The organism is Tropicimonas aquimaris, assembly GCF_042676185.1.
Lineage (GTDB): Bacteria > Pseudomonadota > Alphaproteobacteria > Rhodobacterales > Rhodobacteraceae > Tropicimonas > Tropicimonas aquimaris.
On record NZ_JBHTJT010000006.1, the window covers coordinates 1 to 57,671 of the forward strand.

Genomic DNA, 57,671 nt, shown 5'->3' on the forward strand with positions numbered 1-57,671 from the left:
GGCCCCGGCGCCGCGGCGCTTCCCGGGGGTGGACCTCACCGCCTGGATGGATGGCTGCGCGACGCCCGAGGGGCACCTGCGGATCGGGCTTGCCCATGGCGGGGTGCTCGACTTCGGCAGCGACGACGGCGTGTCGGAGACGATCGCGCCCGACCGCGCCGCCCGCGCCCGGCTCGACTACCTCGCGCTTGGCGACTGGCACGGGCTCTGGCAGCTGAACGAGCTGACCCGCTATTCCGGCACGCCCGAGCATGACCGGTTCAAGCACGAGGGGCGCGGCGCCTGCCTCGCGGTGACGCTCGCCGGCCCCGGCGCGCTGCCGGTGGTGGAGGAGATCTCCGTCGGCCGGTTCGACTGGCGCCAGCCGGTGCTCCGGATCACGCCCGAGACGCAGGCCGACCTGGAGGCGCTGCTGCCGCCCGACCGGCTGGCCTGGAAGGACACGCTGGTCCGGCTCACGATGACCGGCTGGATCCGCCTGCCCGACCGGCTGGCGCTGATGGAGGACATCGAGCGGCTGAAGCCGGAGTTCTGTCACTTCGCGGTGGTGGAGGACCAGCTGCAGACCGACTACAGCCCCGACGATCTCGACGAGATCGCCCGCAGCGGCGCGCTCCGTATGGCGGCCGACGAGCTTCAGCAGGCGGCCAACGATGCGAGCCTCGCGCAGCGCGATCGCGCCATCGCGGAAGCGGCGCTCAACCGGCTTTACGGCTTCGTCAAGCGGGGTGCGGCATGAAACTCCTCTCGATCCGCCTGCACAACGTCCGCCGCTTCACCACGCCCGTCGAGATCGGCGGCATCGGCCCGGGCCTGAACGTGCTGAGCGCGCCGAACGAGACCGGCAAGTCCACCGTGTTCGACGCGCTGCACGCGCTGTTCTTCAAGGATCGCAAGGCCTGGGACAAGGAGCTGCGCGCGCTCCAGCCCCATGTCGGGGGCGATCCGGAGGTCTCTGTCACGCTGGAGAGCGGCGGCCAGACCTATCGCATCGAGAAGTCCTGGACCAAGGGGCGGCGCGGCGAGATCCGCGTGTTCCGCGACGGGCACCTGGCGCACCAGGCCGACGATGCGGAGGCTTGGCTGGCGGGCCTCCTCAAGGCGCCGAAGGATGGCGGGCCGGCGGGGCTGCTCTGGGTCCGGCAGGGCTTGCTCGGGCTTGCCGACGGCAAGGAGACCGAGACCGCCCGGCGCGACCTCGCCACCTCCGTTACCGGCGAGATCGAGGCGATGACCGGCGGGCGGCAGATGGACGACATCCTGCGCCACTGCAGGTCGGAGCTCGACGGTTACGTGACCAGCCGCGGCGCCAGGAAGGGCGGCCCGCTGGACGACGCGGAGACGCGCGTCGCGACGCTGGAGGCGCGGGAGGCCGAGCTCCGCGCCAGGGCCGCCGCGTTGCGCCATGACCTCGACAACCGGTCGCGCCTGCGCCGCGAGCTGGAGGGCCTGAACGACCCCGAGGAGGCGGCGCAGCGGCAGCAGAAGCTCGGCGAGGCCGAGGCCGCCCACGCCGCCGCGCTGCGCCACGCCGAGGATCTCGACCGCGCCCGCGCCGCCGAGCAATCGGCGCGGCTGGCGCTGGAGAATCATGAGGCGGCGACCGAGCGGCTCGAAGCGCAGCTTGCCGAGGCCAGCGAGGCCGCGGCCCATATGGCCGAGGCCGAAGAGCGCCTGGCCGCCGCGTGGAAGGTTCTGAGCGGGAAGGACGCGGCCTGGGAGGCGGCCCGCACGGCGCACGAAGCCGCGACCAAGGAGGCCGATGCGGCGACCAGCCGCCATCGCCGCGCGCTCAAGGCCGAACAGGCCGCGCAGGCGGCAACCCGGCGGCAGGAACTGGATCAGCGCCTCGCCGCGGCTACCGACCGCCGCAGGCAGGTCGAGACCCTCGCGGCGCTGGCGCAGCAGGGCCTGAGCGCCGATGGGTTGCAGCAGATCGAGGCGCTGGCCCTGGAGCTATCGGTGGCCCGCAAGGCGCTGGAGACCGCCGCGCCGGCGGTGGTGATGCGCTATGCCCAGGGCCGTGGCGACGGCGTCTCGCTGGACGGCCGCCCCCTGCCCGACAACACCCGCATCGCCCTGCCCGAGGGCGGACGGCTCGACATCGCCGGGATTGGCGCGCTGCATGTTCACCCGGGCGCCGGCGCCGACGGCAGCTCGGTCGAGACGGCGCTGGCCGAGCTGGACACCGCGCTGGTCGAGCACGGCCTTGCCAGCCTCGACGAGGCGCGCCGGTCCGCTCGCGACCGGGCGGCCTCCGAGGTTGCCCTGCGCGAGGCCCGGGCGGCGCTGAAGCTCGCGGCCCCGGACGGGCTGGAGGCGCTGCAGGCCGCGCTCGCCGCCCTCCCCGCCCCGGTCGAGGCGGAAGACGGGCTGCCGGGCGTCGCCGAGGCCGAGCAGGCGGAGATCGCCGCGCGGCAGGCGCTTCAGACCGCGGCAACCGCCCTCGAATCCGCGCGGCGTGCGGCCGAGGAGGCCCGCCAGGCGGAGGCCCGGGCGTCGATGGCCGGAGAGAGCGCCGCGGCGCGGGCCGAGCGCGCCGCCCTCGCCCTCGCCGGCAAGGAGGATCCGCAGGCCGCTCTGGACGGGCTGCGCGCCGCCCACCCCGCCCTCTCGCAGGCCGTTGAAGACGCCCGCGCGAGGCGCGCCGCGCTGGAGACCGATGCCCCCGATCTCGATGCCGCGCAAGCGACGCTGCAACGCCTGACTTCTGCCATGAAGGCGGCGGAGGCTCGGTCCCGACAGATTGAAAATGATTTGGCGGGACTGGAGTCCCGCATCGAGATCCAGGCAGGTGAAGCGGTGGACGAGGAATTGTCCGAGGTGCAGGGGCAGCTCGAGGCGGCGCGCGCGCAGCATGACGCGGTGCGCTTCGAGGTCGACGTGCTGCAACGTCTCTCAGGCGCGCTCGAACGCGCCCGCACGGAGGCGCGCGACCGCTACGTGCAGCCCGTCCTGGCCGAGCTGGAACCCCTGGTCCGGATGATCTGGCCCGAGGCCGAGCTGCGCTTCGACGCCGACACGCTGCTGCCCGCGGGTCTCTCCCGCACCGGCACGGAGGAGCCCTTCGACGTGCTCTCCGGCGGCACCCAGGAGCAGATCGCGCTCCTCGTCCGCCTCGCCTTCGCCCGCATCCTCGCCCGCTCCGGCACCCCCGCGCCGGTCATCCTCGACGACGCCATCGTCTACACCGACGACGACCGCATCGAGGCCATCTTCGACGCCCTCACACGACAGGCAAACGACCTCCAGATCATCGTCCTCTCCTGCCGACAGAAAGCCTTCCGAGATCTCGGCGGCACAGCACTCGCTATCCGGCCAGTGGTGGCGGGTTGAAGCGTCGATGAAGGGGACGAACGGCAAGGTCTGCCCGGTGTGCGACGGCCGGTGGCGCGGCGGCATTGCAGCGCCGCACCACGTCGCCGACTGGTCGCTGCTCGGCGCGGCCGACCAGCAGGCGATGCTGGCCGAGCTTGGCCGCCAGTTACACGCAGGCGCGTCCTTCACGGTCGACGAGATCGGCGGGCACCTCGTCTTCCGCATCGCGGCGCGGGACGGCCGGATCGCGCCTCGCCTCGTCACCGGCGGGCAGGACCCGCTCTTCGCCCATCTCGTCGGCCATATCGACCGGTCGGATCACATCGACCTCGCCGTGGCCTTTGCCCTCGAAAGCGGCATCGCCCTGTTGCAACCCTACCTGAGCGACCTGCTCGAGCGGGGCGGCCGGTTGCGGCTCGTGGTGGGAGATTACCTCGACGTGACTGAACCCGCCGCATTGCGGCGGCTCTGCGACCTGACGGGCGCGGCGCAGATCCATGTCTACCAGACCGCGGGCGGCAGCTTCCATCCCAAGGCTTGGCTGTTTCGGGCGCAGGACGGCGGCGCCGCGATCGTGGGCAGCTCGAACCTGAGCCGCACCGCCCTGACCGATGGCGTGGAATGGAACCTGACCGTCGCCGGCGACGGCGCCTGGCAGCCGGTGCGCGACGCATTCGAGGCGCTGCTGCGCGATCTGCAGGTGAAGCCGCTGACGCCGGAATGGATCGACGGCTACGCCGCTCGCAGGCGGAGCATGCCCCTCCCCAGGGCCGCCCGCCGGATCGTGGAGGACGAGCCGCCGCTCGACCGCCCGGAGCCGCACGAGATCCAGCGGGAGGCGCTGGCCGCGCTTGCACGCAGCCGGGCACAGGGACAAAGCGCCGGGCTCGTCGTCCTCGCCACGGGCCTCGGTAAGACATGGCTTTCCGCATTCGACAGCGAGGGGTTCGCCCGCGTGCTCTTTGTCGCGCACCGGGAGGAGATCCTGACCCAGGCCATGGCGACGTTCCGGCGGATCCGGCCGGAGGCGCGGTTCGGCACCTATTCCGGCAAGGACAAGGAGGACGGCGAGGTCGTGTTCGCCTCGATCCAGACGCTGGCCAAGGCACAGCACCTGCGGCGCTTCGATCCCGAGGCTTTCGACTACATCGTGGTCGACGAGTTCCACCACGCCGCCGCCGGCACCTACCGCCGCCTGATCGACCATTTCCGCCCGCGCTACCTTCTCGGGCTCACCGCGACGCCCGACCGAACCGATGGCGCGGACCTGCTGGCGCTCTGCGGGGACAACCTCGTCTTTCGCAGCGACCTGCAAGAGGGCATCGCCCGGGGTTTCCTCGCGCCGTTCCGGTATTTCGGCTTGCCGGACGAGATCGATTACGCCCAGATCCCCTGGCGCAGTTCCCGTTTCGACGAGGCCGCCCTGACCGAGGCCCTCGCCACCCGCGCCCGGGCACAGAACGCGCTGGAGCAATTCCGGGCGCATGGCAACGGGCCCGCGATCGGGTTCTGCGTCTCCCGCCGTCATGCCGAGTTCATGGCCGGTTTTTTCAAAGCCGCAGGGCTGCGGGCATTGGCCGTGCACTCCGGCGAGGGCTCCGCGCCGCGCACTTCCTCGCTCGAGGCGCTCGGCCGGCACGAGATCGACATCCTCTTTGCCGTCGACATGTTCAACGAGGGCGTCGACGTGCCGAACATCGGCACCGTGCTGATGCTGCGCCCGACCGAAAGCGCGATCCTGTTCCTGCAACAGCTTGGGCGCGGCCTGCGGCGGTCCGGAGACAAGGTGCTGCGAGTGATCGATTATATCGGCAACCACCGGGTGTTTCTGACCAAGGCGCGGGCGCTGCTGGCGGCGGGAGACGGCGACCGTTCTTTGTCCCAGAGGCTGGACGCGGTTGCGGATGGCACGCTCGATCTGCCGCCGGGCTGCGAGATCACCTACGACCTGAAGGCCATCGACATGTTGCGCGAGATGCTGCGCACAACCGATGCGCAGGATGAGGCCGAAGCCTGGTATCGCGTGCATGTGCTGCGACAGGGGCGCAGGCCGAGCGCGACGGAATTCGCCCGCGCCGGGTTCGACCCGGGCCGGACCGGACACGGGGGGGTGGGCAGATTTTCTACGCGACATGGGAGAAGACCTGCTCGATGCGGACCGGCTGCCCGGCGACCTGTTGAGGCAGCTCGAGCGCAGCCGCTTCGCGGCGCCCGCGCATCCCGCCCTCGCGGCGGCGCTGGCCACGGAGGGCGCGTTGCCGGAATCCAGACTTGGTGCAGCGGTCGACGCACGGCTTGCACGGTCGGGGCACCCTGCGGCCTCGACCGATGACGTCGCGGCTGCGCGCAACTTCTGGCGGATGACGCCCTTGGTCCGCGCGGGTGACGGAGCGCTTGCCCTCGCCCGCCCGGTCTCTCCTCCGGGGAAAGTGCTGATCGAGGAGATTGTGGACTGGCGGCTGGACGGGTTTGCACCCGCCGAGACCGCGCCGGCCGTCGCCGCCGAACCGGCCGCACCCTTCATCGCCGGCCCCCGGCTCTGGCATGAATACATGCGCGAAGAGATCCCGCCGCTCTTCGATGCGGCCTTCTCGCCGGGCAACTGGAACTCCGGGATCGTGAAGATCGAGGGCGGGCTCGTCCTGCTGACCACGCTGAAAAAGGGCGGTCTTGCGCAGGGCAACCATTACGAGGATCATTTCCTGTCCGCTGACAGGTTCCAGTGGCAAAGCCAGACCAGCACGAGAAAGGACAGCGCGCGCGGACGCATCCTGAGCGGTCAGGCGGAGGGCACGGTGCACCTCTTCGTCCGGGCCTCCAGGCTGCGCGGCACCACCGCCGCCCCGTTCCTCTACCTCGGTGTGCCGCGCTTCCGTTCCTGGGAGGGCGAGCGGCCGATCACCATCGAATGGGACCTGCAGGCGCCGGTGCCGGCCGAATTCCACAAGGTGCTGGGCGTGCCGGCCCTCTAGCTCCTCGCCGCCGCGAGCGTCAGAGTTGGCTTCCTATCGGCAACGTTCCGTAGACCTTGCTGACGAAGACCTCCCAGGGCGTGGACGCCGGCACCTGGCGATGGACCACGATCGTGCCGTCCTCGCCCCGCGCCAGCCAGGCCACGTTGCCCCCCTCGTCGAGCCGGACCTCGTAGGCCGAGCGCGCGATGTTGGCGCGGAACATGGCCACGGCCTCCCGTGAGAGCGGTTCGGAGTCGATCAACACGCCCATCTCGTTGTTGATCCAAACCGAGCGCGGGTCCCAGTTGAAAGAGCCAACGAACAGGTAGCGCCCGTCGATAGCGAAGGCCTTGGTGTGGAGCGATGAATTCGACAGCCCCAGCCCGAGACTTTCGCGATCGGCGCGCTCGGTGTCGGGGCGAAGCTCCCATAGTCGGATGCCGGCCTCCAGCATCTCCTTTCGCGACCGCGCGTAGTGTCCGTAGACGGGGACCACGTCCGTCGAGGCGAGCGAGTTGGTCAGGATCTGCACTTCCACGCCGCGGGCGCTGATCCCCGACAGCAGGTCGACGCCGTTCTTGCGCGGGACGAAATAGGCCGAGGACACGTGCAGCTCCTCCTCTGCCGCGTCCAGCAGGGGCCTTATCCGCGCGGCCACGAAATCCTCCTGCCCGGACCGTCCGGACGCCTTTTCGATCGGGTCGGAGATCAGCGTCGCCGGCACCCAGTCCAGGCCGATGTCACGCGATGTGACGCCGTCCCGAATGGCGTGGTTGAGCGCATTTCCATAGGGGCTCCGGCGGGCGGTTTCGGCAAGGCCGGCCAGCCGTGCCCGCGCCTCGTCCAGCGTCAGCGGCTCTCCCCGATCGCCGACCACGACCTGCGCCGGCACGGCATAGGAGCTGTTCCAGTATTCATCGAACGCGGCGGACACGTCCTGCGCAATGGGCCCGGCGGCGAGCACGTCGAGATCGTTGTAGTTGCTGTCCTCCCGGGCCGCGAAATACTCGTCGCCGATGTTGCGCCCACCGACCAGCGTGACCGTGTTGTCAAAGGTCATGGACTTGTTGTGCATCCGCCGGTTCACCCGGTCGAACTCGAAGACCGAGGCGATGTTCTTGCCGAGCCCGCGGCGGAACGGGTTGAAGAGGCGGATATCGATGTTCGGGTGACGGTCGAGCGCGGCGCTCATGGCGTCGTACTGGGCCACGTCCATGTCGTCGAGCAGTAGCCGGACCCGCACGCCGCGGTCTGCCGCCTGCAGCAGGCTCCAGGCGAACAGGTGGCCAGAGGCGTCGTTGTGCAGCAGGTAATATTGCGCGTCGATGCTGCGCTCGGCCTTCTCCGCGAGGATCAGGCGCAGCGCGAGCGCCTCCGGCCCGTCGGACACCAGCCGGATGCCGGACCGGCCGTCATGCGGATCGCCCAGAGCGTCGGCCCGGCGGGACAGGAACGTGCCGCTGGGCTCCGACACCGCGCGTGTCACTGTTTTGGTGTAGCTTGCCGGCCGGCTCGCGCAGGCCATCAGCAGCCCGCCAAGCGTCAGTATGACTATGGCTTCGAACAGCCGGCGCAGCGCCCGTCTCCACTTTGCAGCTGTCACCGCTCCACCGGCCATCCGCCTTGTCAGATTCATCTGCCCCTCCCCGATCGCGCAGGCGCGCGCCCGCAAACCTAACCGGCTCTGGGTTGGGATGCCATACGGCAAGGGTGTGCTCCCGCCCGCCTTGCGGCGCGCGGGAGCTGAAAGGTGAAATTCCGAGAAACAGGCCAGAGCGGGCGCGCCGGTCAAGACCGGCAGACACCTTCGCTAGCCTGCCGTCTGTGCCTGTTCGGGCGAAAGCTCGTCCTGCAAGTTCTTGAAGAACTTGCCCGCGAGCTTCTTCGACGTGCTCAGAACCAGCCGGCTGCCAAGCTGGGCAATCTTGCCGCCGACCTCGGCCTTGGCGGTATAGGTCAGCAGTGTCTCCTCGCCTCGGTCCTCCAGCGTCACGTCGGCGCCACCCTTGGCAAAGCCCGCTGCCCCGCCCGTGCCCTCGCCGGTGAGCGAGAAGGCGGCCGGCGCCTGGCTCTGGTCGAGCACGACATTGCCTCCGAACCGCGCCTTCACCGGGCCGATCTTGAGCACCACCTTCGCCTCCAGCTCGGTGTCCGAATGCCGGATCAGTTCCTCGCAACCGGGAATGCAGGCCTTGAGCACCTCGGTGTCGTTGAGGGCCGCATAGACCTTGTCACGCGGGGCCGGGATGAGGATTTCTTCCTGAAGTTCCATGGGAATCCTTTCAGCAACAGGGAAACTTGACCCGGGCGAGCACGTTCGCCTGCTCCGTTCCGGGCTGTCGGAAAAGGGTCTTGGCGCGTCTGAGCATCTTCACCATTCTGCGCAACATCTCAAAGACCTTTCGTCTGGTTTGTAACGGGTTGAGCCGGACCGGCGCTTGGGCGCTGGCCGGCCCGCATCACCGCCACCAGCTCGGCCAGGATCGACAGAGCGATCTCCTCAGGTGTGATGGCGTGGATATCGAGTCCCGCGGGCGCCTTGACCGCGTCGAGCGCCTCGGGCTCGACGCCATCGGCCCGGAGCCGGTCGGCCAGGGTGGTGAACTTGCGGCGGCTGCCGACAAAGGCGATGTGGTCGGCCCCGGCCGAGAGCGCGGCCCGCAGCGCAGCCTCGTCGCCCTTGCCCTGGGTGGCCACGACGATGAAGCGTGCTGCGTCCCCGCCCACGTCCAGCGCGAAGCTGTCTGACACCCGGTCAGCCTCCGGCACGGCGCGGCCGGTCACACCCGGCGCGCAAAGCGTCCGGCGCAGGTCGAAGTGGCGGCCAAGCTCGACCAGCGCCAACGCCACCGGGCTCTCGCCGAGAACGACGAGCTCGGGCGCAGGCAGCACCGGCTCGACAAAGACATCCATCGAGCCTTTCGACGGGCAGCCGTTGCGGGCAAAGCGCACGCCGTCCCGGTTCTGGCCCGCCGAGACGCCCTGCGCCTCCAGCAGATCCTCCGGCCGGAGCGAGACGAATTGCGGCGTGCCGCTGACCAGCGCGTCGCGGGCCGCGCGCCCGATGGCGCCGCGGGCGCAGCCGCCGCCGATCCAGCCCTCAAGGATGGTGCCCTCCGCATCCAGCAGCGCCTTGGCGCCGGGCTTGGCGGATGTGGCATCGATGGTGCGCACCACGGTCGCCACGGCAAAGGCGCGGCCGCTGTCGCGCAGGCGCGCGAATTCCCGGTCGAGTTTTTGGGCAGAGGTCGGAAGTGTCGTCATAGCGTCCCCATTTCCGGTTCGAGGCGTGCTAGGGAGTCGAGCGTGTTGGCTGCGGCGAAGAGGTCCAGATGCGGCAGCGCGGCCGCCATGCCGCGCGCGACGGGCTCATAGCCGTCCCAGCCCTTGAGCGGATTGAGCCACACGATCCGGCAGCCACGGCGGCGCAGCCTGGCGAGCGCGGTGCCGGTCAGCTCGGGTGCCTCGCTGTCGTAGCCATCCGAGAGGATGAACACGACGCTGCGCCCGTCGACGAAGCGGCGCGCGTAGCTGCGGGCGAAGTGTTCGAGGTTGCGGCCGATCTGAGAGCCGCCACCGAAGCCGTCCGCCAGCAGCGTGATCCGGTTGAGCGCACGCAGCGGATCGTCGTCGCGCAGCGCCTCGGTGATCCGCACGAGGCGGGTGTGGAACAGGTAGGCGTCCGAGGCGGGATCGGCCCGCATCAGCCCGGCCACGAAGGCCAGGAAGGGCCGTGCATAGGGCAGCATCGAGCCGGAGACGTCGCAGATCACCGTGATGCGGACGGGCCTGTCGGGCCGGTTGCGATGCGCCAGTCGCACAGGCTCGCCTCCTGTTGCGATGCTGGCGCGGATGGTGCGGCGGAAGTCGATGGTCGCTCCCTTCCGCGCGGCCTTGCGCCGGCGGGAGCGCCGGTCGCGGATCGCGGCGCCGAGGCGGCGGGCGATCACCTCGGCCGCGTGGATGTCCTGCGGGGAGACCAAGTCGCGCAGATCCTTCTTCATCAGTTGCTGAATGCGGGATGCCACCAGCTTGCCCGTCCCCTCCGAGGCGGCCTCGCCGTCCGGCGTCTCCTCCGGGCTGTGCTGTCGTCCGGAAGCGGCGCTTCGGCCACCCTCGGCCTCCCGGGAGTTGCGGCTGTGGCGGGTCTGCGCGCTGTCCCCAGACGGCACCGCCTTCTGCCGCACCCTGCCCTTGTTCATCCAGTAGCTGTCGAAAAGCTCGTCGAAGGCCGCGATGTCCTGAGCGGTGCCGGCACAGACCGACTTGAGCGCCATCCGCGCCTCCGCCGGATCGACCGCGCGGACGACGGACAGCGCGTGCAGGGCCATGTCCGTCTCGGCGACGCCGAGATGGAAACCGTTGTCCCGCAGATGCGCGATGAAGCCGGCGACCCGACCACTGACGCCCGGATCACGGCCCGCAAACCGCGTGATGCGGCTGGACGGGCTCATGCCGCCTTCCCCACGAGACGGGCAGCCACTTCTGCCGGGATCGCGGCCCGGTCGGCCGCAGTCTTGAGCAGGGTTACGAGCGTGGCCTGCAGCGTCTCCGGATCGTCGGAAAGGTCGTTGATCCCAAGCCCGGATATCGCGGCGGCGAAATCCAGCATCTCGGCCACGCCCGGCACCTTCTCGAGGTCTTCCTTGCGCAGCGCCTGCACGAAGCCAACAATCTGGGCTGCCAGCAGCGGCTCGATCCCGGGGCTGCGCCGGTTCAGGATCTCGAGTTCGGTCTTGCGGTCGGGGTATTCGACGTAGGAGTAGATGCACCGTCGGCGCAGCGCATCCGACAGGTCGCGGGTGCCGTTGGCCGTCAGGATCACATGCGGGCGCGAGGTGGCGGTGATGGTGCCGAGTTCGGGCACCGTGATCTGGAATTCGGCAAGAACCTCCAGCAGGTAGGCCTCGAATTCCTCGTCGGCGCGGTCGATCTCGTCGATCAGCAGCACCGGGGGCTTGGGCCGCCGAATGGCCTGCAGGAGCGGACGTTCGAGCAGGAATTCCTCGGAAAAGATCCTCTGCTCCACCGTGCGCCCGGTCTGGCCGTCCTCGGCAGAGGCGCGGATCGCCAGCAATTGCCGTTGGTAGTTCCACTCGTAGATCGCCTGCGCGGCGTCGAGCCCCTCGTAGCACTGGAGCCGGATCAGCTCCGTGTCGAGCACCGACGCGAGGGTGCGCGCCACCTCGGTCTTGCCGACCCCCGCCGCGCCTTCGAGCAGCAGCGGACGGCCCAGCGAACCGGCAATATGCAGCGCCATCGCCAGGTCGGGCGATGCAACATAGCCCTTCGCCGCGAAGGCTTCCTGCAGGCTTTTCCAGTCTTGCATGGTGAATGCGCGGGGCCGCCGGGGCCGCCCCGCCTCCCTTTTCAGCCGTGAAGGCCGAGGTCGTGGGCGATCTTCCACACCCGCCACTGGTCGTGGGGCATGTGGGCCTGCCGCAGCCCGAAGGCGCGGAAGGCGTCGTGCACCGCGTTGGAAAAGGCCGGCACGCCGCCCACGTTCGGGCTTTCGCCCACGCCCTTGGCGCCGATCGGGTGATGCGGGCTGGGCGTTTCGGTGTGGTCGGTGGTGTAGGTCGGCGTTTCCCAGGCGGTCGGGATGAAGAAGTCCATGAAGGTCGCCGTCTTGTGGTTGCCGATCTCGTCGTAGGCGATCTCCTGCCCCATCGCGATGGCCAGCGCCTCGGTCAGGCCGCCATGCACCTGCCCCTCGATCACCATCGGGTTGATCCGGGTGCCGCAATCGTCCAGCGCATAGAACTGCCGGATCTCGTGCACGCCCGTATCGACGTCGATCTCCATGACGCAGATGTAGGCGCCGAAAGGATAGGTCATGTTCGGCGGGTCGTAGTAGCTGACCGCCTCCAGCCCCGGCTCGACGCCCGGGATTGCCTGATTGTAGGCGGCGTAGGCGATCTCGGCCATGGTCTTGAACCGCTCCGGCGCGCCCTTGACCACGAAGCGGTCGACGTCGAACTCCACGTCGTCGTCATGGACCTCGAGCAGATAGGCCGCGATCATCTGCGCCTTGGCGCGGATCTTGCGGCCGGCCATCGCGGTGGCAGCCCCGGCAACCGGTGTGGACCGGGAGCCATAGGTGCCGAGGCCATACGGAGCGGTGTCCGTATCCCCTTCCTCGATCGTGATGGAGTCAGCAGGTATGCCGATCTCGCTTGCCAGGATCTGGGCGAATGTGGTGGCGTGCCCTTGCCCCTGGCTGATCGTCCCCAGACGCGCGATGGCCGACCCCGTGGGATGCACCCGGATTTCGCAAGAGTCGAACATCCCCATCCCGAGGATGTCGCAATTCTTGACGGGCCCGGCGCCCACGATCTCGGTGAAATGGGTAAGCCCGATGCCCAGCAGCTTGCGCGTCTCGCCCCGCTTGAAGGCCTCCACGCGCTCGGCCTGCTCCCGCCGCAGGCCCTCGTAGTCGACGGCCTTCAGCGCCTTGTCCCAGGCCGTGTGGTAATCGCCGCTGTCATATTCCCAGCCCAGAGCACTGGTGTAGGGGAACTGATCGGCGCGGATGAAGTTCTTGGCGCGCAGTTCGGCGGCATCCATGCCCAGTTCGATGGCCAGCACCTCGATCATCCGCTCGATGAAATAGGCCGCCTCGGTCACCCGGAAGGAGCAGCGATAGGCCACGCCCCCCGGCGCCTTGTTGGTGTAGACCCCGTCCACGCCCACATAGGCCACGGGGATATCATAGGAGCCCGTGCAGATGTGGAAGAAGCCGGCCGGGAACTTCGTCGGGTCGGCGCAGGCGTCGAATGCGCCGTGGTCGGCCGTAACTTGGCAATGCAGGCCGGTGATCTTGCCGTCCCTGGTGGCGCTGATCTTGCCCTTCATCCAGTAGTCCCGGGCAAAGGCGGTGGCCATCAGGTTGTCCATCCGGTTCTCGATCCACTTCACCGGCTTGCCGGTGACAATGGAAGCAACGATCGAACAGATATAGCCCGGGTAGACCCCGACCTTGTTGCCGAAGCCGCCACCGATATCGGGCGAGATCACTCGGATGTTGTGCTCCTCGATGCCCGAGAGCAGCGAGGCCACGGTGCGCACCACGTGCGGCGCCTGGAAGGTGCCGTAGACGGTCAGCTTGCCGTTCACCTTGTCCATCGAGGCGACGCATCCGCAGGTCTCCAGCGGGCACGGATGGGTGCGGTGGTAATAGACCATCTCCTCGGCCACGACCTCGGCGCTTTCGATCGCCTGGGTCGTCGCGGCCTCGTCGCCTTCCTCCCACAGGAAGATGTGGTTGTGGTGCCGGCGAGCGCCGTGAGCGCCTTCGGTCTGGTCCGCGATATCCTCGCGCAGCACCACGTCCGATTTCAGCGCCTCGAACGGGTCGGTCAGGACGGGCAGTTCCTCGTACTCCACCTCGACGGCGGCGATCCCGTCGGCGGCGGCGTAGCGGTCGGTCGCCACGACAAAGGCGACCTCCTGGCCCTGGAACAGCACCTTGCCGTCGGCCAGAACCATCTGCTTGTCGCCGGCAAGCGTCGGCATCCAGTGCAGGCTGAGCGGCTCGAGATCCTTCGCCGTCAGCACGGCAAGCACGCCGGGCACCTTCAGCGCCTCTTCGGTGTGGATCGCCTTCACCCGGGCGTGGGCATAGGGCGAGCGCACGAAATCGCCAAAGATCATGCCGGGCAGCTTCACGTCGTCGACGTAGTTGCCCTTGCCCTGGGTGAACCGCGCGTCCTCGACGCGCTTGCGGGAACAGCCGAGGCCCTTGAGGCCGGCGACCCGCTGCTCGCGGGTTGGGGGTGCCTGGTCGTTCATTCTGCGGCCTCCTTCGCGGCGTTCATCTCGGCCGCGGCTGCGAGGATGGATTTGACGATGTTCTGGTAGCCCGTGCAGCGGCAGAGGTTGCCGGCCATGCCGAAGCGCACCTCCTCCTCGGTCGGGTTCGGGTTCTCCTGCAGCAGCCGGTAGGCCCGGGTGATCATGCCCGGCGTGCAGAAGCCGCACTGAAGCCCGTGGTGCTCGCGGAAGCTCTGTTGCAGCACGTGCAGCGCATCGGGGTTCCCGATCCCCTCGATGGTGGTGATCTCGGCCCCGTTGGCCTGGGCGGCGAACACGGTGCAGGATTTCACCGACTTGCCGTTCAGGTCGACCGTGCAGGCCCCGCAATGGGAGGTTTCGCAGCCGATATGCGGTCCGGTGATCCCGAGCTTCTCGCGCAGCACGTGGATCAGGAGTTCGCGCGGCTCGGCGAGCAGTTCGTGGTCCTCGCCGTTGACCTTCAGCTGGATGTGCATCTTGCTCATGTCTCTCTCCTTCAGGCCCGCGACCAGGCGCGTTCGATGGCGCGCGCAATGATCACGCCGGCAACGTGACGCTTGAATTCGACGGGGCCGCGGTTGTCCTCCATCGGGTCGATCTCCTCCAGCGCGGCGGCGACGGCGGCCTTCACGGCAGCGGCGTCACAGGCGGTGCCGACGAGTGCCGCGCCCGCGGCCTCGGAGAACACCGGCACATCGCTGAGGTTGGTCATCGCGATCGCGGCCGTGGCGCATTCACCGCCCTGCTTCGAGAGCTGCACGGCGCAGGCAGCGGTCGCATAGTCGCCAATCTTGCGCTTCTGCTTCTCATAGGCATAGCCGCCCGTCGGCGCGGCAAAGGTAATGAGGGTCAGAAGCTCCTCGTCCTCCCGCTCCGTCATGTAGGCGGCCTCGTAGAAGTCACGCGATGCCACGTCGCGGCTGCCATCGGGGCCAACCAGCGTGAAGGTCGCGTCAAGGCACTGCATCAGCCCCGGCATGTCGTTGCCCGGGTCTCCGTTGGCGACGTTGCCGCCGATGGTGCCGATATAGCGCACCTGCGGGTCCGCGATCTGCAACGCCGCCTCGCGCAGGATCGGCGCGGCCTGGGCCAGCACGTCGTTGGTGATCAGCTCGTTCTGGGTCGTCATCGCCCCGATCGAGACCTTGCCGCCCGCGATCGAGATCCCCTTGAGCTCTGCGATGTCCTGAAGGTCGACGAGATGGTCCACGGAGGCCATCCGGAGCTTCATCATCGGGATCAGGCTGTGGCCGCCCGCAAGCGCCCGCGCGCCGTCCCCGTGTTCCTGCAACAAGGCAATCGCCGACGCGACATCTGCCGGCCGATGGTAATCGAAAGCCGCTGGTATCATCTGGTGTCCTCCCTTGGGCGGGCATGCCCGCTTGGTCGAGAGATTAGAGGGCTTTCATGCGACGCATCGCGGTCTTGAACCGGCGCCTCCACTTTGCTCACGAAATGCGAATGGGCTGCACGAGTTGCGCATCTCGTGAGCGCGCCCTTGTTTTGCAGGGCGTTCGGCGCAGCCCGGCGGGTATGCGCCTGATCTGGGAGTGACGCTCAGATGCCGAGGATCTCGCGCACCTCGGGCAGGCGCGAGCGGCTGACCGGTACCTTGGGCAGCGACCGGACGTTGTCGAAATAACAGACGCCCGAGTCCTTGCGCCGCTCGAACCCGGTCACGAAGGCACGGTTCACGAGGTAGCTCCGGTGAGTGCGAAGGAACACCTCCTCCGGCAGGCGGGAGGCGGTTTCGGTGATCGACCAGGGGCAGAAGAACTTGTCCTCGCCGACATAGAGCATCGTGTAATGCCCCTCCGCCCGCACCGCCGCGATCTGCTCGGGCGCCACGAAGCGGGTGCGGCCGTCCTTCTCGTAGGGCACGCGAACGGCGGTGGCGGCACGCGGCTCCGCCGGTTGGGCGAGGGGCGCGGCGGGTGCAGGCTCGGCGACGGGTTCCGGCGCGCGGGCGGTCTCCGGCGCAGGCTCTGCCGCCTGATCAGCCTGCGAGAAGCTCACTCCGGTCAGCAGGAAGGCGCCGGAGATCACGAAAACGGTCAGGGTCACGCCGAAGGCCAGGAATTCGTTACTCATCCAGGTCATCTCCGTCTCGCCCACCTCCTGCGAGACGAATCCGGTGCCCTGCATGGCGATGAAATGCACCGCGAAGACCGCGAGGCCGAAGCCGACCGTCCCAAGGACGATGTTGCGCGAGCCTCGCCGGCTGTAGGCCAGCGCCACCGCGCTGACGCTGAGCGCGACCGAGGCCGCGACAGCGAACGCGATGCCCCCGAGCGAATAGACCGGCCGGCAGATCTGCATTCCCGACATTCCGATGTAATGCATCGCCGGGATGCCAAGCCCGATGATGCCGCCCGCCAACGCGATCCGTCCCGGCGAACGCTTGCCGAAATGCAGCAGCAAAAGTGCCAGGCCGACGATCAGGATCGCCACCAGCGCCGAGATCAGCGTGACCAGCGCGTCGTAGTAGAAGGCTATCGGCAGACGCATTCCCAGCATCGCCACGAAATGCATCGACCAGATGCCGCCCCCGAGGCAGATGGCGGCCATGCTGACCACCAGTTTGCGGCGCGGCGCCGACAGCCGCGAGGCGCCCTGCAGCAGCGACAGCCCGGTAAAACCGGCCATCAAAGCAACCGCAAGCGACGCCAGCACCAGCCGGGTGTCGTAGCTGTATTCGAGCAAGTTCGTGTCCTCCCCGGGAAGCCGGGCTCGGCTCACGGCTCCCCGATGACACTATTTGCGGAGGACGGCGCGGCGTCAACGGGGGCGCGGCGCCCCTGCCCCACGGGCCCGCAAGAACGGTCCGGGGGACGAAGCATTCCGGCGGCTATCTGCCGCGATAGAGCAGCGAGATCCCGTCGGCGAAGACATGCACCTTCTCGGGCTGGGCCGCCAGCCGCAGGGTCTTGCCCTTCAGGCCGCGATGGATGCCTGGCAGCTTGGCGATCACCGGTTCCTTGCCCTCGTGCTCGGGCACGAAGAACAGCAGCGTCACCTCGCCGAGATTTTCCTGCACGTCGACCGTCGCGGAAAAGGCATTGTTGGGGTCATCGGTGAACTGCATGTCCTCGGGCCGGATGCCGACGTTGACGCGCCGCCCCATGTCTGCCTCGACCGAGGGATAAGCCGATACGACGATGCCGTGATCTCCCTCCAGCCGTACGCTGGTGCGCTCGCCGGTGCCGACGATCTCGCCGGGCAGCAGGTTCATCGCGGGCGAGCCAATGAACTGCGCCACGAACTCGTTCTGCGGCGTCTCGTAGAGCTCCAGCGGCGTGCCGACCTGGCTGATCCCCTTGTCGGCCAGCACGACGATCCGGGAGGCGAGCGTCATGGCCTCCACCTGGTCGTGGGTGACGTAGATCATCGTGCGGTCGGGCATGCTCTCCTTGAGCTGGGCGATCTCCAGCCGGGTCGCGACCCGCAGCGCGGCGTCGAGGTTGGAAAGCGGCTCGTCGAAAAGGAAGACCTTGGGATCGCGCACGATGCAGCGCCCGATCGCCACCCGCTGCCGCTGGCCGCCCGAAAGCGCCTTGGGGAGCCGGTCGAGATAGGGGGTGAGCTGCAGGATGTCTGCTGCCTTGCGCACCGCCGTGTCGATCTCCGCCTTGCTCTTGTTCGCCAGTTTCAGCGCAAAGGCCATGTTGTCGTAGACCGTCATGTGCGGATAGAGCGCGTAGGACTGGAATACCATCGCGATGCCGCGCTGCGCGGGCGGCACATCGTTGACGACCTGCCCGTCGATCTGCAACTCGCCGTCGCTGATCTTCTCGAGACCGGCGATCATCCGCAGGAGCGTGGACTTGCCACAGCCGGACGGCCCGACAAAGACGATCAACTCGCCCGCGTCAATGTCCAGGTTGATGCCCTTCAGCACTTCGACCTCGCCATAGCGCTTGCCGACATCGGTGAGTTTCAGTCCGGCCATTTCCAGCTCTCCCCAGCTCAGGCAGTCCGTTCGACGGCGAAGGCCGCCTGGTAGGGCGGCAGGGTGATGCCGCCATCTTCGAAAGTCGAGGTGAAGGGCGTGCCCTTGTCCTGCATCCATTCGCCCGCCGGCAGCGGCGCTCGCCGCGCCTTGTCCGACAGGTTGAAGGCACAGAAGACGCGGGTCCCATCGTGGGCGCGGATGAAGGACAGGAACTGCTCCTCCGCCGTCACGGCCTCGAAACTCCCCTTCACGATCGCCGGGTGCGATTTCCGGAACGCGATCATCTGGCGGTAGAAGGCGAGCATGCTATCGGGGTCGTCCTCCTGCACGTTCACCGCGTGGTTCAGGTGCTCCACCGCCATCGGCAGCCAGGGCTTGCCCTCGCTGAAGCCGCCGTTCTGCTGGTCCCGGTTCCAGGGCATGGGCGTGCGGCAACCGTCACGGCCGCGGAACTTGGGCCAGAAGCGCTTGCCGTAGGGGTCCTGCAGGTCCTCGTAGGCGACATAGACCTCCTCGAGCCCGAGTTCCTCGCCCTGGTAGAGGCACACCGAGCCGCGCATCGAGAGCATCACGCCCGCGAGCACCCGCGCCAGTTGCGGTGTCAGGCTCCAGCGGGACACGTAGCGCGGCACGTCGTGGTTCGAATAGGCCCAGCAGGCCCAGCCGTCCGGCGCGATTTCGTCAAATCGCGTCAGCGTGTCCGCCACATACGTTCCGCTCGGGAAGGCATTGGAGAGAAATGCAAAATCGTAGCACATATGAAGCCGGTCGTTGCCGGCTGTGTACTCTGCCTGCACCTCCATGCCGCGCTGGCTCTCGCCGACTTCGCCGACCGAGGTAATGGCGCCGTATTCGTCCATCACCTTGCGCAAACGGGTCAGGAAGGCGATGTTCTCGGGCTGGGTCTTGTCGTAGAGGTGGTTCTGGAAGTTGTAGGGGTTTACCGCAGGCGCGGTCTTGTCGTTGATCTCTTCGGGCTTCAGCGCAGGATTGTCCCGCAACTGCTTGTCGTGTACATAGAAATTCACCGTGTCGAGGCGGAATCCATCTACCCCACGGTCGAGCCAGAAGCGGGCCACGTCCAGCAGCGCATCCTGCACCTTGGGCTCGTGGAAGTTCAGGTCCGGCTGGTCGATCAGGAAGTTGTGCAGGTAGTACTGCATCCGTTCCCCGTCCCACTCCCAGGCCGAGCCACCAAAGATCGACAGCCAGTTGTTCGGCGGCGTGCCGTCGGGCTTGGGATCGGCCCAGACGTACCAGTTCGACCGCGCGTTGTCGCGGCTCTGGCGGCTCTCCTGGAACCAGGGGTGCTGCGAGGAGGTGTGCGAAAGCACGAGGTCGATCAACACCTTGAGCCCCAGTTCGTGGGCCCGCTGGATCAGCGCATCGAAATCGCCGAGCGAGCCGAACATCGGGTCGACATCGCAATAGTCGGAGACGTCGTAGCCGAAATCGAGCATCGGCGAGCGGAAGAACGGCGAGATCCAGATCCCGTCCACGCCCAGCGAGGCGATATGCGGCAGGCGGTGGATGATGCCTGCCAGGTCGCCGACGCCATCGGCGTTGGTGTCCTGAAAGGACCGCGGATAGATCTGGTAGATCACCGCGCCCCGCCACCAGTCCGCGTCACCGCGGCGGCTGTCCTGGGCGGCGGGGAAGTCCATGTGCGTTTCTACAAAGCTCATGTATGTCTCTCGTATCTGATTTACTTGACCGAGCCGGCCAGAAGGCCGCGCACGAGGTATCGCTGCATGGCAAAGAACACCAGGATCGGCACGGCCATGGAGATGAACGCCGCCGTGGCCAGGATCTCCCAGTCGCCGCCGCGGGTGCCCAGCATCTCGACGATCTGCCGGGTCATGACGGTCGTTTCGCCGGAACTGTCGATCAGGAACACCATGGCCACCAGCAGGTCATTCCAGGTCCAGAGGAACTGGAAGATCGCGAAGGAGGCCAGCGCCGGGAAGGAGAGCGGCAGGATGATCTTCACGAAGATCTGGAAGTCCGTCGCCCCGTCGACCTTGGCGTTCTCGATGATGTCGCGCGGCAGCCCGGCCATGTAGTTGCGCAACAGGTAGATCGCGAGCGGCAGGCCGAAGCCCGTATGGGCGAACCAGACCCCTAGGTAGCCTTTTCCTATGCCGATGGTGTTGTGGAATTTCAGCAGGGGGATCAGCGCCAGTTGAAGCGGCACCACGAGCAACCCGACCACGCAGGCGATCAGCAGCGCCCGGCCGGGGAATTCCATCCAGGCCAGCGCGTAGGCGGCGAAGGCGGCGATCAGGATCGGGATGATCGTGGAGGGGATCGTCACCGTCAGGGTAGAGAAGAAGGCCTTGGTCATGCCCTCTGAGTTGCGCGGGTCGAACAGCATGAACTCGTAGTTCGCAGTGGTGAACTCGGGCGGCGTCGTGGCCGTTACGAAGATCCGCTGGCCGCGCGAACCGGTAAAGGCCTCCGTGTTCACAAGCCGGAAGCTGCCGTCCGCGTTCAGCGTCAGCCTGCCGTCTTCGCCGAGATCGGCCGTCTCGCCGGCCGCATAGGCGTCGATTTCGCGCGAGGACACGCCCCAGTGGGCGATATCTCCCGCGGCACTTCCCTCGAAGACATTGCCCTCGATCACGAAGACCCCGCCCTGTTCGACCTGCTCGCTCGCCGACGGCGCGCGATAGACCGAGTTCTGCTCGGTCGGGAACAGCGCCTTCCACCATCCGGTCGACGAGATCTGGTCCGAGGTCCGGAAGGACGAGACGAAAAGCCCGACCGTGGGAAAGATCCACAGCAGCACGAGGAACAGAACGGAGACGTGAACCGCCCAGGTCAGCCCGGATTTGCGTCCTGCGATATTGTCCATCTGCCGGCCCTCCTACCGCATTTCCTTGCGCGCGTTGCGCACGTTCCAGACCAGGATCGGCGTGACGAGCAGCATGATGATCATCGCCGCCGCCGAGCCCACGCCCCAGTCGTTGGCCCGGAACATCTTGTCGTACATGTAATTCGCCAGCACCTGTGTGCCCCACTGGCCGTTGGTCATGGCGAAGACGATGTCGAAGACCTTCAGGACGGTCAGCGTGATCGTCGTCCAGACCACCACGATGGTCGACATGATCTGCGGCACCTTGATCTTGAAGAAGATCTGGAACGGCCCGGCGCCATCTACGATGGCGGCTTCGACCGTCTCTTCGGGGATGCCCCGGAGGGCGGCGGAGAGGATCACCATGGCAAAGCCGGTCTGGATCCAGATCAGCACCGCCATCAGGAACAGGTTGTTCCAGGGCGCCAGCTGCAACCAGTGCTGCGGCTCGCCGCCCATCGCGACCCAGATCGCGTTCAGCACGCCGATCTGCTCCACGTCGACGGGGCGGGCTTCGTAGACCAGTTTCCAGATCACCGAGGCGCCGACCATCGAGATCGCCATCGGCATGAAGATCAGCATCTTGGCGATGTTGCCCCAGGACAGTCGGTCGGTCAGCTGGGCCACGATCAGGCCGAAGGCGGTGGACATGGCGGGCACCACGATCAGCCAGAACATATTGTTTCCAAGGGCTTCGCGGAACTTCTGCTCACCGAACATGAAGGCGTAGTTGGCGAAGCCGATGCTGCCGTCGCGGGCAATCAGCGACAGGCGCAGGGTCTCGAACACCGGATAGGTCAGGTAAAGCCCGAGCGCGATCATCGCCGGGGCGAGGAACAGCCAGGGGCGAACCATGTTGGCGCGGGAGATGTTGTGGCCTGCGGAAAGCTCGCCGGTGGCGAACATGAAATCGGTGAGCCGCCAGAGCCCGACGACGACAGCCGCTCCCACGGCCAGCCAGAACAGCCAGGGCGCGGTGAAGCGCGCGTCCGACATCAGCAGCGCGGCGAGGATCAGGAGCGCCGGAACGGCAAGCAGGAAGATCTGCCCGAGCCGGCGCCGACGGCTGGCCTCGGCATCGCCGATGACCCGGGCCGGCATCAGCAGGCGGTCCAGCAGGAAGTTGGACAGGTAGAAATACCCGACGCAGCCACCGACGCCGATGATGATGGTCACGAGACCTTGCAAGGCCGGATTCATGTTTCCCCTCCCCACCCCGCGACGTGTCGCGCGGTTCGAACAAGGGCGGCCCGCGAGGAAGGCGGGCCGCCCGGGATCGCTTTCGAGCCGTTTACTTCAGCGCGTCCCAGGACCGCTGGATGTCGTCGGCCACGGCCTTGGCGTCCTTGCCGCCGGTGTAATCCACCATGCCGGTCCAGAAGGTGCCGGCGCCGATGGCGGCGGGCATCAGGTCGGACCCGTCAAAGCGGAAGGTGGTCGCGTTGAGCAGGATCTCGCCCTGCTTGCGCAGGATGTCGTCCCGGTAGGCATCGAGGTTCACGCCCTTGTGCGGCGCGAGGAAGCCGGACTGGTTCATGAAGACCTCGCTCGCGATCGGCAGGGTCAGGAACTCCATCAGAGCTTCCGCGCCCGGCGTCGGATCGGTGATCGCCAGCACGGTGCCGCCGCCCAGAACCGGGTTGCCGAGGTCCTTCTCGGCAAAACCGGGCAGGTAGAAGAAGTCCGCATCGACGCCAGGCTCGACATCTTCGGGGAAGAAGGCGGTGGCGAAGGAAGCCTGGCGGTGCATGTAGCACTGCGGCGGCGAGGAGAAGAGGCCCTTGGGGCTGTCGCGGAAGTCGGTCGAGGCCACCGCGCCGGAGCCGCCGGAGACGAAGGCGTCGTTTCGGGCGAACCAGCCGTATTCCTCGATCGCCTCGATCACCCGCTCGTCGTTGAATGGCATCTCGTTGGTGACCCACTGGTCATAGACCTCGGGGGGCTGCGTGCGCAGCATCATGTCCTCGACCCAGTCGGTCGCCGGCCAGCCGGTCGCCGCGCCGGAGCCGAGACCGATGCACCAGGGTGTCTCGCCATCGGCGGCGATCTGCTCGGTCAGCGCCTTCAGGTCCTCCATGGTCTCCGGCACCTCGTAGCCCGCGTCGTCGAAGTTGTCGGGGCTGTACCAGACCAGGCTCTTGAGGTTCACGTTGTAGAAGTAGCCGTAGAATTCCGGTGCGCCGCTGGCATCCGGATAGGTGCCGAGATCGACCCAGGACTGGCCCGCGGCGTAGTTGTCGGTGACCCATTGCTTCATGTCGTCGCCGAGCGGGGTGAGTTGCCCCTTGGCGGCGAGCACGGCGGCAAGGCCGGGCTGCGGGAAGACCGCGATGTTCGGGGGCGAGCCGGCCTCGGCGTCGATCACGATCTGCTGCTCGAAGCTGTCGGAGCCGGTGTAGACGGCCCGGGCGCCGGTGGCGGCCTCGAAATAGGCCAGCACGTCGCGGAAGAAGCCATCCTCAGGGGTGAGCCAGGGGCCGGCGACGGTGACGGTCTGACCGCTCAGGTCGGGCGCCTCGGCAGCCCAGGCCTCGTAGCTGTCCCAGCTGAAAGGTCCCTCGCCCGGAGCGAACTTGAGATCCTGCGCGCCCGCGGTTCCGGCGATCAGGGCCAGGCTTGCCACGCCGGCCATGAGTTTCAATGTCATTGTTAGCCTCCCGAATGAGCCGCCCAGGCTTTCGGCCCTGCGGCAGGTTTGCCCGCGCCAGGGGGAATCATGCCCAAAGCGCTTTGGACAAGAGTCACCTAGTCCTTTGGCATCACCCTGTCAACGCGGACAGCTTACGCCCAAAAACATGGATTCGAAGAGGAAAACGGCATCATGCTGCACATTTTTTGGACCCAAAGCCCTTTGACTCTCACCGATGCGCAGGCGTAACGTCGCACAGTGAAACCCGGACGCGACGCCGATGAACCTCAAGGACCTGGCAGCCACCCTCGGGCTCAGCCAAACCACAGTGAGCCGTGCGCTCAACGGCTATCCGGAAGTGTCCGAAGCCACCCGCAAACGGGTGCGCGAGGCCGCGCGCGAACACGGCTACCGCCCCGACAGCCGCGCCCGGTCGCTGGCCACCGGACGGGCGATGGCGGTGGGCCTGGTGCTCACGACCTCGGCCCGTCAGGAGATCGTGAACCCCGTCTTCGCCGATTTCGTCGCCAGCGCCGCCGAGACGCTGGCCGCTCGCGGCTACGACATCGTCATGTCGCTGGTCACCGAGGCCGAACAGACCGCCGTCTACCGGTCGCTGCTGCGCAAGGGGCGGGTCGACGGGCTGATCATGCAGGCCCCGCTCACCGGCGACACGCGGATCGGGATCCTGCACAAGATCGGCCTGCCCTTCGTGGTGCATGGCCGCGTCTCCGACCATGACGAGGCCTATTCGTGGATGGACATGGACAACCGGCATGCCTTCCACACGGCAACCGACCACCTGCTGGACCTCGGACATCGCGACATCGCCCTGATCAACGGGATCGAGGACATGGATTTCGCACATCGGCGGCGCGAAGGCTTCATCGACGCGCTGGCCGCGCGCAACCTGCGCCCGCGCCCCGAGCTGATGGCGAGTGCGGCAATGACCGAGAGCTACGGCCACGACACCGCGCAACGGATGCTGGCGCAACCGCATCCTCCCACGGCCTTCCTCGCCTCCTCCATGCTGGTGGGCATGGGCGTGCACCGGGCGATCCGGGAGGCCGGGCTGCAGATGGGGCGGGAGGTGTCGGTCGTGGTCCATGACGACGGGCTCTCCTATCTCCCGAACGGAACGCCGGAGCAGCCCCTCTTCACCGCCACCCATTCCCCAGTTCGACAGGCCGGCCATCTCTGCGCCGACATGCTGCTGCGGCTGATCGCCGATCCCTCCGAGGGACCGATCCACACCAAACTGCAAGCCTCGTTTCTGGTCGGCCCCTCCACCGGGCCGGCTCCAATCCAGTAAGGACCCTGCCATGTACAAGCGCAGCGACTTTCCCGACGGTTTCCTCTTCGGCGCCTCGACCGCCGCCTACCAGATCGAAGGGCATTCCTTCGGCGGCGCCGGCCGTACCCACTGGGACGATTTCGCCGCCACCCCGGGCAACGTGGTGCGCGCCGAGGATGGCGCGGTGGCCTGCGACCATTATCACCGCTGGGAAGAGGATCTGGACCTGATCCGCGATGGGGGTTTCGACGCCTACCGCTTCTCCGCGTCCTGGGCGCGGGTGCTCCCGGAAGGCCGCGGCGCGGTGAACGCCGAGGGTCTCGATTTCTACGACAAGCTGGTCGACGGGATGCTGGAGCGCGGTATCAAGCCGATGCTGACGCTCTACCATTGGGAGCTGCCCTCGGCGCTGGCCGACCTCGGAGGCTGGCGCAACCGGGACGTCGCGAGTTGGTTTGCCGATTACGCCGAGGTGCTGATGGGCCGCCTTGGCGACCGGATCTGGAAGACGGCGACGATCAACGAGCTCTGGTGCGTCAGTTTCCTCAGCCATTTCCTCGGCATCCATGCACCTGGCGTGCGAGACATCCGCGCCGCCGCCCGCGCGATGCACCACGTGATGCTGGCCCACGGCACCGCGACGCAGGCGCTGCGCGCGATGGGCGTGGGCGATATCGGCGCCGTCTGCAACTTCACCTACGCGCAACCGGCCAGCGGCTCGCCCGAAGACATCGAGGCGGCAGCGACCTTCGATGATTATTACAACAACTTCTTCATGTCCGGCTTCTTCCACAAGAAATACCCGGAGCGCATTGTCACCGCCATGAAGGACCACCTGCCCGCCGGCTGGCAGGACGATTTCGACGTGATCGGAACGCCCGTCGACTGGCTCGGCGTCAACTACTACACCCGCGAGATCATCAAGGCCGTGGACGGTCCCTGGCCGGCCCACACCTCCATCGAGGGGCCGCTGCCCAAGACGCAGATGGGCTGGGAGATCTACCCGGAGGGGCTGCTGCACTTCCTGCGCCGCTGCCACACGGACTATTCCGGCGACCTGCCGCTCTACGTCACCGAGAACGGCATTGCGAACCCCGACCTCGTGATCGACGGAAAGGTCGACGACGTGGTGCGCATCGACTACCTCGCCCGTCACTTCGACGCCGCCAAGCAGGCGATCGCGGAGGGCGTGCCGCTCAAAGGGTATTTCGTCTGGTCGCTGATGGACAATTACGAGTGGGCCCTGGGCTACGAGAAGCGCTTCGGGCTGATCCACGTCGATTTCGATACGTTGCAGCGGACGCCCAAGGCGTCCTATCTGGCCCTCCAGGCCGCCCTAGCCAGCTGAGGATCGCCCATGCCCGCCCCTTCCCTGCTCGCCGACATCGGTGGCACCAACACCCGCGTCGCCCTCGCCCGAAATGGCCAGGTGATCAGCGGCTCCGTCCGCCACTATCCCAACGCCGAGTTCGCGTCCCTCGAGCCGGTTCTGCGCCACTATCTCGAGGAGACCAGCACCGAGACCCCCGCCGCCGCCTGCCTCGCCATGGCCGGCCCGGTGCGGGAAGGGGTAGGCACGCTGACCAATCTCGACTGGACGCTCGACACGGCCACCCTCGCCCATGCCACCGGCGCGGGCACCGTAACCCTGCTCAATGACCTCCAGGCGCAGGGCCATGCCCTCGGCCACCTGCCGAGCGAGGCGCTGTTCTCGGTGATCGCGGGCCCACCGCCGCGCATCCAGGCGACCCAACTGGTCATCGGCGTCGGCACGGGCTTCAACGCCGCACCGGTGTTCGACACCCCGGCCGGGCGTTTCGTGCCCCCCTCGGAAAGCGGCCACGTCAGCCTGCCGCTGCGCGGCGAGACCGACATGCGCCTCGCCCGTTTCCTGGAGCAATCGCACGGCTTCGCCGCCGTCGAGGACGCGCTCTCGGGCCGCGGGCTCGTCGCCTTGCACGAGTTCGCCTGCATCGAGGCGGGCACCCCCGAGAAGGCCATTCCCAAGGGCAAGCAGATCATGGCCGCCGTGGCCGAGGGCGATCCGCTGGCGCGGGCGGCAGCAGGGCATTTTGCCCGCCTGCTGGGCGCGGTTGCGGGGGACCTCGCGCTCACCCAGTTGCCCTTCGGCGGCATCTTCCTGATCGGCGGCGTCGCCCGGGCGATGGCGCCCTACCTATCCGAAATGGGCTTCACCGAGGCGCTGCGCGAGAAGGGACGGTTCTCCGGCTTCATGGAGCAGTTCCCGGTGACGGTGGTCTCGGACGACGACGCGGCCCTCACTGGGATGGCCCTTCACCTGCAGGCCCTGCTGGCGCTGAGCTGACGGCGCACCGCGGCCCGGACATGCCCCGCTCCGGCCACCAGAGAAAAGCCTGCGACACGGGGCATCGCGCAACCCGATCTTAACGGCTTGCCGGCTAGAGACGGCTGGCAAGCCAAGATTGGGACGCCCCCATGATCGATTCCTACCCCTCGCGCCGGTGCCGGGCATGACCGCGGTCTTCGCCCTTCCGGCCCGACTCGACCTCCCGGCCGCAACGCCGCTCGCGGCCGAGCTCCGGTCGCTCCGCGGCGCGCCGCTTTCGGTGCGCGCCGACGCCGTGACGCATCTCGGAACGCCCTGCCTGCAGGTGCTGATCTCCGCACAGCGGAGCTGGCTGGCTGATGGGCACCAGCTGAGCCTGGAGGCCACCTCCCCCGCGATGGAAGAACAACTCGCCCTCTTCGGCCTGTGCCAGGCCGGTCTGGAAACACTGCCAGAGGAGCGATGAAAGATGAGCATTCGAGTTCTCGCAGTCGATGACAGCCGGACCATCCGGGACATGTTGAAACTGGCGCTCACCCAGGCGGGGTTCGTTCCGAGCATTGCGAAGGATGGCCTTCATGGCCTTGAAATCCTGGGAGAAATGGCGCCGGATGCGATCATCACCGACATCAACATGCCACGCATGGACGGGTTCAGCTTCATCGAGGCAGTCCGGCGGCTGGACAGCCACCGCGCGACGCCGATCCTGGTGCTCACCACCGAAAGCGCCCCGGAGATGAAGGCGCGGGCCCGGTCGGCCGGGGCCACCGGCTGGATCGTTAAACCTTTCGACCCCGTCAAGCTGGTGCGCGCACTCAACATGGTCGCCGGCCCCGGAGGTGCGCAATGACCACGCCAGACCCGATGGCCGAAATCCGTGCCTCCTTCTTCGTCGAATGCGAGGAACTCCTTGAAGCATTGCAGGATGGCCTGAGCATTCTTGACAGCGGCGACGCCGATGACGAGACGGTCAACATCTGCTTCCGTGCAGTCCATTCGATGAAGGGGGGCGCCGGCGCCTTCGGCCTCGACGACCTCGTGCGTTTTTCCCACCGCTACGAAACCGTCCTGGACGAGGTCCGCGCCGGCCGGCTGGAGCCGGGGCACGACGTCGTGCTGTTGTTCATGCGCGCCGCCGACATCCTCTCCGACATCGTACATTACTCGCGGGACAGCCTTCCTGTGGAACCGGACAAGGTCGAGCCGACGCTCCGGGAACTCGAAGCGCTTGTCTCGGACGCGGCGGAGGAAGAGGAGGCCGAGGTCACCGGTTTCCAGCCGATGGCCCTCGCGCTGCCCTTCGGAAGCCCGCCCGCCGACCGGATCTTCCGCATCCGGTTTGCTCCGGAGCCTGACCTCTTCACTTCCGGCAACGAGCTCGTTCATCTGCTGCGCGCCCTCTCCGCCTTGGGCGAGATGCGGATCACGCCCAACTTGAGCGAGGTTCCCACGCTGGACGCGCTCGATCCCGAGGCAGCCTGTCTGGCATGGGAGATCGTGCTCACCACCAATCGGAATCGCGCGGAGGTCGAGGAGAACTTCGAGTTTGTCGAGGGGCTGTGCATACTAACGATCAGCGAGGAGAATATGGCTCCGGCAAGCCCACTCTCGTCGTTGCCCGGCCTGCCGCCGCTCACGCGCCCCGCGGACCCCGAGGCTGCGGTCGCTCCACCCGTCGGGCTTCGACCGCGTTTCACCCTGACGGCTCCGTCCGATGGCCAAGAACCAGTCTCCGACACGCCCCCACAGGAAACCGCCGGCCCCACCGCTCCCCAGCGCGCGTCGCGCGAGACAATTGCTGCAGATCCGCCCGTCGCCACCGCAGCGCGCCCTGTTACCACACTGCCCAAAGCCACGGTTCGGGTCGACCTCGACAGGATCGAGCGCCTCGTCAACCTCGTTGGCGAACTGGTGATCAACCAGGCCATGCTGTCCCAGAGCGTCGCGCAGGCCGGGCTGCCGACGAACTCGCCGGTTGTCCAGGGCCTCGAGGACTTCATGCAGCTGACCCGGGATATCCAGGACAGCGTCATGATGATCCGGGCCCAGCCGGTCAAATCCCTGTTCCAGCGGCTCGCCCGCATCGTTCGCGACACTTCCGCGGCCGTCGGAAAACCAGTGCGCTTCGTCACGCGCGGCGAGGCCACGGAGGTCGACAAGACCGTCATCGAACGCCTCGCCGATCCCCTGACCCACATGATCCGGAACGCCGTCGATTACGGCCTCGAACGCCCGGAGGCCCGTCTGGCTGCCGGCAAGCCCTCCGAAGGCTGCATCACCCTCTCGGCCGCGCACCGTTCCGGCCGGGTGGTGATCGAGGTCATGGATGATGGCGGCGGGATCGACCGGCCGCGGGTCCAGGCGATTGCCGAGGAGCGTGGTCTGATCGAACCCGGCCAGGCGATGACCGACGCCGAGATCGACGCGCTGCTCTTCATGCCCGGATTCTCCACGGTCAAGCAGGTGTCCAACCTGTCCGGCCGCGGCGTGGGCATGGACGTGGTCCGGAAATCCATCCATGATCTCGGCGGTCGCGTGTCCATCAGTTCCTCGCCCGGCAAGGGCACCTGTTTCTCCATCTCGTTGCCGCTGACCCTGGCCGTTCTCGATGGCATGGTCGTCGAGGTAGCGGGAGAGGCGCTCGTCGTCCCCATCGGTGCGATCGCGGAAACGATGGCATACCGGGAGCAGGATATTCGCTCCGTCGGCCCCCGAACCCGGGTCCTTCACATCCGCGACAGCTTCGTGCCGCTCCTCGATCTCGGCGCGGAACTCGGGTTCCGCGCACCGAAGGAAAGCAACGCCGGCAGTGTCGTACTTCTGGTCGCCAATGAAGGCGAGACGCTCGGTGCCCTTATCGTCGACGCGATCCATGAACAGAGGCAGGTCGTCATCAAGGGCCTGCAGCAGGGATATGGAAACGCGCCGGGAATTGCCGCCGCAACGATCCTCGGGGATGGCCAGGTCGCCCTGATCCTCGATCCGGTCGACATGATGGCCAAGGCGTGCGCCCGCCCCGGCCCGACCCCACTCGAACTCGCCCCAACAGGATGATGAGATCATGACCGATGTCGCCGCCACGGCCGTCGAGGCCACAGAACGCGAATTGCTCTCCTTTCGTGTCGGAGGGCAGGAATACTGCGTGGACATCATGTCCGTACGCGAAATACGGGGCTGGACGCGCCCGACGCCGGTGCCGGGCTCTCCGCATTGGGTGCGCGGCGTGATCAATCTTCGAGGCACGGTGCTGCCGATTGTCGATCTCGCACGGCGTCTGGGCATCTCGGCGGAGGACGCCAGCGACCGGAACGTGATCATCGTCGTCCATCTGGGGCAGCAGACGGTGGGGCTTCTGGTCGATGCCGTTTCCGACATTCTCTCAATCGCGGAAACCGAAATGCGCCCGCCCCCGGACATCGCGTCACGGGAAGGCGAAACCTTCATCAAGGCGCTGACCGTCGTCGAGGAACGCATGCTGCGCGTGCTCGAACTCGCGTCCCTGCTGCCCGATACAGGACGTGACGCGGCATGACGGTTGCCCATCCCCCACCCAATCATGAAGGAACCACACGAGAGCGCCGCCAGTTCGAGATAATTGCGTCCATCGCGCGCACGGATGCCGGGCTGATGATCCCGCCGGAAAAGGCGCCGATGGTGTTCGCACGTATCACCAAGCGTATCCGCAGGCTGGGCCTCGCCGACCCCGAGGAATACTGTGCGCTGGTGCTCGGTTCGGAGGGAGCAACGGAACGGCGCCAACTGATCTCCGCACTGACGACCAATGTGACGGGCTTCTTACGGGAGAGACATCATTTTGATTTCCTTCGCCAGAATATCCTTCCGGACCTGACCACTCGCGCGAAAAGGGGTGAGCGGATACGGATCTGGTCGGCCGGATGCTCCAGCGGCCCCGAACCCTATTCCACGGCAATGGTGCTTCTGGACGCACTGCCGGACGCCCTCGACTGCGACATCCGGATACTGGCGACGGACATCGATGCCCAAGTGCTCGAGGTCGCGCAGGCGGGCTGCTACGGCATCGGGCAGTTGGCTCCCTTGCCGGATGGGTACCGAAAACGCTTCTTTCAGGCGGCGTCCGGTTCCGGCAATCGGGGCGACAGATTCGAGGTCGCTCCGAAACTCAGGACACTGATCCGATTCAAGGAGTTGAACTTGCTTGCGCCCTGGCCAATGCGCGGCACCTTCGACCTGATCTTCTGCCGCAATGTCGTGATCTACTTTGATCAGGATACCCAAATGGACCTCTGGTCGCGTTTCTCCGGCGCCTGCAAGACCGGTGGCCACTTGTTCCTGGGTCATTCCGAGAGGTTGCCGCAGGCATTTCACGTCGCTTTCCGGCCGGTCGCAACGACAACCTACCTGAGAACACCGGCCACGCCGCCACAGCACCCGACCTGCAAGGAATCCTGACAATGGCGCTCCGAGATCTACTTCACGTCATGGTGGTCGACGACATGTCGACCAGCCGAGGCCTGATCCTGCAATCGCTCGATGCCTTTGGCGTGCGCAACGTGCGTTACGCCTCCGATGGCCCATCGGCGTTGCAGGCACTGACGACGCAACCGGCGCATCTTGTCATATCCGACTACAACATGCCGGGGATGGATGGGCTCCACCTGTTGCATGCGCTTCGACTGAGCCCGACCCTGGCCGGGATCGGCTTCATCCTGATCACTGGCAAAGCCGAGAGGTCGATCATCGAAGGCGGCCAGAAGCTCGGAATGAACAATTTCATTCGCAAGCCCTTCGAGCCCAAGGACCTGTTGAATTGCATCGAAGCCGTGGTGGGGCGTCTATGAGTTCTTTTAACGGAAACCATCCGAATTACCCGTCTTCGATGCAAGGTTCGGCCAGAATCTCGTCGAAGGTCGTCATGCGGCAATTGGCGGCTGAGCTTTCGGGCCTTGCGGAGGCCCTCGAGCAGTTCCAGCACGATCTCTCGGACATGCTCGTCGAGGCCCATGTTTCGCCCATGCTGATGCGTCGGGCGCAGGCGATCGACGGCGCGACCCAATCCCTGCACGCGTTGTCCGGGGTGGCGCGCACGCTCGCGACCGCCTGCGCCGGCAGCGCGACCACTGTGGATGCGCAGGAACTTGAGAGCCTGGTGCCGCTGGGCGAACTCCTGTTCCGATTGACAGGAAGCGGCAGCGAAGCACCAAAAGATAAGGAGAGCGGGCATGTGAGCCTGTTTTGATGAAGAGCAATGGAGCGCCCTGGGCAATGTCCGGACAAGTGCCGTAGGCGAGGCAACAGGAGCGCCTCGCGACCTACGACGCATTCCGGCATCCGCCCGCCGCCAGCGCGCCGGCAATGCTGGCCGGATTTCCGCATCCCCTCGCGATACGTGTGCCTATTCGCGCAACCCTCAGTTCGCAGCCATGCCGGGGGTGTAACTCTGTCTGATCACCGCATGGTTCCTCAAACGAAAGCTTGCTTGGGAAAACTCGCGTCTCCGTCTCTTCGATCCCTGACACCCCCTGAGGTCGCTGAGACGCAGAGGGTGGGCGATGGAGACGGCCGCCGATGCGTCCGCCTGGTCGCGAGATTGCCGTCTCGTGCCCGAAGGTCAGCGGTCAACTGGCGGCAGAAACCCTGCCCCCGGCAGGACGGTGTCGCCGGCATCTTCGCAAGAAGGGACCGGCCAAACCGTCGCAGGCACAGATGGTCAGGACATGAGAAACCCCGGCGTTGTGGCTGCAAGCGCCTCTTCCTCGTCGCTCATGCCTACCGCGAGATGGTCGAACAGCGGCGTGCTGAGATAGCGCTCTCCGGTATCGGGCAGCATCGCGAGGATCACGGTTCCGGGTTCGGCAGCCTTGGCCATGTCAAATGCCACGGCGAAGGTCGACCCGCCGGAGACGCCGGTCAGGATTCCCTCGTTCGAGGCAAGTTTGCGCGCCATCGCCATGCCGTCGGTACCAGCAATCGGCACCAGTCGATCGTAGTAGCCTTTGTCGATCGCCTCCTGCAGCACCAGAGGAATGAAGTTCGGCGTCCAGCCCTGGATCGGATGCGGCTCGAAGGCCGGGTGGCCGGCGGCCGGTCCGCCCGCCTCGGTACGCTCCTGCGGAATGCCGGATCCGACGAGCTGGGCGTTCGCCGGTTCGCAGAGCACGATATCGAGGTCCGGCCTTGCGTCGCGCAGCACCCGTCCAAGCCCGCAGACCGTGCCGCCGGTCCCGTAGCCGGTGACCACCGCATCGAGGCGCCGTCCGTCAAAATCCGCAAGGATTTCCCGGGCCGTGGTGTTGGCATGGATCAGCGCGTTGGCCTCCGTCTCGAACTGGCCGGCCCAGAACCAGCCATGGGCGTCCGCGAGTTCCCGGGCCTTCGCGTACATGCCCGTACCGCCGGCTTCCTTAGGGGTCAGGATCACCTTGGCGCCGAACATCCGCATCAGTTGCCGCCGTTCTACCGAGAAGGTCTCCGCCATGGTGACCACGAGCGGATAGCCCTTGGCGGCGCAAACCATGGCCAGGCCGACCCCGGTGTTGCCGGAGGTCGCCTCGACAACGGTCTGGCCAGGCGACAGAGCGCCGCTACGCTCCGCTTCCTCGATGATCGAGATCGCGAGGCGGTCCTTGACCGACGCGCCAGGGTTGAAAAACTCGGCCTTAACGTAGAGGTCCACGCCCTCGGGGGCGAGACGGTTGATGCGGACCACGGGCGTGTTGCCGATCGTGTCCAGCACGTTGTCGTAGAGCTGCTTTCGTCCGTCCGTCTGGCGTCTGGCTGCCTTGGCACTGTGGTCGGTCATCGCACGGTCCTCTCCGGGTTGCGCAGTTTTCGCGGCTTTGCTCTGGACGGGCGCGTTCCGAAACGCCTGGCCAGTGCCGACAAGGTTACCATGAACGGCGCAGCAATGGACGGGTCAGAACACGAACATATCGGTGGCCAGATCCCGTGCATCGATGGCGAGCAGCAGTACGCTGTCGCCCGACCCATAGCCGATGCGTGTGTCCGTGCCGTCTTGGGCAATCGTCAGATCGGCGAAACCGTCCGCGCCGCTGTCGAAGCGGATGACGTCTCGGTCGAGGTTCAGGTCGGTGATCGTGTCCACGCCATCGCCGGCATTGAGAATGAAGGTGTCCGCGGACTTGCCGCCCGTCAGCACGTCGTTTCCGGCCCCCCCGTCGAGCACATCCTGCCCGTTGCGGCCTTCGAGGATGTTGTCGCCGGCATTGCCCTTCAGCAGATTTTTCCTGCCAGTGCCAAATCCGTCGATATTGCCATCGCCCTTCAGAACCAGCACTTCCACATTTGGCGCGGCGGCTTCCAGATCGAGCGAGATGGTCGCGTGAATGGCGTCATTGCTGCCATGCCTGCCGCCTTCGATGACCCGGTCTCCGGCGCTGTCCACGACATAGGTGTCGTTGCCACGCGCGCCCCGCATCACGTCATCTCCCGTGCCGCCGTCCAGCGTGTCGTTGCCCCGCCGGCCGATCAGTAGATCGTCGCCGCCGAGGCCCGCAAGCAGGTTCGCCCCATCATTTCCGGTGATCTTGTTGTCGCGGTCGTTTCCGGTGCCGCTTATGTCGGCGTCGTCGAGAAGTTGCATGTTCTCGATATCCTGCCCCTGTGCCGACAGGTCGTAGCTGGCCGAACTGAGCACCAGATCCCTGCCGCCATCGGCCGCCTCAAAGATCTTCTGCCGGGTCTCGTGGATGCGGTAGGTGTCGTTGCCCGCCCCGCCATGAAGCTCGTCCGCCCCCATGCCGGCGTCGAGGTGGTCGTTGCCCTGGCCTCCGTCGAGTCGGTCGGCTCCGAAGCCGCCGAGAAGTACATCCGCCCCGGCCTCGCCATAGAGCCAGTCGCGCCCCCTGCCCCCGTCGACCGCGTCGTCGCCAGCGCCGGCATGGATGACGTTGTCCGCGCGGGATCCGGTAATCCGGTCGGCACCGCTCCCGGTGGTGACGTGTTCGAAGCCGTGGAACGCTTCTTCGGCGAAACCAGATTGGGAGCCTGCCGCTCCGAGATCGATCACATAGTCGACGAGCGCCTGCGTGGTATCCAGACGGTCGACGCCCTCGCCGCCGTCGAGCATCTCGGCGCCCGTGCCGGCGTCGGCGTAGAGGATGTCGTCCCCCGCGTCGCCGTAAAATGCGCCGGCGCCGCCTGACAGGATGCGATCGTCGCCCCTGCCGCCGCGAACGGTGTCATAGACGCCGCCCCATATCCTGTCGTTACCGTCGCCGCCCTCGATCGTGTCGGCGCCTTCTCCGCCTTCGAGCCAGTCCGCTCCGGCACCGCCGAGCAGGATGTCTGCACCGTCTCCCCCGAACAGGTTGTCGTTGCCCGCGCCTCCATCCAGCGCATCATCGCCGGCGCCGCCCTCGATCGTGTCGTTGCCGGCGTTCCCCCAGATACGGTTCGCGCCTGCGGTGCCGGTCAGCATGTCGTTGCCGGGGCCGGAAAACAGGTCCTCGAACCCGGAGAACCGTTCATTGGCGAAACTTGTCGCACCGGTTTCAAGGTTGATCGTGTAATCGCCGTCGTGGCTCTCGGTGTTCAGCCTGTCGATCCCGGCTCCGCCCAAAAGGGTCTCGCCGGCGCTCGGGTCGGTCGGACCGGCGTGAATTATGTCGTCTCCGTTCCCGCCCTTGTAGAGCCCAGCACCTCCGGAATGGATCCGATCGCCACCGCCCCCGCCAAAAACCCGGTTGATGCCGGAGCCGCCCACAAGGACGTCGGCGCCCTGATGTCCCGCCAGCGTATCGTCGCCGTCGCCGCCTTCGAGGGTATCGTTGCCTGCGCCGCCATACAAGCTGTCGTTGCCCTCGGCGCCTCGGATCCAGTCGTTGCCGTCGTTGCCCCATATCGCGTTGTCGGAGGCGTCGCCGACCAGCGTGTCGGCCCCCGCGCCGGTTCGCAGCCACTCGAACTCGAGGAAGCTTTCGGAGGCGAAGCTGGTGAGCCCCGTGGCGAGGTCGATGGTGTAGGCGCCTCCGAATTCCGTCGTGTCGAGCAAGTCGATCCCGTCACCGCCGTAGAGCGTTTCCACCTGCCCCGCGCCGGTCGGACCGGCATAGACGATGTCGTCGTCCGGTCCACCGTAGTAACTGCCCTCTCCGGCGGAATGCAGCGTGTCGCGCCCCGGGCCACCGCGGACCTGATCCTCGCCGCCGCCGCCGTGCAATGCGTCGTCGCCCTCGCCCCCCTCCAACAGGTCTGCGCCGGCGCCTCCGAACAGGGTGTCGGCTCCATCGAAGCCGTCGAGCCGGTCGTCCCCGTCATTCCCGACAAGGATATTGTCGGCGGCATTTCCCTTGAGCCAGTCGCCGCCTCCGCCTCCGACAGCATTCTCAATCACCGTTTCGGCGCCGATCGTCATGTTACCGACCAGCCCACCGATATCCGAAACGCTGCCGCCGGCGAGATCGATCACCTGAGCGTCCGCGAAGCCGGAGAAATCCACCGTGTCATTTCCGGCGGTGTCGATGATGTGGAAGGCATTCCGATCCGCTCTGTCGGCCAGCGCGGCCCAGATGGCGGATGTCTCGGCGGTGATCGTGGTGTTGAAGCCGTAGGTCGTGTCGTCACTGTAGGCGTCGGCGATTTCGTAGGACGGCATGTCGGCCAGCGCGATCCAGTCGGCGGCCATCGGGGTCAGAAGCCGGGCGTAGCTTGCGTCCAGCGTGGTGTTTTCCGTCTGGTCCATGTAGGACATGACGGACTTCTGCCAGCTGTCGTTGAGATAGACGTTGGTGTTCGTCGTCACGTCGCTCGCGTTGGTGACAAAGGTCGCGAACCCTTCGTAGGGCCCGGCATGTCCGAGCCCGAGCGCGTGCCCGATCTCGTGGATGTAGGTCTGCAGGGAATAGGAGCCGATGCCGGTGCCGTAGGTCGCGATCCAGGCGGTGCCGATATTGACCCAGGAATATTCGATATTGCCGGTGCTCACATTGTAGCGTGATCGTGCATAGGCGTCGGTTTCGGAGTCGCCGAAATAGAGATCCGCCGTCACGCCGTCGCCTTCCACCTCGACGAAGGTGACATTCAGGACGTTGGCGTAAAGCTGCAGCGCCTGCCACGCGAGTTCCTTGCCCGCGTCCGTCACGCCATCTGCATCCCGTGTCCAGCCGTCGAACTTGACCCGGATCTCGCCGTCCTTGGCGTGGATCCCGGTGGCGCCGAGATTGAACTGATGCGTGACACCGCCGTCCTGTGTCCAATAGCCGGATCGCAGGTAATCGGCGATTTCCTGGTCCGTGAAGTTGGGGAGTTCATATCCGCTGGCCGTCGATGCGCTGCCTGCCGTCGCTTCGGCCGAGACGCGCGAGATGGCCAACTGGCGAGGAACCGGCCCGGACCCCGGCCCCATGGCCGGAGTGTCCTCGGCACAGGACCCCGCCACCGCCATCTCGCCTCCCGCCACAGACTTGCCCCCCTGCTTCCGGCGCGGTCATGGCGCTGCCTGCGTTTCCAAAAGAAACGGCGCCGCCCAAAATACCGCGTTGCGCAACGAAGAAGCGAGGCAAGTCGACCAGTGCCAGCATGGGCTCCTCCCGCCCCCGATCGCCGGCCTGCCGTCCGTCCTGCTCGCGTCCTCGAACGATTCTGCCCAAATGGTTAACACGGAATCCGGACCGGTTCTAAGCCCTTTGCCTCAGGCCTGCCGACAGACCGGCAAAGTGCGGGCCCGCTTCGCGTGGAGAGATGGCGATTCGGTGGCAGGGCCGCAGGGCGCGCGGCTCAGTGGCTCGCGACCTGAAGTGGGCGCATCTGTCCGAGGAGTTCGACGGCCTTCGGATAGCCCGCAGCCGCGGCCTCCGACAGCCAGTATCCCGCCGCGCCGGCATCGGCGGAAAGGCCGATCCCGTAGGCGTAAGCGCGCGAAAGCTCAAACATTGCAACGGCATCGCCACCCTCCGCCGCCCGAGAGACCCAGCCCATGGCCTCGGCCATGGCTCCGGCATCGGCAGCACCGTCACGCAGGAAGAGCCCGTATTCGCGCATCGCCGCCGCATTGCCGCTCGCAGCAGCACGGGCGAAGGGGCCGGCCATGTCGACGTGGCGGAACACCGCCGCCTGCACCTCGTCGGTGCTGCCGCGCAGCCGCCCGAGAATGCTGGCCAGAGCCTCGCCCTCCAGCGTCGTCAGCGCTTCGGCAAAGACCTCCGCCGCCGCTTCGGGATCGTATTCCAGCGTTTCAGGGCCTGCGTAGCGCTCCAGCAGCCGATGCCGCGCCAGAGGCGCGCCGGCCGCCCAGGCATTGCGGTAGCTCGCCATCATCTCGCCGCTGGCCTCCGCGCCGAACCAGTCGCGATAGCTGTCGCCCATCCGTATCAGGCTCCAGGCAGAGTCCCCGCCAAGTTGCCCGGCAATCTCGAGCCAGCGACGGGCTTCCTGAGGTCGGCCGATCCGCGACACCGCCTCGCCGAACCGAAGTGCCGATTTGAAATCGCAGGTCATGCTCGCGACCATCCGGTTCAGGTAGTCATCCCGCCGCTCCGGCGGGAGCAATGGCAAGGCAAAGGCCAGCGCCTCGAAGTCGCCGCGCGCGTCGATGATCGCGGCGTAGCGGTCGAATACCTCTTTCTCGGAACCTGTTCCGGAGAGTTCCCTCATGAGGGAGAGCGCGTCGCCGGAGCCGCGCTCCGCCAATGGGTGCAAAAGGCGCAACGCCTCCTCCGGCGCCCCGGCATCGTCTTTCTCCAGCAGCAAACCGGCCAGCCGCAGGGTTGCATCCGCCTCGCCGCGGCGAGCAGCCTCGGCAAGCATTCCAAGCGCCGACCGCCGGTCCTCTTCGCTGGCCGAAAGGTCGAGGGATATGCGCGCGAGGCGGCTCAATGCCTTGTCCTTCCCGCCGGCATGGCCGCGCCAGAGCGCCAGCGTCGCCGGATCCGCGTCGCCCGTGGCCTGCAGGTGCGAGAGATAGACGGCCAGCGACGACGGCCTTCCGTAGAGCGCCTGTGTCTGCAACACGGCCTCGTCCATCATGGAAGCCACTGCCCCCGCGATCGAGACCGCGTCGATCGAGAGCTCGGGCCCAACCGATCCGGTCCCCTCCTCCATCGCCTTCCAGTGCCGTGCGAGGTCGAGCCTTGGGGCGTCCTTTGTGCGGCACATGTAAGCGCCGGAGAGGTCGTTCATGGCGGAGATCGAGCCGTCGTGGGTGACGGCGCGGGTGAGCAGGTCGAGGGCGCGGTCGGTTGCGGCGGGGTCGTGCTGGTCGCGGAAGAGGATCGCGGCGAGGCGGCTGAGGCCGTCGGTGTCGCCGAGGGCGGCGGCGCGTTCGAGGAGCGCGCGGGCCTCGGCCTCGCCGGCCCATCGGCCCTTCGTCTCGAGCACCCCGGTGGCGAGGCGGGTGAAGACCCAGCCCGGCGGGTTGGCGAGGTCGGAGATCTGGCGCAGGGCGTCGAGCCGCTCGTCCTCGTGACCGGGGAAGTCCTCCTGGTGGGTTTCGAGGAACAGGGCGTAGCGCACGAGGCCCTGGCGCTGTCCGGGGTCGAGGGCGGCCTTGTAGAGGCGGCGGGCCTTGTCGAGATCGCGCGGGAGGATGGCGCCGCGCTCGTAGAGCCCGCCGAGCTCGACCATGGCATAGGTGAGCCCGTGGTCGGCGGCCTGGGTCAGGTAGCGGATCAGCGTGTCGTTGTCTTTGCGAAAGCCATCGCTCTTGAGGTGGAACTCCACGACCTTCCAGGCCGCGGCGCCGTCGCCGAGATCGGCGGCGAAGCGGTACCAGCGCTCGGCCATGGCGTTGCTCCGGGCGACGATCTCGCCGTTCTTGAACTCGCGGGCGATGCGCCAGATCCGGTCGCAGATGGTGGAGTTGAGCTCGCCCACCAGCGATCCGAAGGCCATGGTGACGGCGAGTTCGGGGTCCACGTCCCAGCCCGGCACGGTCTCGCCGTCCTGCACCCGGGCGGTCAGCGCCAGGATCGCGTCGGCATTGCCGGCATAGGCGCTGGCGACCAGCAGCTGGCGCGCGCGGTCCGGGTCGCGGGGGACGCCGATGCCGTCCGCCAGGAAGCCGGCGGCGGCGTTCTGGAACCGCGGCGAGCGGGTCTGGATGCCGTCGAGCAGCTCGGGCACCAGGCGCCGGCTTTCCAGCTCGGCATAGGCGCCGGTGGCGATCAGCAGCTCGATGCGGTCGAGCAGCGCATGGGTCTCGGTGTACCTGGGATCGACCTCGCGGAGCCGCGCATAGGCGGCCCGGAGCGTGTCCTGCCAGCGGGCGGCGTCCACCGCCTCGAGCCGGCTGAGGTCGGACTTCACCACCCCGATGTCGTCGGTGAAGAAGGCGCCGCCGTCCCAGCCCTCCCACCGCGCGAAGATCACGCTGTCGGCAGGGCGCGCGATGCAGACCTCCATCGGCGCGATGTCGGGGGGCTGGAAGTCGATCTCCACGGGGGCGGCGGAGAGACTGCCGGCCGACAGCAGGCCGGCCAGAAGGGCGGACGGCAGGGGCAGCGATCTGGGGGATCTGGGGGACCTGGCGGGCATGGCGACACCTCGGTGTTCGGGTGTCCCGGCCGGGAGCCGGGCCGGGACGGGCAAGGAAGGGGGATCAGTTCACGAAGGCGTTCTCGAGGGCGAAGGCTGTGTAGTCGCCGCCCGTGCCGGTCGCGATGATGGTGACGCCCTCCTTCCGGCGCAGCTCGACGCCGGCGACGCTGGCGAGCACCGCGTCCCCGGCCCTGACCTCGAAGTCGAGCGTCAGGGGGGCCTTGACGGCGACGGAGCTGTTCTGCCCTTGCGGGACGGCCTCGGCGACATTGGCCCTGGCGCGGGGCACGAAGAGGTCGAGGGCGTCGGTGTCGGTGAGGTTGAAGAAGGTGATGTCGGCCTTCGCGGGGTTGGATTGCAGGGTGTCGGGCAGCGGCACCGGGGTTCCGTCCTCGGCGAGGACGACGGAGTAGAAGCTGCGTGGGGCGACGGTGAAGCTGCTCTCGGCGCCCGCGACGGCGACCTTGATCTCGCCGGGTTCGACATGGATGTAGTTCGACACGCCGTTGTGCAGGTCGGCGACGCCGGCGGAGGCGACCTTGCCGTAGGTCTTGCCGGGGATGATGAGGCGCACGAAGCTCGCGTCGGGATCGCGGACGGCCTCGTAGAGGCCGTTGTCGGCCTGGGCCTGGGCGGCGCCGGCCGCGGGGAGCGCGGCGAGGCAGGCGAGGGTCAGGGCACGCAGGGCACGGGTCATGGCAGGTCCTTTCGGTTGGATCAGTTTGCGCAGAGCGCCAAGGAGGCGCCCTCGGGGACGGGGCGGTCGAAGGTGACCGAGACGGCGGCGAGCCGGTCGGTCGGATAGGCGTTGACGGGCATGTAGAAGCGGCCGGTGTGGCGCAGCCGTTCGCCGCGTTCGAGCAGCTGGACGCGGGCGCTGCCGTCGTCGAAGGCGAAGTGGAACTCGGCGGAGACCGGCCCCTCGCCGCCGGCATCGGCGAAGATCACGTCGCCGGGGGCGAGGTCTGTGCCGTCGAGGCGAGCCTCGATCCGGTCGGGGCCGGTGCGGCGGGTGTCCAGCGGGCGGGCGCAGGCGCCGCCGGCGGCGGCGATCAGCTCGAGCAGGGGCTGGTCGCCGTATTGCAGCAGGTTGTTGTAGATCGGGTTCTCCCAGACCAGGACGTGCGGCCGGTCGCGGGCGAAGTCCTCGGAGGTGAGATAGGAGAGGATCGAGCCGAACTGGTTGCCGCCGGTGATGGCGTAGTTGACGACGTCGAGGCCGGTGTATTGCGAGATCCAGCCGTCGAAGTTGGCCAGCGCCATGTCGGAGAAGGAGGTGCCGACCACCGCGACCTGCACCCGGCTCTCGTCGTCGCCGAAGAGGTCGAGCCCGCCGCCATCGCCGTCCCCGTCGTCCTCCCCGCCGAGGCCGAGGTCGAGCGTGCTCTTCTCGGTCTTCCAGGTGGCGGTAACGGGTTCGGGGACCTGGTGCAGGCAGTTGCGCTGGATCAGCTGGCGCAGGCCGGAGAAGGCGACCTGGGTGCCGGTCTGCCGGGTCTCGAACTCGGAGCGCTCGAGATCCGCGGCCTGCGGCAGCCGGTCGATCTCCCGCGCCAGCTCGACGGCGGCGAGGCGGGCGCCCTCGGAGCTCCAGTGGAAGTCGGCCTGGAAGTAGGGCATCGCGCCGGCCTCGGCGGCGAGCATGGCGTTCTGGCCGTGGATGGTGACGACGCCGGCGGCGCGGAGCCGGTCGACGATGTCCTGGTAGACGGCGGCGGAGACGTCGGTCTTGTAGCCGTAGTGCCGGGCGAACTCGGGCAGCCGGCCGGGCATGGCCTGGCTCTTGGTCGGGATCGGCAGGAAGACCAGCGTGGTGCCCTGGTCCTGCAGGGTGCGGGAGAGCCGGGCCAGCAGCTCGATGGTCTTGTCGGAGAACGGGTGGTGCATGCGGATGTCGGCGTAGACGCGGTAGAACACCCCGTCCCGGCCCTCGATCACCGGGGTCTGGGCGACCTCGGGCAGGCCGGAGCAGCCGAACTGCGAGGGATAGAGCGCGGCGGCCGGATCGGGCGCGGCTTCGGGCGCGTCGGGGCCCTGGGCGGCCGCCGCCGGCAGGGCGCAGGCACACAGGCAGAGGGCGCCGAGGCCCGTGCGGAGGTTATTCCAGGGCATGGGGCAGGTCTCCCGGCTGGGGGTCGGAAAGCAGGCGGTCGTCGAGGACGGCCAGCAGGTTCGCGGTGGTGATCCGGGCCTCCAGGCTGTCGTCGGCGGCGGCGATCTCGAGCAGCTGGCGCACCTGGCGGAGGCTCGGGGCGTCGAGCGGCCCGCTGCGCAGCATGCCGGTGGCCATGTCGAGCGCCAGCGGCGCGCTGGTCCCGGTCCGGCCGGCGCCGAGCAGGGCGATCGCGTCCTCGGTCCTGTCGCCGAAGGGGGCGCCGGCGGTATAGGCGTCGACCAGGTAGCCCTGGGCCTTCGGGTTCTCCTGCCGGGCGGCGCGCAGCAGCGTCTGCTCCAGCCAGGCCATGCGTTCGGGACTGACCGTGGCGGGATCGAAGCCCGGGTGCTCCAGCACCCCGATCAGCCCGCCGACGCCGCCCGACCGGCCGCTGGCGGCGGCGACGGCGTAGTAATGCGCCATTTCGGAGGCCAGGTCCCACCGCTCCGCCGCGCGCAGCCGCTCCGCCAGCAGCCAGGCGGCGTAGCCGTCGTCGCGGTCGGCGATGCCGCGCATGTCGGCGAAGGCCACCGGGGCGCCCTGCACCATCCGCTTGCGGACCTCGACGAGCTCGGGCGGGAGCGCCTCTTCGGGCGTCCCGGCGGGCATCTCCACGGGCATCTCCACGGGCGCCTCCGCGACGGGGGCGCAGGCGGCGAGCCAGGCGAGCAGCAGGCCGGGGCCGGCAAGGCGGGCGGGCACGGAACTCGGCGCGGAACTAGGCATCGTGGCGCTCCTCCTCGGCGGCCCCGTCCGCGGCATCGCCGTCCCCGTCCCAGAGCGCGGGGTCGGCCAGGTAGCGGACCGGGAACTCCCAGACCACCACCTCCGGCACGGCCTCGCCGGCGCGCAGGGCGGCGAGGAAGGCCTGCATCGGCCGCACCGGCCCCTGGCCCTCGGCGGCATGGTTCAGCACGTCGCGGCCGAGCGCGAGCTTCAGCGCCTCGGCAAAGCTCCAGGTCGGGTTGGCGCTGTAGCTGGTGCCGACCAGCACCAGCGCGCCTCCGCTCTCCCCGCCGAAGAGGTCGAGCACCCCGCCCTCGGCGTCCTCCTCCGCCGCCACCGCGAGGTAGGGAACCGCGCGTTCCGCCGCCAGGCCGATGACCGGCGCGAGACGGTCGCTGGTGACGAAGGAGACGAGATCGCCCTGGAAGGTCTCGGCCGCGCCGGGCTGCCGGACGTAGGAGACCTCGCCCGCCGCCACCAGCCCGGTCGCGGCCAGGTGCCGGGCCACCCGCCCGGCGGTCTCCGGCGTCTAGTGGGTGTCGGTGCGGAAGAACCGCCCCGGCGCCTCCCCCCCGGCATAGGCCGCACGCGGGTCGACGGCCTGCAGCCCGGCGCCCTCGAGCGCGGCCAGGAAGGCGTCGTATTCCGCGGCGCTGCGCCGGCTGACCGCGCCGTCGCTGCCGTGGCGGCGCTCGATGTCGACCTTGGCCGGCAGCGGCAGCACCACCAGTTCGCTGCCCGCGGCCGCGAGTTCGGCCCGCATCCCGGCCATCCGCGCCACCGTCTCCTCCAGCCCCACCGGCGCGTCGGCGGCGAAGCGGTATTCCTCGGTGGTGAAGAGCCAGTCGTCCTGCCCCACGACCACCCCGTCGCGCCCCTCGCCCAGCAGGGCGTAGCGCAGCGCCCCCACCAGGCCGACCGACGGGTCCCGGTGCGGGAGCTCGTCGCGGTAGACGCTGTCGATCTCGCCGGTCACGCCGCCCTGGAACAGGTCCCGGTCGGCGATGCTCAGATCGCCATGCCGGAGCAGGTCGAGATTGGCGTAGCCCGCATAGCCGAAGAAGGCGACCGGCAGGATGAGCTTGAGGGCGAGTCGGGCGTCCGTCATCGCGGATCTCCTCAGAACTGGAAGTACAGGAAGGGCGAGAAGCTCTGCTCGGCCAGCTTGCCGACGGTGGCGGCGGCCAGCAGGGTGAGCCCGAGCGAGACCAGAAGCTGCCGGGTCAGCGTGAGACCGGGGAGCACGGCGCTGCCGTCGGCGCCCACCATCACCATGTCGCCATGGCCGGTGTCCCGGTGCGGGGTGCGCAGCAGCGGCTCGGCGATGCAGACCGCGATGGCCACCAGCAGGATGCTCAGGCTCTCCGCGGTGACCCCGAACCAGGCCCCGGGCGCCATCGCCGCCCCGTGCAGCCCCAGCATCCCGGCATAGACGCCGAGCGCGTTGCCGACATCTGCGGCGCGGAACATCACCCAGCCGATCAGCACCAGCAGCAGCGTCAGCGGCAGCGACCAGGCCCGGCCGGCGGCCGTCCGGTCATAGCCGGTCGCCCGCTCCACGGCGAGGATCGCGCCATGCCACAGCCCCCAGAGCACGAAGGTCCAGTTGGCGCCGTGCCACAGCCCGCCCAGCGTCATCACCGTCATCAGGTTGAGATAGGTGCGCAGGGTGCCGGCCCGGTTGCCGCCCAGCGGGATGTAGAGATAGTCGCGCAACCAGACCGAGAGCGAGATGTGCCAGCGCCGCCAGAACTCGGTGATCGAGCGGCTGACATAGGGCATCTCGAAGTTCTCGATGAAGCGGAAGCCCATCATCTGCCCCAGCCCGATCGCCATGCTGCTGTAGCCCGAGAAGTCGAAGTAGAGCTGCAGCATGTAGGCCCCGGCGCCCAGCCAGGCGAGCCAGAGGTCGGGCTCGGGCGTCGAGAAGGCCAGGTCGGCCAGCGGCGCGATCGCGTCGGCCAGCAGCACCTTCTTGGCCAGCCCCACGATGAAGCGCGCCATGCCGTCGCAGAACAGCTCCACCGAGTGCCGGCGCTCCCGGAACTGGTCCTCGAGATCCTTGTAGCGCAGGATCGGCCCGGCGATCAGCTGCGGGAAGAGCGCGATGAAAGCCGCGAAATCGATCAGCTTCGCATCCGGCTTGGCGTCGCCGCGATACACATCGACGAGGTAGCTGATCGACTGGAACACGTAGAAGCTGATGTCGATCGGCAGGATCAGCCGCCAGTGGACCCCGAGCCCCGCCGCATCCGTGCCGAAAAGCGTCGCGATGCTGTCGACGAAGAAGTTGAGATACTTGAAGACCCCCAGGACGCCCAGGCAGCCCGCCACCGAAACCGCCAGCAAGACCCGCCCCGCCCGCGTTCCCCGATACCGCCCGATCCACCGCCCGAACACAAACGCCCAGAGCGTCGTCAGAACCAGAAGCCCCAGAAAATCGACCCGCCACCAGGCATAGAAAACATACGACCCCGCAAGGATCGTCCACGACCGGAACCGCAGCGGTGTCAGGTAATACACCCCCAGAAACACAGGCAGGAACAAGAACAGAAAACTTTCTGACGAAAAAACCATCTCAGCTTCCTTCGGTGAATGGACAGGGAGAGGCGGGTCGCGGGGTTTCGGACCCATTCGGCGAAATCAGCAGCGGTTCCCCGCCCTTCAGATCCCGCATCAGATCGCGGGCCAGAAAGACAAGGTCGCCCTCGAGCAGCCTCGGGAACTGCCCAGTCAGGTCATTGCCGACGAGAACAAGCTGCCCCGCGTTTGCGCCTTCGATCCCGCGACCGTTTCCGGTCAGCAGGTTGCCCTCGAGCCGCGTCCCGGCGCCTTGCGGCTGGTCCTGCACAGCCACGCCGGCGCCAGCGTTATCGCTCAGGCGGTTGTCGCGGATTTCCACCGCTGTCGACCGGCGCAGACGGATGCCGCTGCCACCGCTCCGGAGGGCGACATTGTTACGAACGGACATACAGCCCGACATTTTGACCGAGATTGCGTCGCCCACAGCGTCCTCGATCCGGTTACCCCGGATCAGAACCTGGACGCTTCCGGTATCGGCAAATATCCCGGTCGAGCCGGCATCCGTGATCTCGTTGTTCAGAAGCTCAACCCGCGCGGCGCCGGCGGAGAGGCGAATGCCGTGTCCGGAAGGCCTGGCGACACGGTTTCCGTCTGCGCGCAGGTCGCGGGTCCGGCGCAGCCAGATCCCGGCGCCCCGCGCCGCCTCGATCCGGTTGCCCGCCAGCGTCGCGCCCTCGGTGTCCTCCAGCAGCAGGCTGCCCACGGCCTCGAGGCGCGTGTCCCGGATCTCGGTGCGACCGACCGCAGGGAAGATCCCGCGATTGATCACCGCCACCCCGGCGTAGGCCGGCGCGAGGTCGAAGCCGAGCGCCTCGAACCGGCTGTCCCGCGCAGTCAGAACGCCCGTCCCGGCGACCAGCACGAAGGGGCGAAACTCGGCATTGCCCGCAGGCGCCTCGCCGCGCCCCACAACCCGCGCGCCATCGAGGGTGAGCCGGCCGAAACTGGCGAGAAACGCACCGTCGGCCCGGCTCAGCTTCAAATCCGTTCCCGCCCCGAGCGCCAGTTCCGCGCCCTCCCAGACGACGAGAGGCGCGCGGGCGAGAAGGCTGCCATCGGCCTCGCGGACCAGCAGACCGGATTGCAGCGCCGGGTTCTCCGGTCCGATCGTATCAAGATCGAGCCACCCTCCCACGACCGCCAGAGCCTGCGGATCCAACCCGTCCTGCGCCTGATACAACGCGATCTGGCCGTTGGCTCCGACGCGCTGCGCCATCGCCGCCATCACCAGCCGGAAATCCATTTCCACCAGCCGCCCACCCTGGGCCACGGCTGCGAGGGGCAACAGGCAGAGCCCGAGCAGGACGACCAGCCTGCCCCCTGCCCGGCCGGTTATCTCGAAACGCCTAGGCACGCAGCTCGTCCCGCAATTCCGCGCCGCTCTTGGCGACCGGCAGTTCGACCATGTGGGTGTTGCTCACAAGCACGACCTCGCCACGGGTCGTGCCGAGGTTCTCGACCCGGAAATCCCGCCCCTCGGCCAACGACAGGCGAAGCCCCTTGGACAGAGGCTCGCGCGCTGCGGAATCTCCCGAGACCGCCAGATCGCCGCGCACCCCGATCAGGTGCATCGGCCCGCAGCTTCCGTCGATGGTCAGAGCGGCCCCGGCGTTGATCGTCAGATGGGTCACATCACAGGAATCCGTGGAGAAGGCGCGATGGCTCTCGCCCCAGGAGAACCGGTGGGTCGGATGGGAGTGCGCCTCCTGCCGGTCCGAGAGGTTCAGCGCCTGCACCGCCTGCTTGACCTTCTGCGCCTCGCTGCGGGAGGCAACGAGCAGCGCGTCGCTGGTATCGACGACGACGACGTTCTCGAGCCCGATCACCGCCACCAGCCTGTCTTGCGACCGGACCAGCGAATTGCGGGTCGCCACGGAGATCACGTCGCCGGAAATCACGTTGCCCTGCGCGTCCGGCGTCCCGATCCCGTACATCGCCTCCCAGGAGCCGACGTCGTTCCAGGAGACCTGCAGCGGAGCAAGGGCGATGGCGCCGGACTTCTCGAAGACCGCCACCTCGGTCGGCAGACTCTCGGCCTTCTCGAAGGCGCCTCGCTCGAGCATGAGCCCGTTACCGTCGAGGGAACGATGTGCCAGTGCGTGGTGCACTGCCATCAGGCTGATCGGATCGAGGCGGCGATATTCCTCGACGATCGTGTCGGCACGGAACATCGATATTCCCGAGGCCCAGTAGGCGCGCCCGCCGTCCAGAAGCGCCTGCGCCCGATCCAGCGGCGGCTTCTCGACGAATTCGCCGACATGGTGCAGGCCGTCGTAGCCGTCGATCGGGCCACCGTCGGTGATGTACCCATAGCCGGTCTCGGGGTAATGCGGACGCACCCCGAAGGTGATGATCCGCCCATCCTCGGCCGCGTCGTACATTGCGTGGACGGTGCTGTTCACGTCGCCCTCTATGACGTGGTCCGAGGGCAGGACGAGCAACACGGCGTCCGGGTCGCGCTCCAACGCCCGGAACGCAGCCGCGAGCACCGCGGGGCCGGTGTTGCGGGCGACCGGCTCGCCAATTATCTCGCCACGCACCTGGATCTCGTCGAGCTGGGCCCGGACGTAATGCGCATGCCGTGCATTCGTGACGAGGATCGGGTCGCGCATCCTGCCTCCGGCATGGCGCTGAACAGTTTCTTGGAGGAAAGACAGAGAGTTGCTGCCTTTTACCGCGTGGAAATGTTTTGGGCTGTCGGTGCGGGAAACCGGCCAGAGCCGCGATCCGGAGCCGCCACACAGGACAAGCGGAACGATATGGGACATGTGAACGTGCTCCTTGCAGTCACTGGTCAATCTGGGGATGCGCCGCCCGACCGCGCCGGGCGGCGTCTCGCGGCCTCAAGCGCCGAAAACCGAGCCGAGCCGGTTGAAGATGCCGCCGAGCAGCGGCAACTCGCGCACGATCCGAACCGTTGCGAGCTGTCCGGCCCGCTCCATTGGCAGCGGGCTCTCCGGCGTCAGCGCGACCGGGTAGGCATCGCCCGGCGGAGCGACAGCCAGCTCCGCAGCGGCGGCGGGCCCGAGGGTGGCGTGCATCTGGCTGCCGTCGGCAAACGTGAGCTCGATGGTGTCGCCCTCGATAACGGCCCGAAGGCCTTCGGGACTGAGGGTCGCCCGGATCTCCGGCGAGCCACCTTCGGCCAGCAGCTTGAGGACCGGCTCACCGGCGAGGATCGTGGCGCCCTCCTCCACCGTGTCCCCGATACGGCAATCGCAAGGCATCCTGATGCTGAGCGTCGCACCCGTGGTGGCGAGCAGCGAGAAGGCAACGTCGCCCTCCGTGGCATCGGGGTTGACGTAGTCGATCTGGCCAGAGGCCGGCGCGCGCAGGGTGGCGCCGGAGAGAGTGACGACCGCCGGGTGGGCCTCTGCGCGGGTGAGCACGCGCGCTTGCACCGTCGAGACCGCAATCGCCACCAGACCGAAGGACAGCGCGGCGACCGCCGCGTAGCGGAGGGACTGGGCTGCGTAGAAGCCGAGCCCGCGCCGCGCGTCGGAGCGTTCCGGCTTGACCCGTGTGTGGGTGTTGACCTGCAGGACGTCCGCGATCTGTACGAGGTCTCCGGCGATGTAGGAGTTGAGAACAAAACGCAGTTGCGGGAGATGGGATCCCGCGGGTTCTTGGAAGGTAAAGCCGATTTCGCCCTGTTCGGAACCGTCGTGGACGCGCAGGGCGATCTCGGCGGGCAGGCTGATGGAGAAACCGTTGAAGGGGAACCGGAGCACGGCGAGCTGGCGGGAGCTGTCGAGCGAGGGGTCGAGCAGGCCCTGGCAGGTGCCGCCGGTGAGCGAAAGCCCGTTGCCCTGCAGGCGCCGGTCCCGGACCAGCAGTTCGAAGCGGATCGGCATCACCGGGTGCTCGGTGCTACTGCGCAGCTGGTCTGCGGCGGCTTCGGGGCCTGGCTGTGTGGCGAGGGTATTCTGCAAGTCTGGGCTCCTTCGAGGCGGTGCGGCTCAGGCGCTTTTCGTGAGGAAGAGGACGCAGACGACGAGCCATCCGACCGTCAGCGCGTGGAGATAGGTAGAACTGGCCATGCGCAGGCGCTGTCCGGGCGTGAGGGCCGTAGCGGTGCCGGTGGCGGTGGACTGGCGGGTCCACTTCTGGCGGTCGAGGCGGAAGATGATGAAGCTCTTCACCAGCGCGCCGACGATCTGCCCGAAGTAGAGCAGGAACGGATAGCTGATGGGGAAGCCGGCGCGGCCGCGGAAGCCGGAGACGATCGTGCAGTAGACGTAGCGGGTGCCCATCACCCAGGCGGCATAGACCGGCAGGATCATCGGCTCGGCCAGCAGCGCGGTCAGGATCACGCCGGTGGGCCCGGCGAGCGTCGTCCAGATCGAGACCCGCTGGTCGAGCAGCGACCACCAGGTGAAGGCGCCGATGCGCGCCGGCCCGAGGCCGAGGGCGCGGCCGTTGGTGCGCATCATGTTGCCGTACCAGCGGGTCATCAGCGTCACGGCGCTGTCGACGAAGCCCGGGCGCGGCTGGCTCTCCATCGAGAGTGAGGAGACATCGGGCAGGTAGGCCGTGCGGTAGCCGTTCGACAGCAGCCAGAACCAGGTCGACTTGTCGTCGCCGGTGAGGAACTTCACATGCCCCAGCCGCCAGTGCTGGATGCTGTCGCTCTGCACCATGGCGATGAAGCCGGGGTTGGTGGCCAGGTCGGCGCGGAACACCGACATCCGCCCGGTGAGGGTCAGCACCCGCGCGGACAGCCCCATCGAGCACATCATCACCTGCCGCTGGGCGAAGCGCAGGTTGAACCAGTCCTCGAACAGCCCCGGGCGGTCGATCTCGGCCCGCTCGTCGGTGGTCAGCGCGCCGATGCGCGGATCGGTGAAGACCGGCGCGCAGCGGGCCACCAGGTCCTCGGGCACGCAGCTGTCGCCGTCGACGAAGGTGACCACGTCGTGCCGGGTCGGGCATTCGCGGGCGATCAGCTCCAGCGAGCGGGCCAGCGCGTCGCGCTTGCCGGTGCCGGGGATCTGGTCGACCCGCAGCTTCACCGTCGACATGTCGCGGGCCATGCCGGAAAAGGTGCGCCGGATCAGCCGGGCATCGGCCGGGTCGACCACCGAGGCGACGATGGTCGCGCCGCCCTCGGAGGCCGCGGCGGCGGCGAAGATCGAGCGGTAGACCCGCATCGTCACCGCCGGCTCGATCTTGTAGCTGGTGCTCAGGAAGAACGCATGCGGCCGCACCGGGCGGGTGGCGAAAGCCGCCTCGGCCTTCGCGCGCCGCTTCGGATAGACCACCCGCAGGTAGGCCACCGCGCGGGAGAAGTTCAGGAAGGCCCAGCTGTACCGCCAGATCCCGACGACACCGAGCACCAGCAGCGCGCCCCGGGCCTCGCCGAGCTGGTGCAGCGGGGCCGTCGTGGCCAGCAGCACCATCGCCGTCAGATATGCGAGATGTCCGAGCATTCCCGACCCGCGCCGCCTTACCAGCAGATGCCGGAATAGGCGCCCGAGGAGGTGCGCGCCGGGTCGAGCCGGGTGAGGTCGACCATCACCGTCGCCTCCGAGGCCGCGGTCAGCGGCGCGCGGGCCTCGTCGTAGAGATTGCCGACGATGATCGCCTCGGACCCGGCGATCAGCTCGCCGATCTCGCCCACCATGCGGGAGGCGAGGTCGGGCACCTTGCGGTCGGTGCGGCCGATTGCGCTCATCTCCTCGGTCAGCGCGGTGTGCACGTAGGGGTCGTAGACGCTGACATCGATCCCCTCGCCGATCAACCGCGCGGCGAGCTCGGCCAGCGGGCTCTCGCGCATGTCGTCGGTGCCCGGCTTGAAGCTGATGCCCACCATGCCGACGCGGCGGGCGCCGCTCTGCCGCACCATGCGCTCGGCCCGGGCGATCTGCTCGGCATTGGCTTCCAGCACCGCGTCCATCAGGTGCGGCACCACGCCCTTGTCATGCGCCAGCGCCCGCAGCGCCCGCACGTCCTTGGGCAGGCAGGACCCGCCAAAGGCGAAGCCCGGCCGCATGAAATAGGAGGAAATGTTAATCTTGGTGTCCGAGCACAGGATCTTCATCACCGTCTGGCCGTCGAGCCCGCAGGCCTTGGCGATGTTGCCGATCTCGTTGGCATAGGTGACCTTGACCGCGCGCCAGGTGTTGGAGGTGTACTTCACCATCTCGGCGGTGCGCAGGTCGACCTTGTGGATCTCGCAGGGCAGATCCGTGTTCAGCTCGGTCAGGATCGCCCCGGTCGGCGCGTCGAGATGGCCGAAGACGATCAGGCCGGGGTCGTAATTGTCCTCGATCGCGGTGCTCTCGCGCAGGAACTCCGGGTAGTAGCCGACGCCGAAATCCTTGCCTGCGATGCCGCCCGAGATCCGCTCCAGCACCGGGATGCAGACCCCCTCGGTGCTGCCCGGCACGATGGTCGAGCGGATCACCACCGAGTGGAACCCGTCCTTCTCCTTCAGCGCCGCCGCGATCGCCTCGCAGGCCGAGACCACGTAGGTCAGCCCGACCGACCCGTCCGGCGCGCTCGGCGTGCCGACGCAGACAAAGGACGCATCCGTCCCCAGAACCGCCTCCCGCGCATCCAGCGTCGCCCGAAGCCGCCCCGAGGCAACCCCCGCCGCGATCAGGGCGTCCAGGCCGTTCTCCACGATCGGGCTCTTGCCCGCGTTGATGTTCTCGACCTTCACCGGGTCGACATCAACCGCGACAACCTCGTGACCGTCCTTCGCAAGACAGGCCGCCGAAACAACCCCGACATACCCAATCCCGAAAATGCTGATCCGTGCCATCCTGACCTTCCCGATTGTCCGATCCATTGCGCACGCCCACCAGGGCACGCTCTCGCTTGAAACCTGCGGGTCTCTGAAGGTGCGAAACAGTCAGAAAAAAAAGCAGCCTGTCGCGCAGGGTTGCAGAGGAGCGGAAAGGCCGGAATTGCCGGTTTGATGCAGCGGTGTCGTGGTTTCCGGAAGAGGACCTTGGACAATCGAATAAAGATCGAGACAAAACCGGCAGAAGAGAGAATTCTCAACTAATTAAAATTACGAGAATATTTTCAATTTGGACAGCGCAACGCTGAACGTCGCGGCGGTCATCGAAGCCGCCCCGCGTAGCGGCCATGGTACGTTGACTGACCGCCAAAAAAATGCATGGGGGCATTGCCCTCCAGGCATTTCTAAAATGGACAATCCGTAATTTCAGATCAAAGTGTGGCGTTCCTGCCCCAGGCTCTCATTTCCCGGCGCCGCCTCAGAAATGCGCGACCTCCTTCTCGAAGAATACCGAAATGAGTGTAGAATACGCTCATAATCCGAAAGATGAAGACCGGGAGTTTCTTTACAAGCGTGGCATTTCCACCAGCGCTCCAAGGAAATGCCCTTGTTGCGCGTGGAAAAATCCTGATTTTGCAAGGAGCGTCAGATCAGGCCATTGGCAAGGGCGTATTGCACGATCTCGGATCTGTTGGAGAGCCCAAGTTTCCGCGCCGCACGGGATTTGTAGGTATTGATCGTGCGCTCGCTCAGCCCGAGTTCGTCCGAGATCTGCTTCAACCCGCGGCCGCGCGCAAAGGCCAGCAGAACCGCGCTTTCGCGAGGGCTGAGGCGGTCGTCCAACATCGGGTAATCCTGCTCGGGACGCGCCGCGGGCTGGTCAAGTGCATCAGCGACCGAAAGGCTGAAATAGGTCGCGCCGCGGCTGGCGCTGAGGGTCGCGAGAACCAGCTGTTCCGGTTCGTCGGACTTGCAGACACAGCAGATCCGGCCGAGCGCGATCGCCGACTGGATGTCGCGATGTGAGAACGCGTCCGAATAAAGGACAAAGGCGGCGTCCTTCCGGGCGCTGCGTACGTGGGCGACATAGGCAGTCAGATCGTCTCCCGTCTGGCTCGGGTCGAAAATCACCACATCGCAGGTTGCAAGTTCCGGCGCGCAGGCCCGACTGTCCCCGCTCACCGGCAGAACGCGCCCCTCGACGACGCCGCTGTCGGCGAGGATCGCGGAGACCCCCCTCGCGAGGATCGGATTGCTCTCGGCGATCCCGGCAACGAGGCTTTGGGGGGTGATATTCGTGAAAAAGGACATTCGGAAACCTGCCTCCAGCTGCGGTCGCCTCCAGATTTCTCAAGACATGGTGAACAAATCCTAAATTTTCGTCGCCAAGACGAGTTTTTCAGAATTTCGGTCGCAGCGAATGTGCAGAACGACACAGGTGCCAGCCTCCGTCTCCGCATCTTTGCGGCAGCACCCCCCGGGAAGGTTGCATCTACCATGCAAACCCATCGACGCCCCGGGCTGCTTTGGTCGCGCATATCGTCACGAATGCGCCTTCGTTTAAACATGCCTTTACCCAGCCAGTCCCATAACACCTCCGGGATGAGTGTGTGGGACACGAGGGATGTGGAAAATGAGTGTGACTTCGCATTTGGCGGATGAACTGCTTGCGCTTGCGAAACGGGCCAATGCCGAGGGGCTGACGGAATCCTCACGCCAGATCACGATGGCCGCGGGCCTCGTGTTGGCCGAGGCTGGCGAAAGGTCGGGGATCGAGTCAATGGCGCGGGAATGCATTGGCCCGGCTATTGCGCGGCACGGCAATGTCGTGCCCTTCCCCCATTCGACGATAGCCTCGCGCGCGGCCTTGCCACGGCATACCAAGTCCTGAACGCGGCGTTTTTCCGGGGCTCCCAGGCCACTGAGCGCATTGACACGTCCCTGCCCTACCGCGCAGCCTGCCGCCGTAGCAGACCTATGTGCGTGGAGCCCTAATTCGCGCGACTGGCCAGCCGATGCAGACGAAAGCCACCGGCATGCGCAACGCTCTGGGAGACAGGATCATGGAACCGTCGCTTCCCCCCTTTGGCCGGACCGAGTACGACCGGCGCCTGACCCTCGTGCGGACAGCAATGGAGGCGGCAGGGCTCGACATGCTGTTCGTGGAAGACCCTTCGAACATGGCATGGCTGACCGGCTACGATGGCTGGTCCTTCTATGTGCATCAGGGCGTGCTGGTGTTCCACGACCGCGATCCGCTCTGGTGGGGCCGCAGGATGGATCACGCAGGCGCACGTCGCACTGTCTGGATGGGAGATGCGTGCCTGCACGGCTACGACGACAGCTTCGTGCAATCCACCGAGCGGCACCCGATGCAGGACCTTGCCGCGCTGATCGCCGAGTTTGGGCAAGGCGCGGCCCGGATCGGGGTTGAGATGGAAAACTACTACTTCACCGCAAAGGCCTTTCTGACCTTGCAGGATAGCCTGCCCGACGCCGAACTGGTGGATGCCACCGCCTTGGTGAACTGGCAGCGGACGGTGAAGTCCGAGGCCGAGATCGCCTTCATGCGCAAGGCTGCCCGTATCGTGGAAAGGACGGTCGACGGGTTGGTCGAGCGGATCGAACCGGGGATGCGCAAGAATGACCTGGTGGCGGAGATCTATCGCGACCTGATCACCGGCACCGGCGAGGACTGGGGCGACTACCCCGCGATCGTGCCGATGCTGCCGAGCGGGGCCGATGCCGCCGCCGCGCATCTGACCTGGAACGGAGCGCCCTTCCGCACCGGCGAAGCGACCTTCTTCGAGCTGGCCGGCTGCTATCGCCGCTACCACGTCCCGTTCTGCCGCACGGTCTTTCTCGGAGAGCCGCATGCGGAGATCCGGCGGGCCGAAGCGGCGCTGGTCGAAGGGCTCGAGGCGGGGCTCGAGGCCGCCCGCGCCGGCAACCGCGCCGCCGATATCGCCAATGCCCTCGCCGCTCCGCTGAAACGCGCCGGGATCGAGCGCGGGGCGCGCTGCGGCTATCCGATCGGGCTCTCCTACCCGCCCGACTGGGGCGAACGCACGATCTCGCTGAGGCCGGACGACGAGACGATCCTGGAGCCGGGCATGACATTCCACTTCATGCCCGGCCTCTGGATGGAGGATTGGGGTCTCGAGATCACCGAGAGCATCCTGATCCGCCCCGACGGGCCGGCGGAGTGCTTCTGCGACCGCCCCCGCGCGCTGATCGTGAAGCCATGACCCTGCCGCTCACGGAGGCCGCCATCGGCATTCTCGCCGATCTGGTCGCCTATCCCACCGTCTCGACCGCTCCCAACCTCGCGATGATCGCCGATCTGGCGACGCGGCTGGAGGATGCCGGTGCGCGGGTCGAGATCCTGGGCAACGAGACCGGGACCAAGGCCAATCTCTTTGCCACTCTCGGGCCGGATGAGCCGGGCGGGGTCGTGCTTTCCGGCCATACCGACGTCGTTCCGGCCGACCCCGTCGAATGGACGACAGACCCGTTCCGGCTGCACAACCACGCGGGCCGCCTGCATGGCCGCGGCACCTGCGACATGAAGGGCTTCATCGCCGCCACCATCGCCGCCCTGCCCGCCTTCACCGCCGCGCGCCTGCGCCGCCCGCTCCACTTTGCCTTCACCCATGACGAGGAGACCGGCTGCATCGGTGCGCGCAACCTGGTGTCCGACCTTGAACGCCGGAACATTTCGCCCGCCATCGCCATCATCGGCGAGCCGACGGAGATGCGGATCGTCGAGGGGCACAAGGGCTGCCACGAATACACCACCCGTTTCACCGGTGCGGAAGGGCATGGCTCGGAGCCAGACAAGGGCGTCAACGCCGCCGAATACGCGGCGCGCTTCGTCTCACGGCTCCTGGAGATCAAGGCGGCGCTGAAGGCGCGCCCCCCCGTCGGCAACCGGTTCGACCCTCCGTGGAGCACGCTAAACGTCGGGCGGATTTCCGGCGGCTCGGCTCGGAACGTCATCGCGGGCGCGGCCGAGGTCGAATGGGAGACGCGGCCCGTGATCGCCGAGGACGGCGACTTCGTGACCCGAGAGATGCGCGCTTTCTGCGAGGAGGTCCTGCTGCCGGAAATGCGCCGTGTTGCGCCAACGGCGGAGATCCGCACCGAGGTGATCGGCGAGATCGCCGGGCTGATGCCAATGGATGCCAATGCAGCACGCGATCTCGTGGCTGCGCTGACCGGCGATCCGACCGCGCATCTCGTCGCCTTCGGCACCGAGGCCGGCCTGTTCCAGGCGCTCGGCATGTCGGTCGTGGTCTGCGGGCCCGGCTCCATCGCGCAGGCGCACAAGCCCGACGAATACCTGGAGATCGCGCAGCTCGACGCCTGTATGCGGATGCTGGAGGGACTGGCGGCGCGGCTTCATCGGGGAGCGTAGTCGCTTCCCAGCCTTCGTGGCTGTCCTCCTGGCCGATTGCGCTTGCCGAGCCGCGGCGACCGGGCAATCAATGGCGCCGAAGAGAAAAGGAGGACTCACCCCATGTCGCCCCATCCGCCCATCGGCACTCCGGACGTGGACACCCCCTGGCTCTCAGATCCAATCCACCGCGCCTTTCTGCTGCGGGACGCACAGCGGCAGCTCGATTTCTTCCGCCCGAGCCTTCGGGCCGATGGCGCCTTCGACGTGCTCGACTGGGAGGGCAAGCCGATCCCGGGCGCGGCGCAGGAGCTGCACAGCACCACGCGCATGGTGCATTCCTACGTGCTCGGCAAGGCGCTCGGTCGCGCGGATGCCGATGCGATGATTGACGCCGGCATGGCCTTCCTCTGGAACAAGCACCGCGACGCCGAACACGGCGGCTATCTCTGGGCCGTCGACGACGCCGGCATCAAGGACGGCACCA

The 57,671-nt window shown here is 67.4% G+C and carries 45 protein-coding genes and 1 pseudogene (1 of these 46 running past the window's edge); 18 read left to right on the top strand and 28 right to left on the bottom strand.

Going from position 1 to position 57,671, the window contains the following annotated elements; translation table 11 throughout:
* The 4 genes from ACFQ2S_RS01925 to ACFQ2S_RS01940 form a co-directional block, all read left to right on the top strand.
* The coding region (locus ACFQ2S_RS01925; protein ID WP_386072253.1) for a metallophosphoesterase family protein at positions 1–739 on the top strand (739 nt) is incomplete at its 5' end.
* The gene (locus tag ACFQ2S_RS01930; RefSeq protein WP_386072254.1) at positions 736–3,336 is read left to right on the top strand and encodes an AAA family ATPase; all 2,601 of its coding nucleotides are present in this window, start codon (positions 736–738) and stop codon (positions 3,334–3,336) included. The genes ACFQ2S_RS01925 and ACFQ2S_RS01930, both read left to right, overlap by 4 nt.
* A 7-nt stretch (positions 3,337–3,343) precedes the next feature.
* Positions 3,344–5,650, top strand: a complete 2,307-nt coding sequence (locus ACFQ2S_RS01935; protein WP_386072256.1) for a DEAD/DEAH box helicase family protein — start codon at positions 3,344–3,346, stop codon at positions 5,648–5,650.
* A 28-nt stretch (positions 5,651–5,678) separates the two neighbouring features.
* The gene (locus ACFQ2S_RS01940) at positions 5,679–6,290 is read left to right on the top strand and encodes a DUF3427 domain-containing protein (RefSeq protein WP_386072258.1); all 612 of its coding nucleotides are present in this window, start codon (positions 5,679–5,681) and stop codon (positions 6,288–6,290) included.
* Positions 6,291–6,309: 19 nt separating this feature from the next.
* On the opposite strand, the gene ACFQ2S_RS01945 is transcribed toward ACFQ2S_RS01940, so the two are convergent.
* From ACFQ2S_RS01945 to ACFQ2S_RS02010, 14 genes are all read right to left on the bottom strand, one after another.
* Complete coding sequence (locus tag ACFQ2S_RS01945; RefSeq protein ID WP_386072260.1) at positions 6,310–7,908, bottom strand: phospholipase D family protein; 1,599 nt, start codon at positions 7,906–7,908, stop codon at positions 6,310–6,312.
* 174 nt (positions 7,909–8,082) lie between these two features.
* A complete protein-coding gene (locus tag ACFQ2S_RS01950; protein WP_386072261.1) occupies positions 8,083–8,544 on the bottom strand; it encodes a CoxG family protein in 462 nt (153 codons plus the stop codon).
* Positions 8,545–8,663: 119 nt separating this feature from the next.
* Positions 8,664–9,536 carry an XdhC family protein gene (locus tag ACFQ2S_RS01955; protein ID WP_386072263.1) on the bottom strand — a complete coding sequence of 291 codons (873 nt, stop codon included), beginning with the start codon at positions 9,534–9,536 and terminating at the stop codon, positions 8,664–8,666.
* Entirely contained in the window at positions 9,533–10,726 is a 1,194-nt protein-coding gene (locus ACFQ2S_RS01960; protein ID WP_386072265.1) for a vWA domain-containing protein, read from the bottom strand. The genes ACFQ2S_RS01955 and ACFQ2S_RS01960 overlap by 4 nt, the downstream gene beginning before the upstream one ends.
* Positions 10,723–11,601, bottom strand: a complete 879-nt coding sequence (locus tag ACFQ2S_RS01965; RefSeq protein WP_386072267.1) for an AAA family ATPase — start codon at positions 11,599–11,601, stop codon at positions 10,723–10,725. The genes ACFQ2S_RS01960 and ACFQ2S_RS01965 overlap by 4 nt, the downstream gene beginning before the upstream one ends.
* Positions 11,602–11,642: 41 nt before the next feature.
* Positions 11,643–14,063 (bottom strand): aerobic carbon-monoxide dehydrogenase large subunit, encoded by a 2,421-nt coding sequence (locus tag ACFQ2S_RS01970; RefSeq protein ID WP_386072269.1) that lies wholly within the window; start codon positions 14,061–14,063, stop codon positions 11,643–11,645.
* Positions 14,060–14,551, bottom strand: coding sequence for a (2Fe-2S)-binding protein (locus tag ACFQ2S_RS01975; RefSeq protein WP_386072270.1), 492 nt, complete (start codon positions 14,549–14,551; stop codon positions 14,060–14,062). The genes ACFQ2S_RS01970 and ACFQ2S_RS01975 overlap by 4 nt, the downstream gene beginning before the upstream one ends.
* Before the next feature lie 11 nt (positions 14,552–14,562).
* Positions 14,563–15,417 (bottom strand): FAD binding domain-containing protein, encoded by an 855-nt coding sequence (locus tag ACFQ2S_RS01980; protein WP_386072272.1) that lies wholly within the window; start codon positions 15,415–15,417, stop codon positions 14,563–14,565.
* Between the two features lie 206 nt (positions 15,418–15,623).
* Entirely contained in the window at positions 15,624–16,769 is a 1,146-nt protein-coding gene (locus ACFQ2S_RS01985; protein WP_386072273.1) for an MHYT domain-containing protein, read from the bottom strand.
* Between the two features lie 145 nt (positions 16,770–16,914).
* The gene (locus ACFQ2S_RS01990; RefSeq protein ID WP_386072275.1) at positions 16,915–18,015 is read right to left on the bottom strand and encodes an ABC transporter ATP-binding protein; all 1,101 of its coding nucleotides are present in this window, start codon (positions 18,013–18,015) and stop codon (positions 16,915–16,917) included.
* Between the two features lie 17 nt (positions 18,016–18,032).
* A complete protein-coding gene (locus ACFQ2S_RS01995) occupies positions 18,033–19,703 on the bottom strand; it encodes an alpha-glucosidase family protein (RefSeq protein ID WP_386072277.1) in 1,671 nt (556 codons plus the stop codon).
* A gap of 20 nt (positions 19,704–19,723) precedes the next feature.
* Positions 19,724–20,872: an ABC transporter permease subunit gene (locus tag ACFQ2S_RS02000; protein ID WP_386072279.1), complete on the bottom strand. Its 1,149-nt coding sequence runs from the start codon at positions 20,870–20,872 to the stop codon at positions 19,724–19,726.
* Positions 20,873–20,884: 12 nt separating this feature from the next.
* Positions 20,885–22,072, bottom strand: coding sequence for a carbohydrate ABC transporter permease (locus tag ACFQ2S_RS02005; protein WP_386072281.1), 1,188 nt, complete (start codon positions 22,070–22,072; stop codon positions 20,885–20,887).
* Positions 22,073–22,163: 91 nt separating this feature from the next.
* Positions 22,164–23,519, bottom strand: a complete 1,356-nt coding sequence (locus ACFQ2S_RS02010) for an ABC transporter substrate-binding protein (protein WP_386072282.1) — start codon at positions 23,517–23,519, stop codon at positions 22,164–22,166.
* A 262-nt stretch (positions 23,520–23,781) separates the two neighbouring features.
* Between ACFQ2S_RS02010 and ACFQ2S_RS02015 the strand changes: the two genes are divergently transcribed.
* From ACFQ2S_RS02015 to ACFQ2S_RS02060, 10 genes are all read left to right on the top strand, one after another.
* Positions 23,782–24,813 carry a LacI family DNA-binding transcriptional regulator gene (locus tag ACFQ2S_RS02015; RefSeq protein WP_386072283.1) on the top strand — a complete coding sequence of 344 codons (1,032 nt, stop codon included), beginning with the start codon at positions 23,782–23,784 and terminating at the stop codon, positions 24,811–24,813.
* A gap of 10 nt (positions 24,814–24,823) precedes the next feature.
* Positions 24,824–26,143, top strand: coding sequence for a GH1 family beta-glucosidase (locus ACFQ2S_RS02020; protein ID WP_386072285.1), 1,320 nt, complete (start codon positions 24,824–24,826; stop codon positions 26,141–26,143).
* A 9-nt stretch (positions 26,144–26,152) separates the two neighbouring features.
* Positions 26,153–27,121 (top strand): glucokinase, encoded by a 969-nt coding sequence (locus tag ACFQ2S_RS02025; RefSeq protein WP_386072287.1) that lies wholly within the window; start codon positions 26,153–26,155, stop codon positions 27,119–27,121.
* Positions 27,122–27,287: 166 nt separating this feature from the next.
* On the top strand, positions 27,288–27,569 hold the full coding sequence (locus tag ACFQ2S_RS02030) for an STAS domain-containing protein (RefSeq protein WP_386072288.1): 282 nt from the start codon (positions 27,288–27,290) through the stop codon (positions 27,567–27,569).
* Positions 27,570–27,572: 3 nt separating this feature from the next.
* On the top strand, positions 27,573–27,953 hold the full coding sequence (locus tag ACFQ2S_RS02035; protein WP_386072290.1) for a response regulator: 381 nt from the start codon (positions 27,573–27,575) through the stop codon (positions 27,951–27,953).
* Positions 27,950–30,157 carry a chemotaxis protein CheA gene (locus ACFQ2S_RS02040; protein WP_386072292.1) on the top strand — a complete coding sequence of 736 codons (2,208 nt, stop codon included), beginning with the start codon at positions 27,950–27,952 and terminating at the stop codon, positions 30,155–30,157. The genes ACFQ2S_RS02035 and ACFQ2S_RS02040 overlap by 4 nt, the downstream gene beginning before the upstream one ends.
* Positions 30,158–30,164: 7 nt before the next feature.
* Complete coding sequence (locus ACFQ2S_RS02045) at positions 30,165–30,635, top strand: chemotaxis protein CheW (RefSeq protein WP_386072294.1); 471 nt, start codon at positions 30,165–30,167, stop codon at positions 30,633–30,635.
* Positions 30,632–31,534: a CheR family methyltransferase gene (locus ACFQ2S_RS02050; RefSeq protein ID WP_386072295.1), complete on the top strand. Its 903-nt coding sequence runs from the start codon at positions 30,632–30,634 to the stop codon at positions 31,532–31,534. The genes ACFQ2S_RS02045 and ACFQ2S_RS02050 overlap by 4 nt, the downstream gene beginning before the upstream one ends.
* Before the next feature lie 2 nt (positions 31,535–31,536).
* Positions 31,537–31,923 (top strand): response regulator, encoded by a 387-nt coding sequence (locus ACFQ2S_RS02055; protein WP_386072297.1) that lies wholly within the window; start codon positions 31,537–31,539, stop codon positions 31,921–31,923.
* Positions 31,920–32,321: a hypothetical protein gene (locus tag ACFQ2S_RS02060; protein WP_386072298.1), complete on the top strand. Its 402-nt coding sequence runs from the start codon at positions 31,920–31,922 to the stop codon at positions 32,319–32,321. The genes ACFQ2S_RS02055 and ACFQ2S_RS02060 overlap by 4 nt, the downstream gene beginning before the upstream one ends.
* A gap of 471 nt (positions 32,322–32,792) precedes the next feature.
* Here the strand turns inward: ACFQ2S_RS02060 and ACFQ2S_RS02065 are convergent, their stop codons facing one another.
* From ACFQ2S_RS02065 to ACFQ2S_RS02130, 14 genes and pseudogenes are all read right to left on the bottom strand, one after another.
* Positions 32,793–33,884: a PLP-dependent cysteine synthase family protein gene (locus ACFQ2S_RS02065; protein WP_386072300.1), complete on the bottom strand. Its 1,092-nt coding sequence runs from the start codon at positions 33,882–33,884 to the stop codon at positions 32,793–32,795.
* 114 nt (positions 33,885–33,998) lie between these two features.
* Positions 33,999–37,487, bottom strand: a complete 3,489-nt coding sequence (locus tag ACFQ2S_RS02070; protein ID WP_386072301.1) for a M10 family metallopeptidase C-terminal domain-containing protein — start codon at positions 37,485–37,487, stop codon at positions 33,999–34,001.
* A gap of 332 nt (positions 37,488–37,819) precedes the next feature.
* Positions 37,820–40,573, bottom strand: a complete 2,754-nt coding sequence (locus ACFQ2S_RS02075) for a hypothetical protein (protein ID WP_386072303.1) — start codon at positions 40,571–40,573, stop codon at positions 37,820–37,822.
* Positions 40,574–40,637: 64 nt separating this feature from the next.
* Positions 40,638–41,273 (bottom strand): alginate O-acetyltransferase AlgF, encoded by a 636-nt coding sequence (locus ACFQ2S_RS02080; protein ID WP_386072305.1) that lies wholly within the window; start codon positions 41,271–41,273, stop codon positions 40,638–40,640.
* A gap of 20 nt (positions 41,274–41,293) precedes the next feature.
* Positions 41,294–42,688, bottom strand: coding sequence for an alginate O-acetyltransferase AlgX-related protein (locus ACFQ2S_RS02085; protein ID WP_386072306.1), 1,395 nt, complete (start codon positions 42,686–42,688; stop codon positions 41,294–41,296).
* On the bottom strand, positions 42,675–43,457 hold the full coding sequence (locus tag ACFQ2S_RS02090) for a hypothetical protein (RefSeq protein ID WP_386072307.1): 783 nt from the start codon (positions 43,455–43,457) through the stop codon (positions 42,675–42,677). Before ACFQ2S_RS02090 ends, ACFQ2S_RS02085 begins: the two co-directional genes overlap by 14 nt.
* A pseudogene (locus tag ACFQ2S_RS02095) lies at positions 43,450–44,565 on the bottom strand (alginate O-acetyltransferase AlgX-related protein). The gene ACFQ2S_RS02090 and the pseudogene ACFQ2S_RS02095 overlap by 8 nt, the downstream one beginning before the upstream one ends.
* Before the next feature lie 11 nt (positions 44,566–44,576).
* Positions 44,577–46,034, bottom strand: a complete 1,458-nt coding sequence (locus tag ACFQ2S_RS02100) for an MBOAT family O-acyltransferase (RefSeq protein ID WP_386072309.1) — start codon at positions 46,032–46,034, stop codon at positions 44,577–44,579.
* Position 46,035: 1 nt separating this feature from the next.
* The gene (locus tag ACFQ2S_RS02105) at positions 46,036–47,394 is read right to left on the bottom strand and encodes a right-handed parallel beta-helix repeat-containing protein (protein WP_386072311.1); all 1,359 of its coding nucleotides are present in this window, start codon (positions 47,392–47,394) and stop codon (positions 46,036–46,038) included.
* Positions 47,387–48,808, bottom strand: a complete 1,422-nt coding sequence (locus ACFQ2S_RS02110) for a mannose-1-phosphate guanylyltransferase (protein WP_386072313.1) — start codon at positions 48,806–48,808, stop codon at positions 47,387–47,389. Before ACFQ2S_RS02110 ends, ACFQ2S_RS02105 begins: the two co-directional genes overlap by 8 nt.
* 75 nt (positions 48,809–48,883) lie before the next feature.
* Positions 48,884–49,972 (bottom strand): hypothetical protein, encoded by a 1,089-nt coding sequence (locus ACFQ2S_RS02115; RefSeq protein WP_386072314.1) that lies wholly within the window; start codon positions 49,970–49,972, stop codon positions 48,884–48,886.
* 27 nt (positions 49,973–49,999) lie between these two features.
* Positions 50,000–51,469: a glycosyltransferase gene (locus ACFQ2S_RS02120; RefSeq protein ID WP_386072316.1), complete on the bottom strand. Its 1,470-nt coding sequence runs from the start codon at positions 51,467–51,469 to the stop codon at positions 50,000–50,002.
* Between the two features lie 17 nt (positions 51,470–51,486).
* Complete coding sequence (locus tag ACFQ2S_RS02125) at positions 51,487–52,806, bottom strand: nucleotide sugar dehydrogenase (protein ID WP_386072317.1); 1,320 nt, start codon at positions 52,804–52,806, stop codon at positions 51,487–51,489.
* A 627-nt stretch (positions 52,807–53,433) separates the two neighbouring features.
* Entirely contained in the window at positions 53,434–54,099 is a 666-nt protein-coding gene (locus ACFQ2S_RS02130) for a helix-turn-helix transcriptional regulator (protein WP_386072319.1), read from the bottom strand.
* A 322-nt stretch (positions 54,100–54,421) separates the two neighbouring features.
* Here ACFQ2S_RS02130 and ACFQ2S_RS02135 point away from each other — a divergent pair, with 322 nt between their 5' ends.
* From ACFQ2S_RS02135 to ACFQ2S_RS02150, 4 genes are all read left to right on the top strand, one after another.
* Positions 54,422–54,679 (top strand): hypothetical protein, encoded by a 258-nt coding sequence (locus ACFQ2S_RS02135; protein WP_386072320.1) that lies wholly within the window; start codon positions 54,422–54,424, stop codon positions 54,677–54,679.
* A gap of 172 nt (positions 54,680–54,851) precedes the next feature.
* Positions 54,852–56,036: a M24 family metallopeptidase gene (locus ACFQ2S_RS02140; protein ID WP_386072321.1), complete on the top strand. Its 1,185-nt coding sequence runs from the start codon at positions 54,852–54,854 to the stop codon at positions 56,034–56,036.
* Positions 56,033–57,205 (top strand): acetylornithine deacetylase, encoded by a 1,173-nt coding sequence (argE, locus tag ACFQ2S_RS02145; protein WP_386072323.1) that lies wholly within the window; start codon positions 56,033–56,035, stop codon positions 57,203–57,205. Before ACFQ2S_RS02140 ends, argE begins: the two co-directional genes overlap by 4 nt.
* A gap of 102 nt (positions 57,206–57,307) precedes the next feature.
* A protein-coding gene (locus ACFQ2S_RS02150; protein ID WP_386072325.1) for an AGE family epimerase/isomerase crosses the window boundary here: on the top strand, positions 57,308–57,671 show its 5' portion. The gene runs 875 nt beyond the window's last position; 364 of the gene's 1,239 nt are visible here — the first part of the coding sequence; the start codon lies at positions 57,308–57,310; its stop codon lies off the right edge, out of view.

Excerpts from the sequence above, each read along its gene's own strand:
- ACFQ2S_RS01930 (WP_386072254.1), top strand. The coding sequence starts at position 736 with ATGAAACTCCTCTCGATCCGCCTGCACAACGTCCGCCGCTTCACCACG.
- ACFQ2S_RS01935 (WP_386072256.1), top strand. The coding sequence starts at position 3,344 with ATGAAGGGGACGAACGGCAAGGTCTGCCCGGTGTGCGACGGCCGGTGG.
- ACFQ2S_RS01940 (WP_386072258.1), top strand. The coding sequence starts at position 5,679 with ATGACGCCCTTGGTCCGCGCGGGTGACGGAGCGCTTGCCCTCGCCCGC.
- ACFQ2S_RS01945 (WP_386072260.1), bottom strand. The coding sequence starts at position 7,908 with ATGAATCTGACAAGGCGGATGGCCGGTGGAGCGGTGACAGCTGCAAAG.
- ACFQ2S_RS01950 (WP_386072261.1), bottom strand. The coding sequence starts at position 8,544 with ATGGAACTTCAGGAAGAAATCCTCATCCCGGCCCCGCGTGACAAGGTC.
- ACFQ2S_RS01955 (WP_386072263.1), bottom strand. The coding sequence starts at position 9,536 with ATGACGACACTTCCGACCTCTGCCCAAAAACTCGACCGGGAATTCGCG.
- ACFQ2S_RS01960 (WP_386072265.1), bottom strand. The coding sequence starts at position 10,726 with ATGAGCCCGTCCAGCCGCATCACGCGGTTTGCGGGCCGTGATCCGGGC.
- ACFQ2S_RS01965 (WP_386072267.1), bottom strand. The coding sequence starts at position 11,601 with ATGCAAGACTGGAAAAGCCTGCAGGAAGCCTTCGCGGCGAAGGGCTAT.
- ACFQ2S_RS01970 (WP_386072269.1), bottom strand. The coding sequence starts at position 14,063 with ATGAACGACCAGGCACCCCCAACCCGCGAGCAGCGGGTCGCCGGCCTC.
- ACFQ2S_RS01975 (WP_386072270.1), bottom strand. The coding sequence starts at position 14,551 with ATGAGCAAGATGCACATCCAGCTGAAGGTCAACGGCGAGGACCACGAA.
- ACFQ2S_RS01980 (WP_386072272.1), bottom strand. The coding sequence starts at position 15,417 with ATGATACCAGCGGCTTTCGATTACCATCGGCCGGCAGATGTCGCGTCG.
- ACFQ2S_RS01990 (WP_386072275.1), bottom strand. The coding sequence starts at position 18,015 with ATGGCCGGACTGAAACTCACCGATGTCGGCAAGCGCTATGGCGAGGTC.
- ACFQ2S_RS01995 (WP_386072277.1), bottom strand. The coding sequence starts at position 19,703 with ATGAGCTTTGTAGAAACGCACATGGACTTCCCCGCCGCCCAGGACAGC.
- ACFQ2S_RS02000 (WP_386072279.1), bottom strand. The coding sequence starts at position 20,872 with ATGGACAATATCGCAGGACGCAAATCCGGGCTGACCTGGGCGGTTCAC.
- ACFQ2S_RS02005 (WP_386072281.1), bottom strand. The coding sequence starts at position 22,072 with ATGAATCCGGCCTTGCAAGGTCTCGTGACCATCATCATCGGCGTCGGT.
- ACFQ2S_RS02010 (WP_386072282.1), bottom strand. The coding sequence starts at position 23,519 with ATGACATTGAAACTCATGGCCGGCGTGGCAAGCCTGGCCCTGATCGCC.
- ACFQ2S_RS02015 (WP_386072283.1), top strand. The coding sequence starts at position 23,782 with ATGAACCTCAAGGACCTGGCAGCCACCCTCGGGCTCAGCCAAACCACA.
- ACFQ2S_RS02020 (WP_386072285.1), top strand. The coding sequence starts at position 24,824 with ATGTACAAGCGCAGCGACTTTCCCGACGGTTTCCTCTTCGGCGCCTCG.
- ACFQ2S_RS02025 (WP_386072287.1), top strand. The coding sequence starts at position 26,153 with ATGCCCGCCCCTTCCCTGCTCGCCGACATCGGTGGCACCAACACCCGC.
- ACFQ2S_RS02030 (WP_386072288.1), top strand. The coding sequence starts at position 27,288 with ATGACCGCGGTCTTCGCCCTTCCGGCCCGACTCGACCTCCCGGCCGCA.
- ACFQ2S_RS02035 (WP_386072290.1), top strand. The coding sequence starts at position 27,573 with ATGAGCATTCGAGTTCTCGCAGTCGATGACAGCCGGACCATCCGGGAC.
- ACFQ2S_RS02040 (WP_386072292.1), top strand. The coding sequence starts at position 27,950 with ATGACCACGCCAGACCCGATGGCCGAAATCCGTGCCTCCTTCTTCGTC.
- ACFQ2S_RS02045 (WP_386072294.1), top strand. The coding sequence starts at position 30,165 with ATGACCGATGTCGCCGCCACGGCCGTCGAGGCCACAGAACGCGAATTG.
- ACFQ2S_RS02050 (WP_386072295.1), top strand. The coding sequence starts at position 30,632 with ATGACGGTTGCCCATCCCCCACCCAATCATGAAGGAACCACACGAGAG.
- ACFQ2S_RS02055 (WP_386072297.1), top strand. The coding sequence starts at position 31,537 with ATGGCGCTCCGAGATCTACTTCACGTCATGGTGGTCGACGACATGTCG.
- ACFQ2S_RS02060 (WP_386072298.1), top strand. The coding sequence starts at position 31,920 with ATGAGTTCTTTTAACGGAAACCATCCGAATTACCCGTCTTCGATGCAA.
- ACFQ2S_RS02065 (WP_386072300.1), bottom strand. The coding sequence starts at position 33,884 with ATGACCGACCACAGTGCCAAGGCAGCCAGACGCCAGACGGACGGACGA.
- ACFQ2S_RS02070 (WP_386072301.1), bottom strand. The coding sequence starts at position 37,487 with ATGGCGGTGGCGGGGTCCTGTGCCGAGGACACTCCGGCCATGGGGCCG.
- ACFQ2S_RS02075 (WP_386072303.1), bottom strand. The coding sequence starts at position 40,573 with ATGCCCGCCAGGTCCCCCAGATCCCCCAGATCGCTGCCCCTGCCGTCC.
- ACFQ2S_RS02080 (WP_386072305.1), bottom strand. The coding sequence starts at position 41,273 with ATGACCCGTGCCCTGCGTGCCCTGACCCTCGCCTGCCTCGCCGCGCTC.
- ACFQ2S_RS02085 (WP_386072306.1), bottom strand. The coding sequence starts at position 42,688 with ATGCCCTGGAATAACCTCCGCACGGGCCTCGGCGCCCTCTGCCTGTGT.
- ACFQ2S_RS02090 (WP_386072307.1), bottom strand. The coding sequence starts at position 43,457 with ATGCCTAGTTCCGCGCCGAGTTCCGTGCCCGCCCGCCTTGCCGGCCCC.
- ACFQ2S_RS02100 (WP_386072309.1), bottom strand. The coding sequence starts at position 46,034 with ATGGTTTTTTCGTCAGAAAGTTTTCTGTTCTTGTTCCTGCCTGTGTTT.
- ACFQ2S_RS02110 (WP_386072313.1), bottom strand. The coding sequence starts at position 48,808 with ATGTCCCATATCGTTCCGCTTGTCCTGTGTGGCGGCTCCGGATCGCGG.
- ACFQ2S_RS02120 (WP_386072316.1), bottom strand. The coding sequence starts at position 51,469 with ATGCTCGGACATCTCGCATATCTGACGGCGATGGTGCTGCTGGCCACG.
- ACFQ2S_RS02125 (WP_386072317.1), bottom strand. The coding sequence starts at position 52,806 with ATGGCACGGATCAGCATTTTCGGGATTGGGTATGTCGGGGTTGTTTCG.
- ACFQ2S_RS02130 (WP_386072319.1), bottom strand. The coding sequence starts at position 54,099 with ATGTCCTTTTTCACGAATATCACCCCCCAAAGCCTCGTTGCCGGGATC.
- ACFQ2S_RS02135 (WP_386072320.1), top strand. The coding sequence starts at position 54,422 with ATGAGTGTGACTTCGCATTTGGCGGATGAACTGCTTGCGCTTGCGAAA.
- ACFQ2S_RS02140 (WP_386072321.1), top strand. The coding sequence starts at position 54,852 with ATGGAACCGTCGCTTCCCCCCTTTGGCCGGACCGAGTACGACCGGCGC.
- argE (WP_386072323.1), top strand. The coding sequence starts at position 56,033 with ATGACCCTGCCGCTCACGGAGGCCGCCATCGGCATTCTCGCCGATCTG.